Origin of the sequence: Pseudomonas sp. HMSC063H08 (assembly GCF_001813645.1) — a bacterium.
Lineage (GTDB): Bacteria > Pseudomonadota > Gammaproteobacteria > Pseudomonadales > Pseudomonadaceae > Pseudomonas > Pseudomonas aeruginosa.
The window spans coordinates 1-57,296 of record NZ_KV813335.1; the positions used below are offsets into that span (position 1 = coordinate 1).

Sequence of the window (57,296 nt, forward strand, 5' to 3'; positions counted from 1 at the left end):
CGCACATCGCCGGAAAACCGCGGCGCGCCTGACTCTCGACAGTATGTAACAAAATATTTCAGAGAAATCCAACGAGCGAAGGACCGCCCCCGTCCCGGGCCGGCCCTTGCGCAATCAGCCTTGCAGACGCTGCGCCAAACGCTCCTGAAGTTGTGCGAGCACTTCCGGGTCGCCCTGCTTCGCCGCATGGATGCCGAGGTTCTCGCCACTGAAGCGCGGGACGATGTGGAAATGGATGTGGAAGACCGTCTGCCCGGCGGGGGCGCCATTGAACTGGGCGACCTGCACGCCGTCCGGCTGCACCTCCTCGACCAGGGCGCGGGTCAGGCGCTGGACCACGGCCATGACCTTGGCCAGGTTCTGCGCATCGATCTCGAGCAGGTTGCGCGCCTCGGCGTGCTTGGGAATCACCAGGGTATGCCCGTAGGACTGCGGGAACAGATCGAGGAAGGCGAGCACGTCCTCGTCTTCGTAGACCTTGTAGCAGGGAGCTTCGCCGCGAATGATCTTGGCGAAGATGTTCTGGGAATCGTAAACGCCGTGCAGACTCATGGAGGCTTTCCTTGAACGAACCGGAATAGACCTGCGCACCATACCGGCTCGCTCTCCGCTCGTCACGACGTGATGCGTCGCGTGCTCCACACACTTCGAAAGAAATTGTCACAAGCCCGTCATCACCCTTCCCTACTTTCGTAGCACTCGCCGGATGGCCCCGCCGTCTCGCACAGCCACCTCCTCAACATAGGGAAATGCGTCATGACCCCAGGTTATCCCCTCGCCCTCTCTCTTGCCGTCTCCATGGCCGTGCTCGGCAGCGCCTTGCCGGCCCAGGCGCGCCAGGACGATCCGTCGCTGTTCAACCGCCAGGCCCGTGGCGAACTCAGCGAATACGGCGGCGCACGGCGCGTCGAGCAGGACCTGACCCAGGCCCTGAAGCAGTCGCTGTCGAAGAAGAAGGCGAAGAACGTGATCCTGCTGATCGGCGACGGCATGGGCGACTCCGAGATCACCGTGGCGCGCAACTACGCGCGCGGCGCGGGCGGCTACTTCAAGGGTATCGATGCGCTGCCGCTGACCGGCCAGTACACCCACTACTCCCTGCACAAGGACAGCGGCCTGCCGGACTACGTGACCGATTCCGCCGCCTCCGCCACCGCCTGGACCACCGGGGTCAAGTCGTACAACGGCGCAATCGGCGTGGATATCCACGAACAGCCACACCGCAACCTGCTGGAGCTGGCCAAGCTCAACGGCAAGGCCACCGGCAACGTCTCCACCGCCGAGCTGCAGGACGCCACCCCGGCCGCCCTGCTCGCCCACGTCACCGCTCGCAAGTGCTACGGCCCCGAAGCCACCAGCAAGCAGTGCCCGAGCAATGCCCTGGAGAACGGCGGCGCCGGCTCGATCACCGAGCAATGGCTGAAGACCCGCCCTGACGTGGTCCTCGGCGGCGGCGCCGCGACCTTCGCGGAAACCGCCAAGGCTGGCCGCTATGCCGGCAAGACCCTCCGCACCCAGGCCGAAGCCCGCGGCTACCGGATCGTCGAGAACCTCGACGAGCTGAAAGCCGTGCGCCGCGCCAACCAGAAGCAGCCGCTGATCGGCCTGTTCGCGCCGGGCAACATGCCAGTGCGCTGGCTCGGTCCGACCGCCACCTACCACGGCAACCTGAACCAGCCGGCGGTGAGCTGCGAGGCGAACCCGAAGCGCACCGCCGACATCCCGACCCTGGCGCAAATGACCAGCAAGGCCATCGAGCTGCTGAAGGACAATCCGAACGGCTTCTTCCTGCAGGTCGAGGGCGCGTCCATCGACAAGCAGGACCACGCCGCGAATCCGTGCGGCCAGATCGGCGAGACCGTCGACCTCGACGAAGCCGTGCAGAAGGCCCTGGCCTTCGCCAAGGCCGATGGCGAGACCCTGGTGATCGTCACCGCCGACCACGCCCACTCCAGCCAGATCATCCCGCCGGAAACCGCCGCGCCGGGGCTGACCCAACTGCTCACGACCAAGGACGGCGCGCCGCTGGCGATCAGCTACGGCAACTCCGAGGAAGGCTCCCAGGAGCACACCGGCACCCAGTTGCGCATCGCCGCCTACGGCCCGCAGGCCGCCAATGTCACCGGCCTGACCGACCAGACCGACCTGTTCTTCACCATCCGTCGCGCACTGAACCTGCGCGACTGATCGGACCAGAACGAAAAAGGCGCGCCGGTTTCGACCGGCGCGCCTTTTTCATTTCGCGCGGCATCCCTGGAACTAGCCCTCGACCTGGCTCCACTGCTTGGCCAGGCGCTTGTCCGAGACCGGCAGCCGGGTCCCCAGTTGCTGGGCGAACAACGAGACCCGGTACTCCTCCAGCATCCAGCGATACACCTGCAACTCGGCGTCGCGCTTGCCTTCCTGGGCGTGCTTGGCGAGGCGCGCCTGGTATTGCGCCCAGAGTTCGCCCAGCTCGCCGCTCCACACCCGGTCGCGCTGGACCTGGCCGGCGACCTTGTCCAGGCGCTGCTCGATGGCCTTGAGGTAACGCGGATACTCCTTCAACCACTCCAGCGGGGTGGCGCGGACGAACCCCGGATACACCAGGTTGGCCAGTTGGCCCTTGACGTCGTTCAGCGGCACGGTCATGGCCAGCTCGACCTTGCCCTTGAAGCGCTTCTGCAGGCCGTGCCAGAGCTTGAGGATATCCAGCACCAGGCGTGCCAGGCGCTCGGCGTGCTCGTTCCAGGCAGCGCGCTTGCGCTCGGCCAGCGCGGCCAGGGCGGCGCCGTCGCGCGGCAGGCTTTCGCCCTGCAGCACGCAACTGTCGAGACTGGCCAGGAGGATGTCCTCGACCAGCGCCTCGACCCGTCCCAGCTCGCGGTACAGCAGACCCATCTCGATCTGCCCCGGCAGCTTGGCGCGCAGGTACTTGGCCGGCTCGGCCAGTTGCTGCAACAGCAGTCGTTGCAGGGCGCGGCGGTGTTGGTAGTCGGCCTCGGCCTGGGTCGGGAAGCGCCCTTCCTTGACCTCGCCCTGCTCCTCCACCAGCGCCGGGTATACCGTCATCGACAATCCGGCGACCTTCTGCTGGGCCTTCTCGGCGACGCTGGCAAAGGCCTTGGCCTCCACCGGACGCTGCTGTTCCTTGTCGACCTGGGGTATCGCCAGGGCCGCCTGGCTGGCTTCGGCGAAACGCGCGGTGAGTTCGGCCAGGTCGCGGCCCTCGCCGAGGAACTTGCCCTGGGCGTCGACCACCTCGATGTTCATCCGCAGGTGATCGTCCAACTGCGTCGCCGCCTCGGCCCAGGCCTCATCGGCTACCCGCACGCCGGTCATGCGCTGAAGCTCGCGGCCCAGCGCCTGCGGCAGCGAACCTTCGCCGAAGGTGATGCGCTCCAGGGCGGCGCGGACGAAGTCCGGTACCGGCACGAAGCTCTTGCGGATCGCCTTCGGCAGGTTGCGCACCAGCGCCACCGCCTTGTCGTAGAGCAGGCCGGGCACCAGCCAGTCGATGCGTTCGGCCGGCAATTGCGGCAGCAGCGGCGCCGGTACCCGCACGGTGACGCCGTCGCGCGCGGTGCCGGGCTCGAACTGGTAGCTCAGCGACAGGTGCAGATCGCCCAGGCGCAGGCGATCCGGGTACTGCGCCGCAGTGACTTCGCTGGCTTCGCGGGCCAGCACGTCTTCCTCGCGCATCAGCAGCAGGTCCGGCTGGTTCTGCCGCTCGCGGGCGTACCATTTCTCGAAACTGGCGGTCTGGTAGATATCCGCCGGCAGGCGCGCGTCGTAATAGGCGAACAGGGTTTCCTCGTCGGCCAGGATGTCGCGCCGGCGTGCCTTGGCTTCCAGCTCGTCGAGCTTTTCCAGCAACTGCCGGTTGGCGCTCAGGCACCTGGCGCGGCTGTTGATCTCGCCGCGCACCAGGCCTTCGCGGATGAACAGCTCGCGCGCCACCGGCGGGTCGATCGGACCATAGTGCACCGGACGTCGACCGATGACGATGAGGCCGTAGAGGGTGACCTGCTCGAACGCCACCACCTGGCCGCGACGCTTCTCCCAGTGCGGCTCGAAGTGGTTGGTCTTGATCAGGTGCCCGGCCAGCGGCTCCAGCCAGTCCGGCTCGATCTTCGCGACCATTCGGGCGAACAGCTTGGTGGTCTCCACCAGTTCCGCGGCCATGATCCATTGCGGGCGCTTGCGAGCGATGCCGCTGGACGGATGGATCCAGAAACGTCGCTGGCGAGCGCCGAGGTAGTCGCCTTCCTCGGCCTTCTGCCCGATCTGGCTGAGCAGGCCGGACAGGATCGCTTTGTGGACCGCCGCGTAATCGATCCCCGGTACCTCGCGTTCGTTGTCGGCCGACGCGCCTTTCTTCGCCTCCGGCTTGCGCGCCTCGGCCTTGGCCGGACGCCCGAACGGCAGCTTCAGTTCGCGGCAGATCAAGGTCAGTTGGCGGTGGGCGTCGCGCCACTCACGCAGGCGCAGGTAGTTGAGGAAGTTCTTCCGGCACCAGCTGCGCAGGGCGTTGGAGCCCAGCGCCTGGCGCTGTTCCTCGAAGCCACGCCAGAGATTGATCAGCGCGGCGAAGTCGGAATCCGGATCCTTCCATTGCGCGTGCGCCTGGTCGGCGGCCTGCTGCCGCTCCACCGGACGCTCGCGCGGGTCCTGCACGGACAGCGCGCTGGCCACCGTCAACACTTCCTCGAGGCTACCCTGCTGGGCCGCCTCCAGCAGCATGCGGCCCAGCCTCGGGTCGATCGGCAGGCGCGCCAGTTGGCGCCCCAGCGGGGTCAGCTGGCCTTCGCGGTTGACCGCCGACAGTTCCTGCAGAAGGGTGAAGCCGTCCTTGATCGCCTTGCCGTCCGGCGGCTCGATGAAGGGGAACGCCTCGATGTCGCCGAGGCGCAGGTGCAGCATCTGCAGGATCACCGCGGCCAGGTTGGTGCGGAGGATTTCCGGGTCGGTGAAGGCCGGACGCGCGTTGAAGTCCTCCTCGCTGTAGAGACGCACGCATATGCCCGGCTCGACCCGTCCGCAACGGCCCTTGCGCTGGTTGGCGCTGGCCTGCGACACCGCCTCGATGGGCAGCCGCTGGACCTTGGCGCGGTAGCTGTAGCGGCTGATCCGCGCGGTGCCGCTGTCGATCACGTAACGGATGCCTGGCACCGTCAGCGAGGTTTCCGCGACGTTGGTGGACAGCACGATCTTGCGTCCCGGGCGCGGCTGGAAGATCTTCTGCTGCTCGGCCGGGGTCAGTCGTGCGTACAGCGGCAGCACCTCGGTGTGGCGCAGGTTGGCCTTGCGCAGCATCTCCGCGGCGTCGCGGATCTCCCGCTCGCCGGGGAGGAACACCAGCACGTCGCCGGGCCGCTTGCCGACCTCGCGTTCGTGGGCGGCGATCTCGTCGAGGGCGGCGAGGATGCCCTGGTCCACCGACAGGTCGTCCTCGACCCGGTTGCCCTCCTCGTCGGTTTCCGCCGCCAGCGGCCGGTACCAGGTCTCCACCGGATAGGTGCGGCCGGAAACCTCGATCACCGGGGCGCCGTCGAAATGCCGGGAGAAACGCTCCAGGTCGATGGTCGCCGAGGTGATGATCAGCTTCAGGTCCGGACGCCGGTGCAACAGGGTCTTCAGGTAGCCGAGGAGGAAGTCGATGTTCAGGCTGCGCTCGTGGGCTTCGTCGACGATCAGCGTGTCGTAGCGCTCCAGGTAGCGGTCATGCTGGGTCTCGGCCAGGAGGATGCCGTCGGTCATCAGCTTGACCAGGGTGCTGTCGTCGCTCTGGTCCTCGAAGCGCACCTGGTAGCCGACCAGCGCGCCCAGCGGCGTGCCGATCTCTTCCGCGACCCGCGTCGCCACGCTGCGCGCCGCCAGCCGACGCGGCTGGGTATGGCCGATCAGGCCGTGGATGCCGCGCCCCAGCTCCAGGCAGATCTTCGGCAACTGGGTGGTCTTGCCCGAGCCGGTCTCGCCGGCGATCACCACCACCTGGTGGGCGGCGATGGCGGCCTTGATCTCGTCGCGCTTGGCGGCGATCGGCAGGCTGTCGTCGTAGCGGATCGCCGGCACGCTGGCGCGCCGCGCCTCGACCTTGGCGCAGGAGGCCTGGAAGCGCTCGACCCACTGCGCCAGGCGCGCGTCGTCGGGCTGCTTGCGCAGTTCGTGGAGCTGCCGGCGCAAGCGGTGGCGGTCGCTGATCTGGGCCTGGTCGAGGCGCCGGACGAGTTGGTCGAGGGAAGGAGTCTGGTCGGTCATCTAGGCTTTTCGAATGCTGTGAGCGTGCCGCAGTCGCGGAGGACGGGAAGAAGCTCCGGCCACTGCCGAGGCGAAAAATATTCGGAATTGTCGCAGATTTGAGCGGAAGAGGACGAATCCCGGTTAACGCTCGCTGCCGCGATACGGCCGACGCTGCTGGTGGGCAATGGCCCTCTCAGCGCCCCAGTCGCTTGAGCATCTCGGCCAGCGGCAGCGCATCGGCGGTGCCCGCCCGGCAGTCGGCGAGGCGATCCTCGGCCACTCGCAGCCATTGGCGCTCCACCTCGGGGCCGGCGCGATGCAGCAATGCCTGGATCAGTTCCAGACGCCGGCTGATCGGCAGACGGCGTATTTCTTCGGCCAGGGCAGGATCGAGGCGGGCCATGGGGGTTTCCTCCGGCAGGTGATGCGCTGCAGGCACGTCCGCACAGGCCCGCTCACCCCGCAACCGACTGCCTGCAACGAAGAAGCCCCGCATCGGCGGGGCTTCTTCAGGCAACGGCGGACTTACTTCTGGCCCGCTTTCTTCAGCTCTTCGTCGCGCAGTTCGCGGCGCAGGATCTTGCCGACGTTGGTGGTCGGCAGGCTGTCGCGGAACTCCACGGCCTTCGGCCGCTTGTAGCCGGTCAGGTTGTCATGCATGTGCTGCATGACCTGTTCCTTGGTCAGGGTCGCCCCCGGCTTGACCACCACGAAGACCTTGATCGACTCGCCGGACTTCTCGTCGGGGATGCCGATCGCGGCACACTGCAGGACGCCCGGCAGGGTCGCCAGCACGTCTTCCAGCTCGTTCGGGTAAACATTGAAGCCGGAGACCAGGATCATGTCCTTCTTCCGGTCGACGATGCGCATGTAGCCGTCTTCCTGGATGATCGCGATATCGCCGGTCTTCAGCCAACCATCGGCGTCGAGGATCTCGTCGGTGGCTTCCTGGCGCTGCCAGTAGCCCTTCATCACCTGCGGGCCTTTCACGCAGAGTTCGCCGCGCTCGCCCAGGGGCACTTCCTGGCCGTCGTCGCCGATCACCTTGCACAGGGTCGAGGGCACCGGAATACCGATGGTGCCGACCTGAATGTTCTGGAACGGGTTGACCGATACCACCGGCGCGGTCTCGGTCATGCCGTAGCCTTCGCAGATGGCGCAGCCGGTGACTTCCTTCCAGCGCTCCGCGGTGGCCAGCTGCAGTGCCATGCCGCCGGAGAGGGTCAGTTTCAGCGCGGAGAAGTCCAGCTTGCGGAAGGTCTCGTTGTTGCACAGGGCGACGAACAGGGTGTTCAGGCCGACGAAGCCGGTGAACTTCCACTGGCCGAGGTCCTTGAGCATCGACGGCAGGTCGCGCGGGTTGGTGATCAGGATGTTGTGGTTGCCGGTGAGCATCATCGCCATGCAATGGAAGGTGAAGGCATAGATGTGGTACAGCGGCAGCGGCGCGATGAGGATCTCGCAGCCCTCGTTGAGGTTGGCGCCCATCAGCGCCTTGCACTGCAACATGTTGGCCACCAGGTTGCGGTGGGTCAGCATGGCGCCCTTGGCGACGCCGGTGGTGCCGCCGGTGTATTGCAGCACGGCGACGTCGTCGGCCTGCGGCGCGGCTTCCTGGAACGACTTGCCGGCGCCCCTGGCCAGCGCGTCGGTCAGCTTGGTGGCTTGCGGCAGGCTGTAGGCCGGCACCATCTTCTTGATGTGCTTGACCACGAAGTTGACGATGAAGCGCTTCAGCGGCGGCAGGATGTCGCCGACTTCGGTGACGATCACCTGCTTGACGCCGGTCTTCGGCAGTACGCCCTCGACCAGGTGGGCCATGTTGGCCAGGCAGACCACCGCCTTGGCGCCGGAGTCGTTGAACTGGTGTTCCAGTTCGCGCGCGGTGTACAGCGGGTTGGTGTTGACCACGATGAGGCCGGCGCGCATGGCGCCGAAGACCACGATCGGGTATTGCAGGACGTTGGGCAACTGGACGGCGATGCGGTCGCCGGGCTTGAGATCGGTGTGCTGCTGCAGGTAGGCGGCGAAGTCGCCGGACAGCTTGTACAGCTCGCCGTAGGTCAGGGTCTTGCCCAGGTTGGTGAACGCGGGCTTGGTGGCAAAACGTTGGCAGGACTCCTTCAGTACCGACAGGATGTTCGGGTACTGGTCGGGATTGATCTCGGCAGCAATACCCGCTGGGTACTTGTCCTTCCAGAAGTTTTCGATCATGGAAGCCCACTCCTAAGCAACAGCTAATCTTCACCGCTCATGGCGGCATCTTGTTGTGATCTGCTCGCTAACCCTGGACCCAGGGCTATTAGGCGCGCCGAGATTATCAGCTTTGCCAGAGGCAGACCAGCACCAAACATGACCTATTCGGTCAAAAAAATGACCGAGACATTAGTCTCGGTCACGGTCTTTCCTGTCCCCGGCAAATGCCCGTTTCAGAGCCTTGTAAGGCTATCAGGCGATTTCGCGCAGCTCACGACGGAGGATTTTACCCACAGGCGTCATCGGTAATGCATCCTTGAGCACAATCTGTCGCGGAATTTTGTATCCGGTGAGGTTTTCCTTGCAGTAGGCCTTGAGCTCCTCGACCGACAGGCTGGGGTCGCGGGCCACCACGAACAGCTTCACCGCCTCGCCGGACTTCTCGTCGGGAATACCCACCGCCGCGCAACTGGCCACCTTCGGATGGGCCATCACCACGTCTTCGATCTCGTTGGGGTAGACATTGAAGCCAGAGACCAGGATCAGGTCCTTCTTGCGATCGACGATACGCACGAAGCCGTCCTCGTCGATCACCGCGATGTCGCCGGTCTTCAGCCAGCCTTCGGCATCGAGAATCTCCTCGGTGGCCTCGGGACGCTGCCAGTACCCCTTCATCACTTGCGGACCTTTCACACAGAGTTCGCCACGTTCGCCGACAGGCAGCTCGTTGCCCTGCTCGTCGATCACCTTGAGCGCCGTGCCCACGACCGGAATCCCCACCGTGCCCAGGCGCGCCTGCTCGCCGTAGGGGTTGGTGGTCACCACCGGCGAGCATTCGGTGAGGCCATAGCCTTCCACCACGGTGCAGCCGGTGACGCCCTTCCAGCGCTCGGCGGTGGCGCTGACCAGTGCAGTGCCGCCGGAGTTGGTGAGCTTCAGGTTGGAGAAATCGACGTCCTTGAACCCGGGGTGCTCCATCAACGCGACGAACAGGGTGTTGAGGCCGAGCAGCGCGGAGAAACGCCACTTCTTCAGTTCCTTGATGAAACCGGGGATGTCGCGCGGGTTGGTGATCAGCACGTTATGGTTGCCGCTGACCATCATGCACATGCAGTTCGCGGTGAAGGCATAGATGTGGTAGAGCGGCAGCGGCGCGATCATCACCTCCTGCGCCTCCTTCATCAGCGGCAGGCCATCTTTGCCGAGCTGGGAAAGCTGGGCGTGGACCTGCAGCATGTTCGCCACCAGGTTGCCGTGGGTGAGCATCGCCCCCTTCGAGACCCCGGTGGTGCCGCCGGTGTACTGCAACACGGCGACATCCTCCAGGCCGACCCTGACCGGCTGCAGGGCATGGCCCTGGCCTTGCTTCAAGGCCTGCCTGAACGGCAGCGCCTGGGGCAAGCGATAATCGGGGACCATCTTCTTCACCGACTTCACCACGCTGTTCACCAGCCAACCCTTCAGCGCCGGCAACAGGTCGCCCATGCGCGCCTCGATCAGGTACTCGATCCGCGTATCCGGGAGCACTTCCTCGACCAGCTTGCCGAACACGTTCAGGTAGACCAGCGCACGCACGCCGGCGTCCTTGAACTGGTGGCGCATTTCGCGGGCGGTGTACAGCGGATTGGTGTTGACCACCACCAGCCCCGCGCGCAAGGCGCCGAACACCGCGATGGGATATTGCAGGACATTGGGCATCTGCACCGCGATGCGGTCGCCGGGCTGGAGATCGGTCTGTTTCTGCAGGTAGGCGGCGAAGGCGGCGGACAGACGATCGAGTTCGGCGTAGCTGAGCGTCACGCCGAGATTGCTGAAGGCCGGGCGGTCGGCGAATTTCTTGCAGGAGCGCTCGAAGACCTCGACCACGGAACGGTAGGCGGCGAAGTCGAGACTGTCGGGTACGCCGGCCGGGCGTTTGTCGTTCCAGAATTCAGGTTGCATTTATTCTTGTCCTCTTACCTGAGCGGGTCTGGCCCGCGTGTGCGGGGTATCGGGCAACTTAGCAGTTGCATCGGACAGCGCAAATACTCCTCCTGCCCTTATTGATAGTGTGAATCTCCAGCCTGTCGCTCTTCGCCGCCCGCCATTCCAGAGCGGCCCGTGCCCAAGGGTGGCGCTTTTCCGGGACGAAACCGCGCACGCTGCTAGAATGCGCCGGAACGCGTCCGCCCGGCACAAGGAACGAACATGCCCGCCGCTGCCTACTGGCTCCCCGCCAGCGACGAAACCCCGCTGTACACCCGCCACTGGCCGAGCGCAACGGCCGTCGGCGCGGTGATGCTGTCCCACGGCATGGCCGAGCACGCCGGTCGCTACGAGCGTCTCGCCGCCGCGCTGAACGCTGCCGGCTACCACTTCTATGCGATCGACCAGCGCGGCCACGGCCGGACCGCCGAAGCCGACGAGCTGGGCCACTTCGCCGACCAGGGCGGCTGGGGCAAGGTGGTCGGCGACCTGGCCAGCCTGAACCACCATATCCGCCAGCAGCACCCGGAACTGCCGATCTTCCTGCTGGGCCACAGCATGGGCAGCTACATCTCCATGGCCTACCTGCTGCACCACAGCTGCAGCCTGCAAGGGGCGATCCTTTCCGGCTCCAACTACCAGCCGCAAGCGCTCTACCGGGTCGCCCGCCTGATCGCCCGCTTCGAGCGCTGGCGCCAGGGGCCGCTGGGCAAGAGCGCGCTGATCGACTTCCTCTCGTTCGGCTCGTTCAACAAGGCGTTCAAGCCCAATCGCACGGCCTTCGACTGGCTCAGTCGCGATCCGCAGGAAGTCGACAGGTACGTGGCCGACCCGCTGTGCGGCTTCCGCTGCAGCAACCAGTTGTGGATGGACCTGCTCGGCGGCCTGGCCGATATCACCCCGCCCACCCACCTGCGGCAGATCGATGCCGGCCTGCCGCTGCTGGTCATCGGCGGCGAACGCGACCCGGTCAGCCAGGGCAGGCGCCTGGGCGACCTGGCCGACGCCCTGCGCGGCGCCGGGCTGCGCCAGGTGACCCTGAAGACCTATCCCGAGGCCCGTCACGAGCTGTTCAACGAGAGCAACCGCGACGCGGTCACCCAAGACCTGATCGACTGGCTGGAACAGGCCCTGCGCCACCGCCGGGATCATTCGACAAAGGAGAGAACATGAGCCAGGTCCAGAACATTCCCTACGCCGAGCTAGAGGTCGGGCAAAAGGCCGAGTACACCAGCAGCATCGCCGAGCGCGACCTGCAGTTGTTCGCCGCAGTCTCCGGCGACCGCAACCCGGTGCACCTGGATGCCGCCTACGCGGCCACCACCCAGTTCAAGGAACGCATCGCCCACGGCATGCTCAGCGGCGCCCTGATCAGCGCGGCGATCGCCACCGTGCTACCCGGCCCAGGCACCATCTATCTCGGCCAGACCCTGCGCTTCACCCGTCCGGTCAAGCTCGGCGACGACCTGAAGGTCGAACTGGAAGTCCTCGAGAAGCTGCCGAAGAACCGCGTGCGCATGGCCACGCGGGTGTTCAACCAGGCAGGCAAGCAGGTGGTCGACGGCGAAGCGGAGATCATGGCGCCGGAAGAGAAGCTCAGCGTCGAGCTGGCCGAACTGCCGCCGATCAGCATCGGCTGAGCAGCCTTCCCTGCCGTCGGGCCATCCGGCCCGGCGGACTTGCCGGGCCGCCGCGCGCTGCTCTACCCTGTCCGCTGTCTTACCTCAATCACCAGGGATAACCGAAGGCATTCCACCGCCCGAAACCCCTTACCGGGAATCGGAGCCGCCATGGACCTTCGCTTGCTGTTGCTATCCCTGACCACCTTCGCCGCCGGCCTGGCGGAAAGCATCCTGATCGGCATCCTGCCGCCCCTGGCCGAAGACCTGCGGGTCTCCATCAGCCTGGCCGGCCAGCTCACCACCCTGTTCTCCCTCGGCTTCGCCCTCGCCGCACCGCTGCTCGGCTGGCTGACCCGGCGCATCGAACGCCGCCGCCTGCTGCTGGCGACCCTGCTGCTGTTCGCCCTCAGCAACGCGCTCGCCGCCCTCGCTCCGGGCTATCTCGGCCTGCTCCTGGCTCGCCTGGGAATGTCGGCCTGTTGCGGGCTGCTGATCGTCCTCGCCAGCCTGCTCGCCGCCGAGCTGGCCGCCCCGGCCCAGCGCGGCCGGGCGATCGGCCTGATCTTCATGGGCATCAGCGGTTCGCTGGTGTTCGGCGTGCCACTGGGCGTACAGATCAGCGACTGGTTCGGCTGGCGCTGGATCTTCGCCGGCATCGCGGTCTATTCGCTGCCCTTGTGCCTGCTGCTCTGGCGCTACCTGCCGCAACGCCAGGCCGGCGACCTGCCCGGCCGCGAAGGCTACCTGCGGCAGTTGCGCCAGCCCGCGCTGTGGCTCGCGCAACTGGTATCGATCCTGTTGCTCGGCGGGCACTTCACCCTGTTCGCCTATTTCACCCCGTACCTGGCGAGCATGGCCGGTATTCGCTCGCCCGGCGAGATCAGCCTGATCCTCCTGCTGATCGGCCTGGCAGCGCTGAGCGGCGGCTATATCGGCGGCTGGCTGGCCGACCGCCTCGGCCACCGGCGCGCCCTGCGTCTGGTGCCGGCGGCCTTCGCCCTGGCGCTGGCGGCGGTGCCGCTGAGCCTGGGCAGCATCGGGTTCCTGCCGGTACTGATGGTCTGGAGCGCGATCAGCTGGATGATCTCGCCGGTGGTGCAGAGCTTCCTGCTGCGCAGCGATCCGGCCAGCGGTTCCGCCGGCGTCGCCCTGAACACCTCGGCCATGCACCTGGGCGTGGGCCTCGGCGCGGCGCTGGGCGGCCTGGTGGTGGCGGCACTGGGAGTCGCCGCGACGCCCTGGGTCGGCCTCGCCCTGGTGCTGGCGGCGCTGGCCTGCGCGCTTGGCGCCAGCACGCTGGATGGCGCCACTCAAGCGCTGCCGCTCAGTCCCCCTGCACGGTGACGCTGGCGGTCATCCCGGCGCTCAGGTGGACATCCGCCGGCACCTAGTCGAGGCGGATGCGCACCGGAATGCGCTGCGCCAGGCGCACCCAGTTGAAGGTCGGCTCGACATTGGCCAGCAACTGGCCGTCCGGCGTCGAGTTGCGGTCGGTGATACCGCTGCTGATGCTCTCCACCGTGCCGTCGATCGGCTGATCGCCGCTCATCAGGCGGACCTGGGCGCGCATGCCGACGCGGATGCCGGGCAGCTTGGTTTCCTCGAAGTAGGCGACCACATAGAAGGACTGCTGGTCGACCAGCGCCATCACCGCCTGGCCCGCCGTGGCGTAGTTGCCCTGGGCCAGGCGCAGGTTGGTCACCTGGCCGTTGCGCGCAGCGCGCAGTTCGCTGCGCTTGAGGTTGAGTTCGGCGATCTTCACCTGGGCCAGCGCTTCCTGGTACTCGCTGCGAGCGATGGCGGCATTGATCTGGGCGTTTTCCTTGTCCTCGGCGCTGATCGCGCCGATGCCCAGGCGGCTGCGCCGGGCCGCCTCGTTCTGGCGCAACAGGTATTGCTGGTGACGGGTCTCGGCGACGGCGCGGGCCTGCTCCAGGTTGGCCTGGTAGCGTTCCTGGTCGATGCGCATCAGCACGTCGCCGACCTTGACCACCTGGTTGTCCTTGACCTCCAGGTCGGTCACCCAGCCGGACACGTCCGGCGCCACCACCACCACGTCGGCCCGTACCCGGGCATCGCGGGTCCAGGGCGAGAGCATGTAGTAGCGCCAGAGCCAGATGCCGGCGAGAACAGCGGCAGCGACCACCAGCAGGGTGACGACGACGCGAAGCGATGCACGCATGCGAATCTCCTTCTCGGGGCGACGGATTCAGGTCGTGGCCGCCCAGGTAATGCCACTCAACATCAAAATGAACAGGGCGCAGTCGAACAGCGCCTCGTGCCAGACCCAGCGACGCAACGGCGTTTTCTGGATCAGCACCCGCAGCGCGGCGGTGGCCGCCAGCGCCAGCAGGGCATAGACGAACAGCGGGCTGAGGTAGACGCCGCCCCAGGCCGACTCATGCAGACTCATGGCTTTCCTCCTGATGGCACCACTGCTGCCAGGTGAACAGCAGTTGCGCCAGGGCCGCGCGCGCCAGGCGGCTGGCTTCGTCGTCGTGGCGAGCGTCGCGCTCCAGGGCTTCGCGCAACGGCAGGCTGATCCGTTCCAGGCGGTCGCTGCGCGGCCCCGCGGGACCGGCCTCAAGCAGCTCGCCCAGTTCCCCGAGGAAGCGGTCGCGCGCCTTGCGCAGGACGCCACGGGCGCCTTCCAGGCAGGCCCGCAGGTGGATCAGTTCGTTACCCAGGTCGAGCGCCAGGAGACCATCGTCCCAACGCCGCCGTTCCTGTTCCGGCAACAGGTTGGCGTGCCGCGCCAGGCGCAACAGGCGGTCGGCCATGCGCCCGCCGAACCAGTTCTCCGCCTGCGCCAGCGGGCGCCGGGTGAGGCGGCCGAGATCGACGCAGGTGGCGTCCAGCAGGCGTCGGGTCAGCCAGCCCGGACGCAAGGTCAGCAAGCGGAAGATCACCACCGCGAAGCCGACTCCGATCAGCACGCCCTGGGCGGAATTCAGCAGGGTCGCGAGGTCGTAGTCCATCTGGTTGCGCGGCGCGACCAGGACGATGAAGTGGATCGCGAACGAGGTGGCGGTGCCGGCGGTGACCGGTACGGCCATGCCCAGGGTGGCGAAGAACAGCGGCACGCCCATCGCCAGGCAGAGCAGCGGGAAGCCATTCCACTGCGGCAGCAGCCACTGGCTGACCAGCATCGCCGCCGGGATCGCGTAGACGATGCCGCGCAGGAAGCTCAGGCCGATGGCCACCGCGTTGTCGCGGTTGGCGAACAGGCTGCACACCACCGCCGCCAGCAGCATCGCGCCGGACGCCGCCGGCCACGCGGTATAGATCCAGTAGACCGACAGCCCGAGCAACGCCAGGGCGCTACGCGCGCCGTAGAACAGCGCCATCTGCAGGTCGCGGTGCCAGGACAGGGTGCCGGCGCTGCCCACCCGCCCCTCGACCTCGCCGCTGGCCACCGCGCGCATGCCCTTCTCGGCATTCACCGCCTTGAGCAGCAGCACCGAGCAACGGGTCAGCAGGTAACGCTGGTCGTTGCTCCACTGCGGCTCGACCGCGACCTGCGCCAACTCCTCGCGCAGCGCCTGCATCGACGCCGGATCGGCCCCTTCCAGGGCGCTGGCCAGCGCAGCCAGCCAGCGCTCCACCTGGCGCTCTTCCTCGTCGTTCAGCCGCGCCCGTTGCCGGGCCACGCCGCGCGCGGTGCGCAACAGGCTGAGCAGGTCGCGCGAGAGCAACGCCAGGGCGCCGGCCCGGCGCCGCCCGCGCTCGCCCTCGAACCAGGCATGGTCGCGCTGCGCATCGACCTCGACGATCTTGCTCAGCGCGTTGAGCAGCCCCTGCGGCTGCCGCTGGCGCGGGTCGATCTCGCCGCGCGCGGCCTGCATGCCCAGCAGCCAGGTGGCGTGGGCCTGCTTGTCGAGGTTCTGCTCGACCCGCTGCGGCCAGAGGATCGCACTGACCGCCGAGGCGCAGATGATCCCCAGGCAGATCTCGGTACAACGCGCCACCGCCTGCTCGAAGACCAGCAGCGGCTGGTCCACCGCCGGCAGGCCAATGATCGCCACCGTATAGCCGGAAAGTACGAAGGTATAGGAAACGTGGTTGCGCAGGGAGGTCGAGGCCGCCGTGCAGAGCCCCAGCCAGAGCGAGATGGCCAGCAGGAACAACCAGGGCGCCTGGGCGAACAGCGCGATCATCAGCACCGACATCGCGGTGCCGACCAGGGTGCCGAGCAGGCGGAACAAGCCCTTCGCCACCACCATGCCGGACAACGGCTGGGACACGATCAGCACGGTCATCAGCGCCCATTGCGGCTGCTCCAGGTCGAAGCGAAAGGCGCACCACAACGCCAGGCCGCCGGCCAGGAGCGTCTTGATGGCGAACTTGAGCGCCAGCGTCGAGGGTGCCAGGAACGGCTTCCAGTGAATGGGCACAGGGTCTTCCGAAACGGGGTCTACATCAGCATAGATAGCCGGCGAACGCCGAGGCGATATGTGCAGCCTATATTATTAGGTTGCTAACAATATCGTCCAGCGACATTCGTAGTATCCCGATCGCTGCGCCGGTGTTTTTCCAGGCGCAAAAAAACGGGCGACCGAAGTCGCCCTAAGTGCCTTGCGTGCTCTGTGTATCCGGGAGGATCAGCCTTTGCGGCTATGGGAATCCTTCCAGATGAAGTAACCGACCCCACCGAAGAAAGCGACCATGAGGCCTACCGTAAGAATCCCTGCGAGAACCACTTCGTCGATGAACATGTTGATGGCCTCCAGTTGCCGGTTGGGTGTTGCTCGATGGGCTCAGATTAGCGAGGCGCGGCGGCGCAATATTGACCTGGATCAATCGCCCGGACGGGCTTTTTCGGCCAGGTGCATGACACTGACCCAGGTCAAGTTTCGCAGGAGGGAGAATGCGGTCGGACGCCGCAGATAACCGGGGAAAACCTGCCCGATCGCCGCACGTTGCCCGCAGGAATGCGCCGCCGGCGAACGCGGCGGCAGAGGCTTCAGCGCTTCTTCGGCTTGCCTTTCGGCTTCTTCCGCGGCTTGCCCAGCGGCAACACCTGTTCGAAGGCCTTGCGGACCTCCTGCAGGCGCTTCTCGTGCACGTCGTGGATGCGCTTGTCGCGCTCGGCGCTGAGGTCGATCACCTTGTCGTCGTCGTTCATGGCTGGGGGTACACCAGGCGGAAGGTCAGGTTCAAACGGGGCATGCAGGAGCGGCGGGTCTTCGCCACCTGATGTTGCCAATGATGCTGGGTTGCGCCGCGCATGACCAGCAGGCTGCCATGGGTCAGTTCCAGGGAATGGGCGATGCGGGTCTGGCCCTTGCGCCGCAGGTCGAAGCGGCGGCTGCCGCCGAGACTGAGCGAGGCGACCAGCGGATCGCGGCGCAGCTCTGGCTCGTCGTCGCTGTGCCAGCCCATGGAGTCCTGGCCGTCGCGGTAGTAGTTCAGCAGCACGCCGTTGACCCGCTGGCCGACCTCGCGCTCCACGCGCTCACGGATCTCGCCGAGCAACGCGGTCCATGGCAGCGGCCGGTGGACCTGGCCGGAATAACGGTAGGCGGCTTCCGCGTCACCGTACCAGGCCACCAGGCGCGGGGTCGGGCGCTCCTCGCCATGGATGCGCAGGATCGGCTGTTCCCAGGGCGTTTCCTGTTCCAAGCGCAACAGCCAGGCGCTCGCCAGCGGCGCATCCAGCCAATGCGGGAGATAGCGCAGGTCGGCGTCCGGCAGGGTCAGGGGTGCGTCGGCGAACAGGTCCATGGGCCGCAGGTTACTACGCCGCAAGGCCGCTGCTGAAGCCTGGAAAACCAGGGTTACACTTCGATGTCGATCAATTGTCCCTTGCGCGGCAGCTCGTCCGCCTGGGCGCTCTCCCCCGCCTCGTCAGCCGGCGCCTCGTCCCCCTCGTCGCTCCGCGCGTGCGCCTCGCCGCCCTGGCGGCGCTGGCGACGGCGGTATTCCTCTTCCAGCCAGCTTTCCTCGTCGCGCTCCTGGCGCAAGGCGACGCCATCGCTGCCCGCGCCAGCCTGGGTCGGCGCGACCGGCGGCGTGGCCGGACGGGGCTTGGGCGGGTCCTGCTGGACGGTGACCGGGATCAGGCCCTGGGGGATCGGCGGAAGCATGCAGGCAACCTCTCTGGGTAGTGCCGCGCCATGGGTTCTCGCAGCGTGCCGGTTTGCGGCGTTCTTCTACAAGGGTTATCGGTCGACCCGCCGCTCGACTTGAGAACCAGCCGCCAGGCGGTCGCTCCCGTACCGACGGACGGCTCTCCGACGAAGCCCTGGCGCAACACGCAATCCATCGCCAAGCGTCGCTCAACGCCACGCGTTGCGGTACCATACCCGGCTTTTTTGGGAGGTGGACATGGCGCAGTATCAACCGGGGCAACGCTGGATCAGCGACAGTGAAGCGGAATTGGGCCTGGGGACCATCCTGGCCCAGGATGGCCGCCTGCTCACCGTGCTCTATCCGGCGACCGGCGATACCCGCCAGTACGCCTTGCGCAATGCGCCGCTGACCCGCGTGCGCTTCGCCCCCGGCGATGAAGTGACGCACTTCGAAGGCTGGAAGATGACCGTCCGCGAGGTCGAGGAAAGCGAGGGCCTATTGGTGTACCACGGCCTCACCGCGCAGAACGAGCAGCGCACCCTGCCGGAAACCCAGCTCTCCAACTTCATCCAGTTCCGCCTCGCCAGCGACCGTCTGTTCGCCGGACAGATCGATCCCCTGCCCTGGTTCTCCCTGCGCTACCACACTCTCGAACGCCGCAGCCAACTGCTCCAGTCCTCGCTCTGGGGCCTCGGCGGCGCCCGCGCCCAGCCGATCGCCCACCAGTTGCACATCGCCCGCGAAGTCGCCGACCGCATGGCGCCGCGCGTCCTGCTGGCCGACGAAGTGGGCCTGGGCAAGACCATCGAGGCCGGCCTGATCATCCATCGCCAGTTGCTCTCCGGCCGCGCCGGGCGGGTGCTGATCCTGGTTCCGGAAAACCTCCAGCACCAGTGGCTGGTGGAGATGCGCCGGCGCTTCAACCTGCAGGTGGCCCTGTTCGACAAGGAGCGCTTCGCCGAAAGCGATGCCAGCAATCCCTTCGAGGACAGCCAGTTGGCCCTGGTCGCCCTGGAGTGGCTGAAGGAAGACGAACGCGCCCAGGACGCCCTGTTCGCCGCCGGCTGGGACCTGCTGGTGGTCGACGAAGCCCACCACCTGGTCTGGCACCAGGACCAGGTCAGCGCCGAATACGCGCTGGTCGAGCAACTGGCGGAGATCATTCCCGGCGTCCTGTTGCTCACCGCGACCCCGGAGCAACTCGGCCAGGACAGCCACTTCGCGCGCCTGCGCCTGCTCGATCCGAACCGCTTCCACGACCTCGAAGCGTTCCGCCGGGAGAGCGAGCAATACCGCCCGGTCGCCGAAGCGGTGCAGGAACTGCTCGACCACGGCAATCTTTCCGCCGGCGCGCGCAAGGCCATCCACGGCTTCCTCGGCAGCGAGGGCGACGAGCTGCTGGCCAGCGTCGAGGGCGGCGATGAAGACGCCCGCTCGCGCCTGGTCCGCGAACTGCTCGACCGCCACGGCACCGGCCGCGTGCTGTTCCGCAACACCCGCGCCGCCGTGCAGGGCTTCCCCCAGCGCGAGCTGCACGCCTATCCGTTGCCGATGCCGAGCCAGTACCAGGAACTGCCGGCCGGCGAACACCCGGACCTGTATCCGGAAGTGAATTTCCAGCAACAGTGGGAAGACGGCGACGACAACAATCGCTGGTGGCGCTTCGACCCGCGCGTCGAGTGGCTGATCGATACCCTGAAGATGCTCAAGCAGTTCAAGGTCCTGGTCATCTGTGCCCACGCCGAGACGGCCCTCGACCTGGAAGACGCCCTGCGCCTGCGTTCGGGCATCTCCGCCACGGTGTTCCACGAAGGCATGAGCATTCTCGAGCGCGACCGCGCCGCCGCCTACTTCGCCGACGAAGAGTTCGGCGCCCAGGTGCTGATCTGCTCGGAAATCGGCAGCGAAGGCCGCAACTTCCAGTTCGCCCACCATCTGGTGCTGTTCGACCTGCCGGCCCACCCGGACCTGCTCGAGCAGCGCATCGGCCGCCTCGACCGGATCGGCCAGCGACACACCATCCAGCTGCACGTACCGCACCTGGAGAACAGCGCCCAGCAGCGCCTGTTCCAGTGGTACCACCAGGCGCTGAACGCCTTCCTCAATACCTGCCCCACCGGCAACGCCCTGCAACACGAGTTCGGCCCGCGCCTGCTGCCGCTGCTCGACGGCGGCGAGGACAAGGCCTGGGACGCGCTGCTCGCCGAAGGCCGCGCCCGTCGCGAAGCCCTCGAAGCGGAGCTGCACAGCGGTCGCGACCGCCTGCTGGAGCTGAACTCCGGCGGCGCCGGCGAAGGCGAGGCGCTGGTGGAGGCCATCGAGGAGCAGGACGACGACTTCGCCCTGCCGATCTACATGGAGCGCCTGTTCGACGCCTACGGCATCCACAGCGAAGACCATTCGGAAAATGCCCTGATCCTCAAGCCGAGCGAGAAGATGCTCGACGCCGGCTTCCCCCTCGGCGACGACGAAGGCGTGACGATCACCTACGACCGTGCCCAGGCGCTGGCCCGCGAGGACATGCAGTTCCTCACCTGGGAACATCCGATGGTTCAGGGCGGCATGGACCTGGTGCTGTCCGGCTCGATGGGCAACACCTCGGTGGCGCTGATCAAGAACAAGGCGCTGAAGCCTGGCACCGTGCTGCTCGAACTCCTGTTCGTCAGCGAGGCCGTGGCACCGCGCGCCCTCCAGCTCGGCCGCTGGCTGCCGCCGCAGGCCCTGCGCTGCCTGCTCGACGCCAACGGCAACGACCTGGCCGGCCGGGTGTCCCTGGAAACCCTCAACGACCAACTGGAAAGCGTGCCACGGGTCAGCGCCAACAAGTTCGTCCAGGCCCAGCGCGATGTGCTGGCCAAGCAGTTCGACGTGGCCGAGGGCAAGATCGTCCCGCGCCACGAGGAACGCGTGGCCAGGGCCAAGCAGCAGTTCGCCGCCGCCATGGACGAGGAACTGGCGCGCCTGACCGCGCTCAAGGCGGTCAACCCGAGCGTCCGCGACAGCGAGCTGGACAGCCTGCGCACCCAGCGCGAGGAAGGCCTGGCCCTGCTCGACAAGGCCTCCCTGCGCCTCGAGGCGATCCGCATCCTGGTCGCCGGCTGACGTCCGGCAACGGCTGCGCGAAACGAGAAGCCATGGGCCTCCCCATGGCTTCTTTCATTTCATTTCCAGCGAAGGCCGCAACGGCGGATGGCCGCGCGGCGACCGTTCGCCCCGTTCCCCGTTCCCCGGCCCCCGCCGGGCCGCGAGCCGGGCGTCGCAGCGGAATCGCGACGGTCGCCCTGCGACTTATTGACCTCCGGCAAAGGTCCGCCGCCCGCGAGGGTCTACAGTGTCCTTGAAGTTTCAAGAACGCCCGGCGGGCGGACACTCACTCTGGAGGGACACCTTATGTACGATCGCATTCTGGTAGCCGTGGACGGCAGCCCGGTCTCCGACCGCGCCCTGGAAGAGGCCATCAAGCTGGCCGGCCTCAGCGGCGGCAAGCTGCGCGTCATCACCATCGTCGACAGCCCGCTGCGCCACCTTCCCGACTACGCGGTGTACTACAACCCCGAGCCGCTGCGCGAAGCCGCGCTGAAAGCCGCCGATGACGTCCTGGCCAAGGCCCGCGAGAAGGTCGAGGCGAGCAACGTCGAAGGCGCCACCTTCGATCGCGTCTGCCAGGAGCGCGCCAGCGAGGAAATCGCCGAGCGCATCGAACTCGAGGCCCAGGCCAGCGATGCCGACGTGGTGGTCATGGGCACCCATGGTCGTCGCGGCATGCGCCGCCTGATGCTCGGCAGCGTGGCGGAAGGCCTGATCCGCGTGGCTTCGCGTCCGGTCCTGCTGGTCCGCGACAAATAAGGCGAAAGCCGACGAAAAAGGCCGTGGGGGGAATCCTCCACGGCCTTTTTTCTTTCAGCCCCCGTCGCTCACTGGGCTGCCCTGGGCGCGCGGCAACTGGCGAAGATGTCCAGCGCCGGCTGGTACAGCGAAGTCTGTACGTCCAGCAGGCCGAGCACCGAGTGGAACAGGTTGTCGTGGCTCAGGTCCTTGTCGTCGCGCTTGCCGTCCAGGCAACTGCGCTGGATGCCCCAGTTGCCCAGCGCCTGCGGGGCGAACCACATGACCATCGGCACGTGGATCTGCGCCTGGGGCGCGATCGAATAGGGCGCCGCGTGCAGGTAGACGCCATTCTCCCCCAGCGACTCGCCGTGGTCGGACACGTAGATCATCGCCGTATCGCGCTTGTCGGCATTCCGCTTGAGCAATTCGATCACCTTCGTCAGGAAGTGGTCGGTATAGAGGATGGTGTTGTCGTAGACGTTCACCAGCTCTTCCTTGCTGCAACTGCCGAGCTGGTTGGTCCGGCATACCGGCTGGAAGCGTTCCATCTCCTTCGGGTAGCGCTCGTAGTACTCGGGACCGTGGCTGCCATCGGAGTGCAGGACGATGATGGCGTCGTCCTGCAACCCGTCGATGTACTCCTGCAGGCCTACCAGCAGCGACTCGTCCAGGCAGTTCTTGCCGTCGCAGAACGGACTCGGCTGGGTCTTCGGGATGTCCCGGTTGGGCACCCGCAGGCAGGTGCCCTTGCAGTCGCTGTTGTTCTCCAGCCACAACACCTGCACGCCGGCACGCTGGAGAATGTCCAGCAGGCCTTCGTGGGTCTTGGCCTTCTTGTCGCTGTAGTCCTCGCGCGGGTACTGGGAGAACATGCAGGGCACCGAGACCGCGGTGGAAGTGCCGCAGGAACGGACCTGGGTGAAGTTGACGATGTCCTGCTTGCTCAGCTCCGGGTTGGTCTCGCGGGCGTAGCCGTTCAGCGAGAAATGATCGGCACGGGCGGTCTCGCCGACCACGAACACCAGCAGCGATTTCTTCTGTCGCTGCAGCGCAGCCGGCGCCTGGCGGGCGTCCAGGCCGATCGGCTCGACCACCAGGTGCTCCTTGATCACCAGGCGCTGCTTGGTGTACTTGCCCACCGCGTAGATGTAGTTGGTCGGGTTGATGAAGTGGGTCAGCTTGTCTTCCTCGCGGAAGATCGGCGCGTAGGTGGAATAGAAGCTGCCTACCATTACCGCGACGATCAGCAGGCAGCCGAGCAGCGTCAGGATCTTGTTCAGCAGGCCGCGGAAGAACGGCCGGTAGCGTACCGGCCAGAGCCAGATCAGCAGCGAAGGCAGGACACCGAGCAGCAGCAGGTAGCCGAGCAGGGTCGGGTTGACCAGGTCGCCGGCCTCGGTGGCGTTGGTCTCGAAGACGTTCTGCACCATCACCGTGTCGATGCTGATGCCGTAGCTACCCATGAAGTAGGTCGCGCCGGCCGAGCACAGGGCGACCAGGGTCAAGGCAGGCTTGAGCAGCGGGCGGAAGGAAACCAGGGTCAGCAGGAGCGTGAAGGCGGCCCACAGGAACGCCGCGAACGAGGCGAAGAACGCGAAGCCCTTCAAGCCTTGCAGCGGTACCAGGCCATGCAGGGCCTTCCAGGTCGCCGCGTTGTAGAACACCACCAGAACCAGCGCGAACAGCATCACCAGCCGGGTCGAACCGATCGCCGGCAAGAAACGCTTGATACCCCCACCCATTGAAGCAACTCCTGAAACGTAACGGACCGCCGCCACCCCCGTGGCGGGGCGCCCGAACTCTATCGGGCGCCTGGTCAAAATTTCGTGAAGCCTCGCGAGCCCTCGCGGGCGCAGCGATCATGCCCGTGGCGATGGAGCCGGAACAAGCTCAGCTATGCCTTTTCTCCCCGGGAAGATGCCGAAACCGGCCGTATGTCGGCGGCCAGCGACTTCCTTCCATGCCGACCTTGCAGGTGGCTCCCGCTATCTATACTGGAAGCACAATGCCACCCCCATCCCCAGCCCGCGCCCGCGCCGTCCGCGGGTTTTCCGTGTCCAGGGAGACACCGCTATGGATTGGCAAGGCCTGCGCTTCCTCGGAGAGTCTCCCGTCGACGGCTACGTGCTGCAGAACTGCACCTATTCTCCGTCGCTGGTGGCGCTCGCCTTCCTCGTCGCCTGCCTCGCCGGGTACACGGCGCTGGACATGGTCGAGCGGGTCGGCAACAGCCTGAGCCACCCGCGCCGCTGGCAATGGGTCGGGGCGTTCTGCCTGGGCAGCGGCATCTGGGCCACGCATTTCGTCGCCATGCTCGCGTTCCACGCGCCGATCGCCCTGCGCTACGACCTGCCGATCACCGGCCTGTCGCTGCTGATCGCCGTCGCCGCCTCGTACCTGGCGATGTACATGACCGCCCGCCCGCGCTTCGGCCTGCTGCCCTGCCTGCTCGCCGCCTGCTGCATCGGCCTGGGCATCGCCGCCATGCACTACACCGGGATGGCGGCGATGCGCTCGGTGGCCACCCAGTACTACCAGCCATCGCTGTTCGCCCTTTCGGTACTGATCGCCATCGGCGCCGCCTTCACCGCCCTCGCCGCGGTCCCCTACCTGCGCGGCCGGCGCAGCGCGCGCTACCGCTATATGAAACTGATCGCCAGCCTGCTGCTGGCCGGCGCCATCGCCGCCATGCATTTCACCGGGATGGCCGCGCTGGTGCTCAGCGTACCCGCCGGCACGCCGCTGGAACTGCAAGCCAGCGCCGACTCGCTGCGCCTGGGCTGGCTCACCGGAGTGCTCGCCAGCGCCATCGCCGCCTGCGGCATCTGGGCCGCATGGTCGGAGAAACAACGGGAGCGCCGGCTGAGCGAAAACAGCCGGGTCAACGCCCTGCTCAACCAGCTCGACCACGCCCACGCCTCGCTGCGCCAGATGGCTCGCTACGACAGCCTGACCGGCCTGCAGAACCGCACGGCATTCAACGAAGTGTTCGTCCAGCACCTGGAGAACTGTCGCCTGAGAGGCAAGGGCCTGGCGGTGATGTTCCTCGACCTCGATCACTTCAAGCGGATCAACGATTCCCTCGGCCACGACTCCGGCGACGAACTGCTGAAGATCGTCTCCGAACGCATCCGCAGCGTGTTGCGCGATAGCGACGTGGTGGCGCGCTTCGCCGGCGACGAGTTCTGCGTGCTCGCCGACCTCACCCAGGACCACGAGGCGCACATCCTCTCGCAACGCCTGATGCAGAAGATGAAGGAACCCATCGCCCTGGACGGGCGCACCCTGGTGATGACCGCCAGCGTCGGCGTCAGCCTCTACCCGAACGACGGCGAGCAGTGCGAGGAGCTGCTGAAGAACGCCGGCCTGGCCCTGCACCAGTCCAAGGCCTGCGGGCGCAACAACGCGCAGTTCTTCAGCCGGCAACTGCTGGTGCGGGCGACCCAGGAACTGCAGATGGAGGAGGAACTGCGCCAGGCCCTGCGCGACGACCAGCTGGAGCTGCACTACCAGCCGATCCTCGCCCTCGCCGACGGCGAGGTACACCAGTTGGAGGCATTGGTGCGCTGGCGCCATCCGACCCAGGGCCTGCTCGGTCCGGACCGCTTCATCGGCCTGGCCGAAGCCAACGGCATGATCGACCAGCTCGACGACTGGGTGCTGCGACGCGCCTGCCGCGACCTGCGCAGCCTGCACCTGGCCGGCCACGAACGGCTGCGGGTGGCGGTCAACTGCTGCGCCAGCAATCTCGGCCGGGCCAGCCTGGTCGACGAAGTCCGTCATGCGCTGGAGCAGGCAGGGCTGGCGGCGTGCTTCCTCGAACTGGAGGTGACCGAGGACGCGCTGATGTACAACATCGACCAGACCATCCCGCTGCTCGAACGCCTCCGCGAGCTGGGCGTCAGCCTGTCGATCGACGACTTCGGCACCGGCTATTCGTCGCTCGCCTACCTGCGCCGCCTGCCGCTGGACGCGCTGAAGGTGGATCGCTCGTTCATCATGGACATCCCCGCCTCGCAGCGGGACATGGAAATCGCCCAGGCGATCATCGCGATGGCCCAGAAGCTCCATCTGAAAGTCGTCGCCGAGGGCGTGGAGACTCCGCAGCAACTGGCGTTCCTGCGGGAGAACCATTGCGAGCTGGTGCAGGGCTACCTGTTCAGCCGGCCGCTGCCGCTAGCGGCCCTGGAAGAGTTCCTCCGCGCCTACCGCTTCGACGCCGCGCCGCCGCTGCGCAGCCTGAACCAGGCCTGAGGTTCACTCGGCGGCGGTCCGGTATTGCTCCACCAGGGTCGCCGGATCGCGTTCGAGATAGCCCTGGCTGCCGTGCAGACGCATCAACTGCGCGGCCAACCCGCTCATCGGGGTGGCCGCGCCTTGCTCGCGGGACAGCTTCACCGCGGTATCGAGATCCTTGAGCAGGGTCCGTACGTGCCACTTGACCGGCTCGTAACGGCTCTCGGCCATTTGCGGGGCGAGGATCTGCAACGGCTTCGAGTCGGCGAAGCCGCCCGCCAGCGCCGGAGCGACCAGGCTGGCGTCGACCCCGGCCCGCTCCGCCAGCGCCACCACTTCGGCGATCACCAGGGCGTTGCAGGCAACGATCATCTGGTTGCAGACCTTGGTCACCTGCCCGGCGCCCACCTCGCCCATGCGCGTCAGGCGCTGGCCGAGCTGGGAGAGGACCGGCCGCAGGCGCTCGATATCCGCTGCGCGTCCGCCGGCCATGATCGCCAGGCTGCCGCTTTCCGCGCCCGGCGTGCCGCCGGAGACCGGCGCGTCGACCCAGCGCACGCCGCAGCGCGCCTCCAGCTCGGCGGCCATCTCGCGGGTGGCGGCCGGCTCGGCGCTGGAGAAATCCACCAGCAACTGCCCGGGCCTGGCGTTCTCGACGATGCCGCCGGCGCCGAACACCACTTCGCGCACCGCCGCGGTATCGGCCAGGCAAAGCATCAGGATTTCCGCGTCGGCGGCCAGTTCGGCCGGGACCTCGACGGCTTTCGCGCCTTCGGCCGCGAGCAACTCGCGTTTGCCCGGCGAACGGTTCCACACCGCCAGCGGATAGCCGGCGGCCAGCAGCCGGCGGCACATGGGCACGCCCATCAGGCCGAGACCGGCGAAGGCAAGGGAAGGCAGGGAAGCGGACATGGCGGACTCCAATACGCAACGAATGGGCACGGGGAGCGCCATATTACCCGCGAGGCGCCGGCGAGCAACGCCGCGACGGCTGCCCAAGCGGGCCGCGCACCACTATACTCCCCGGGTTTTTTCCGCCATTGAACCGGAGAACTCTCCCATGTTGAAACGCTCCCTGGCGCTCGCCGCCGGCATCGCCCTGTCCCTGTCCGCCGCGCTCGCCCACGCCGAAGCCCTGAAAGAACTCAAGGTCTCGGCGATCCCCGACGAAGCGCCCACCGAACTGCTGCGCAAATTCAAGCCGCTCGGCGCCTATCTGGAGAAGCAACTCGGCATGCCGGTGAAGTTCGTCCCGGTGGCCGACTACGCCGGGGTGGTCGAGGCGCTGGCCGCCGACCGCCTGGACATGGCCTGGCTGGGTGGCTTCACCTTCGTCCAGGCGCGGCTGAAGACCGGCAACGCCATCCCCCTGGTGCAGCGCGAGCAGGACCAGCAGTTCACCAGCAAATTCATCACGGCCGATCCCCAGGTGAAATCCCTGCAGGACCTGAAGGGCAAGACCTTCGCCTTCGGCTCGGTCTCCTCCACCTCGGGCAGCCTGATGCCGCGCTACTTCATGCAGAAGGACGGCATCGTCCCCGAGCAGTTCTTCTCCCGCGTCGCCTACTCCGGCGCCCACGACGCCACCGCGGCCTGGGTCCAGGCCGGCAAGGTCGACGCCGGCGTGCTGAACGCCTCGGTCTGGCAGAAGCTGGTGGACAGCGGCAAGGTCGATACCGCCAAGGTCAAGGTCTTCGCCACCACGCCGACCTACTACGACTACAACTGGACCGTGCGCGGCAACCTCGACCCGGCCCTGGCCGAGAAGATCAAGCAGGCCTTCCTCGCCCTCGACCCGGCGAAACCGGCCGACAAGGAGATCCTCGACCTGCAGGCCGCCAGCCGCTTCATCGAGACCAATCCGGACAACTACAAGGGCATCGAGGAGTCCGCACGCGCCGCCGGCCTGCTGAAGTGAGCCTGAGCCTCGACGGCGTGGACCTGGTCCACGCCGACGGCCAACGCGCCCTCGCCGACATCCGCCTGCGCCTGGCCGCCGGTGAACGGGTGGCCCTGATCGGACCTTCCGGCGCCGGCAAGACCAGCCTGCTGCGGGTGCTCGCCAGCCAATGGCAGCCCAGCGCCGGCCGTGTCGAACTGCTCGGCGAGGAGCCCTGGGCGCTATCCGCCGCCGCCCGCCAACGCCTGCGCGCGCGCATCGGCCTGGTCCACCAGGCGCCGCCGCTGCCGCCACGGCAGCGGGTGGCCAGCGCGGTACTGGCCGGACGCCTCGGCCAGTGGCCGCTGTGGAAGAGCCTGGCCAGCCTGGTCTATCCGCTGGACCGCGCCGGCGCCCACGACGCGCTGCAACGCCTGGATCTCGGCGACAAGCTGTTCCAGCGCTGCGACCAGCTTTCCGGCGGCCAGTTGCAGCGGGTCGGCATCGCCCGGGTGCTCTACCAGCGCGCCGAGCTGATCCTCGCCGACGAACCGGTCTCGGCCATGGACCCGGTGCTCGCCGGCCATACCCTGGCCCTGCTCAACCGCGAGGCCGCCGCGCGCGGCAGCACCCTGCTGGCCAGCCTGCACGCGGTGGAGCTGGCGTTGCAACACTTCCCCCGGGTGATCGGCCTGCGCGCCGGACGCATCGCCTTCGACCTGCCCGCCGGCGAAGTCGACCGCGCCGCGCTGGACGCCCTCTACGCCAACGAACAACTGCAAGCCGAGCGCGCCAGCCCGGCCAGCGAACCCGCCGTGGTGCACATCCCACGATGCTGAACGCCGCTTCTCCGCCGCGCGACCCCGCCGCCCTACCGCGCCTGCTGCTGACCCTGGCCGCGTTGCTGCTGCTCTGGCCGGGGCTGCGCCTCAGCGAACTGGATATCCCCGGCCTGTTCAGCGGCGACAACGCGCGCACCATGGGCGGTTTCCTCGCCGGCTTCTGGCCGCCGGCGCACGATCCCGAGTTCCTCGCCCTGCTCGGCCGCGCAACCCTGGAAACCCTCGCCATCGCCACCGCCGGCATGGCCCTGGCCTGGCTCCTGGCGTTTCCCGCCGCACTGCTGGCGACCCGCGCCCTGTCACTCTCGGCACTGCCGCGCGGCGGCCTGCCGGCCTGGTGGGCACGGGCACTGCGCTGGCCGGTGCGCGGCCTGCTGATCCTCCTGCGCAGCGTGCCGGAAATCGTCTGGGCGCTGCTGTTCGTCCGCGCCGTGGGCCTGGGGCCCACCGCCGGGGTGCTGGCCATCGCCATCACCTATGCCGGCATGCTCGGCAAGGTCTACGCGGAAATCTTCGAGTCGGTGGATCCGCGCCCCACCCGCGCCCTGCTGCTGGGCGGCGGATCGCGGCTGGCGGCGTTCGCCTACGGGGTGCTGCCGAACGCCGCCGGGGAAATGATTTCCTACACCGTCTATCGCTGGGAGTGCGCGATCCGCGCTTCGGTGGTGATGGGCTTCGTCGGCGCCGGCGGCCTCGGCCAGCAGATCGACCTGTCGCTGCGGATGTTCGCCGGCGGCGAGGTTGCCAGCATCCTGCTGACCTTCCTCCTGCTGGTCCTCCTCGCCGACCTGCTGAGCCGCTTCCTGCGCGGGAGGCTGGCATGAGCCGGACCTGGCGCCTGCTGCTCTGGCCGCTGCTGGTGGTGGCCGCGGTGGGCGCCTCGTTCGCCTACCTGGACATGGACACCGCAGGTCTTTTCAGCGGCAAGGGACTGGGCCAGATGGCCGCCTACGCCAGCGAGTTCTTCCCGCCCGACCTGTCCGCCCCGCACCTGCGGGCGATTGGCCGCGGGCTGCTGGAAACCCTGGCCATGTCGGCCATCGGCACCCTGCTGGCGGCGCTGCTCGGCCTGCTCTTCGCGCTGCCGGCGGCAGGTCGCTTCGGCGTGCCGGCGCAGAGCCTGGCGCGACTCCTGCTCAATGCGCTGCGCGCGGTGCCGGAGCTGGTCTGGGGTGCGCTGATGGTGCTGGCGGCCGGGCTCGGGCCGAACGCCGGGACCCTCGCCCTGGCGCTGCACACCGGCGGCGTGCTCGGCCGGCTGTTCGCCGAAGCCCTGGAGAACACCCCGGCGCAGCCCGCCGAGGCCTTGCGCCTGGCCGGCAGCGGACGCCTCGCGGCATTCGCCTATGGCACCCTGCCGGGGGTCTGGCCGCAACTGGTGGCCTATACCCTGTACCGCTGGGAGAACAATATCCGCATGGCCAGCGTGCTCGGCTTCGTCGGTGCCGGCGGGCTCGGGCAGATGCTCTATTTCAGCCTCAGCCTGTTCCAGCAGGCCCAGGCCGCCACGGTGATCCTGGCCATGCTGGTCCTGGTGCTCTGGGTCGACAGCCTGAGCGCCTGGGCCCGGCAGCGCTGGGTCAGTCAATAACCTCCCTTAGGAAATTTCCGAATCCCGTCGAAGATCGGCCATCATCGACGGTCAGAGACATCGGGGAGGCGGCTTGCGCCTCCGCTCATCCAGGGAGAGGAAAATCATGCGTACACCACTGCTATCCGCGCTGCTGCTGGGCCTGCTGGCCCTCGGCGGCTGCAGCCTGCCCCAACAGCAGGCCGGCGCGCCGACCGAGCAGCGGCTCGGCACCCAATGGGGCGAAGGCGTCGCCTCGCCGGTCACCTCGGTGGCCCTACGACGTCTATCGGAGCAACCGGTCGATCGCCGCCAGGTGTTCTACAGCGCGAGCCGCTTCGATGGACGTGCCATCAAGGAACTGCCCCTGGCCAAGGGCCGGGTCGGCTTCGCCGTACTCGACGAGGATGGCGGCAAGTTCGACCTGGTGCAGCACCGCAGCACCCTGCAACTCCAGGGTCGTGAAGGCCAGCGCTACCGACTGTGGCTGAACAACCTCGGCAGCGCGACCTACGAGGTGGTCGCCACGGTAGACGGCCTGGACGTGCTCAACGGCCAGCCGGGCAGCCTGAAGAACCGCGGCTATGTGCTGGAACCGGGCGAGAACCTGGTGATCGAGGGCTTCCGCAAGAGCGAACGGGAAGTCGCGGCATTCCGCTTCGCCAGTCCCGACGATGCCTACGCCAGCAACAGCGCGGCCGGCGACAGCCGCAACCTCGGCGTGATCGGCGTGGCCCTGTTCGAGCTGGACGCTCCGGCCAGCGGTCGCGAGGCGCCGGCCGACGGACCGCAGGCATTTCCCGCCGACGCCCGGAACGGCGGCGGCTACGCGCCGCCGCCGCGCTATCGCGACTGAGGCATCTTCACGAAAACTGCGCGGCGGCGTTCCTTCATAAGCAATCCATCTCACAGGAGCCGCCGATGAACCGCTTTTCACTGCCCCGCCCCGACGCACGCCAGTGCGTCGCCGGCCTGGGTTTCTCCGCCCTTCTGCTGCTGGCCTCCTCGGCCAACGCCGCCGCCTGCCGCGACATCACCAGCGTGCAGCAAAGCGCCGACGCCACGCGCAATACCTCGATGGGCGGCCACGTGACCCAGCACATCTACGGGATGACGCCGCCGTCCGGCTCGTCGCAGAAAGACAAGACCCTGTTCAAGTCGAGAGGCAACTACGACGCGGCCTGGCGCCAGTACGGATACATCGACAATCCGGTGGCCTGCAGCGGCAACAGCAAGTTCCAGGTGGTTTCCCTGGAGAAGCTGCACATGGGCAAGATCGATGCCTACTCCTGCAAGCAGGCCGACGGCCAGGGCGTCTGCACGCGCTGGGATACGTACATGGCCAAGGAGATTTCGTACGGTTTCGTCCTGAAAGACGGCAAGTGGATCCTCAATACCCTCTACCCGGTTCCCCTCGACTAGGGCGCAGGCCGTCCGCGCCGGCCGCCCCATTGCAGGGAGCCGGCGCGGCCGTCCGGGTCAGAAGGTCAGCGTGCCCAGGCCCATGCCCGGGTCGCTGAAGCCGGAGCGACCATCTTCCATGCGACCGCTGAAACGCCGCAGGAAGCTGTCCGCCCCCTGCGCGCTGACGCTGAAGTCGTACCAGTTGCCGCTGCTGCGCAGCGAATAGCGGACTTCCCGACGCTGTCCCGGCGGCACATTGACGGTACGCCGCTCGCCCTGGCGATAGACGTTGTCCTTGACCGTCAGCTTGACCGGATGGCGGCCACGGTTGATCAGTTGCACGCGCAGGTTGCCGAACAGCGGCTCGTAGTCGATCCGCACTTCCGGCAGCGGCGCCTTGCGCTCCGCCAGATCGCGCCGCAGGTTGCCGCGAAAGACCCGGAGGAAACCGTTCGGACCGTGCACTTCCAGGTGGTAGTCGCCGCTGGCGTCGCCCTGGAAGCTGTCGTGCAGGCGCTTGCGCGCGCCAACGGTGTAGCGTTTCGGCGGGTTCTCGCTGTCGAGCAGGTCGAACACCTGGAACACCGCGCCGGCCTTGCCGGTGTTGGCGAAGGTCAGGCTCAGCGCGTCTCCGCCGCTGCGGTAGCGCGCATGCACGCCCAACTCGTAGGGCAAGGCGCGGGCCGGACGGATGCCCATTTCCTGCTTAGGCATGGCGGCCACCGCCGGCGGCTTCGGCTTCGGCAGCTTGATCTGGCTGGCGACGATGGCGTCGGCCTGGCTGGTGTCGGGCAGTTCGGGGAACGGCTCGTTGTTCGGGTTGGCGAAGTTGAACGCCGAGGTCAGGTCGCCGCAGACGGCACGACGCCAGGGACTGATATTCGGCTCCATGACCCCGAAGCGCTGCTCCAGGAAGCGGATCACCGAGGTGTGGTCGAACACCTGGGAGTTAACCCAGCCGCCCTTGCTCCACGGCGAGATCACGTACATCGGCACCCGCGGGCCGAGGCCGTAGGGCTGGTTGCGATAACGGATATCGCCCTTGGTGTGCCATTCGAGGGTGGCGTCGGCGGTGGTCTTGCCGCGCAGCGTGCCGTCCTTGTTCAGGCTCGGCGCGGCCGGCGGGGCGATGTGGTCGAAGAAGCCGTCGTTCTCGTCGAACATCACCAGCAGCGCGGTCTTGCTCCAGACTTCCGGGTTGGCGGTCAGCGCGTCGAGTACCCAGGAAGTGTACTCGGCCCCCCAGATCGGGCTGGACGGGCCGGGGTGTTCGGAGTACTTGGCCGGGGCGACGATCCAGGACACCTGCGGCAGGCTGTTGGCCAGCACGTCGCGCTTCAGCGCATCGAGCTTCCAGGTGCTCAGGCCGTTGACGATCAGCGGCGAGTCAGGCGCCGCGGCGCGGTACTGGCGGAAGCCGATCAGCGGGTTGTCGGAGAAGTTGTCGGCCATGTCCTGGTAGACCCGCCAGGTGATGCCGGCGGCCTGCAGGCGCTCGGGATAGGTGGTCCAGGTGTAGCCCTGCTCCACCGGGCCGTTGCTGTCGTGGTCGTTGGTGGTTACCGGGCCGCCATGCTGGCCGAGCGGGTCGTTGGTGCCGGTCCAGAGGAACAGCCGGTTGGGGTTGGTGCCGCCCTGAAACGAGCAGTGATAGGCGTCGCAGATGGTGAAGGCGTTGGCCATCGCGAACTGGAAGGCGATGTCCTGCTCCTTGTAGTAGCCCAGGGAACGCTCGGTCTTGGCCGGCAGCCACTTGTCCATGCGCCCTTCGTTCCAGGCCTGCTGGGCGTCCGGCCAGGTGTGCGGGGTACCGTCGACGCGCTGGGCGCTGGTGGTGCTGGTGTCGAAGTGGTAGGGCAGGATCTCGCCCTTGCTGCCCTTCTGGTGCCAGACCCGCTGGCCGTCGGGCAGCGGGATCGCCATGCGGTCGCCGAAGCCGCGGACGCCCTTGAGGGTGCCGAAATAGTGGTCGAAGGAGCGGTTCTCCTGCATCAGGATCACCACGTGCTCGACGTCCTTGAGGTTGCCATGCCGGCGGTGCGCGGGAATCGCCAGGGCCGCCTGGATGCTCGACGGCAGCATGCTGGTGGCGACGGTGGCGCCGACCGTACCGGCGGCCAGGCGGATGAAGCTTCTTCTGCTTTTCGAAATCATCGGGGGACTCACCAGGTCAGGGTGTGGCACAGGGCTGCCGAGCGCATCCATGACGCCCGCAGGCTCACTCGGCAGCAAGCTGTTCGAACCCCGACGACGCTAGTGAGGGAAAAAGACGCTTTGGTTTCAACACGCTTTGCAACAACTATTCATGCCAACTTCGTCACAATTTCAGATCAAGATTTTGGTCTAGGCCAGATTCCACTTGACAGCCTTCGCCGGCACTCTCCTCACGCTCTTCCCCGCCATTGCAGGAGCAATACCCCCGCCACCACCAGCGCCAGGCCGAGATAGCCCTCCCAGGACAAACGGCGCACCGGGAAACCGGCCCAGCCGAACTGGTCGCAGAGCGCCGAGACCAGCATCTGCCCGGCCACCACGCACGCGATGAAAGTGGCGGCGCCCAGGCGCGGCGCGACCAGGATCGCCACCGTCAGGTAGGCCGCGCCGAACAGCCCGCCGAGCCAGCTCCACCAGGGCGCGCCGCCGAGGCTGGCGGTAGCCGGCAGCGGCACCCGCACCAGCAGCAGGCCCAGGCTGACCACCCCGAGGCTGACGCCCAGCGAAGTCAGGCTGGCGCTCAGCGGATGGCCGAGCAGGCGCCCGAGCAAGGCGTTGCTGCCGGCCTGCAGCACCACCATGCCGCCCACCGAAACTGCCATCAGTACCATCAGATAATTGGGCATGCTGATTCTCCTCCTCCGGCCATTGCCTCTGGAGCGGAGTTTTTGCTATCCACTTCGCGAATGGAAATCGATAGTTGGTACATCCTCCATGCAGCAGATTCATGACCTACGCCGTATCGACCTCAACCTGCTGGTGGTGCTCGACGCGCTCCTCAGCGAGCGCCACGTGTCCCGCGCGGCGCAGCGCCTGGCCATGTCGCAGCCGGCGGTCAGCCACGCCCTCGGGCGTCTCCGCGAACTGTTCGGCGATCCGCTGCTGGTGCGGGTGAAAAGCCGCATGCAGTTGACCAGCCTGGCGCTGGAGCTGGCGCCGAAGCTCCAGGCCAGCCTCGACCAGGTGCGCGGGGTGATCGGCGGGCCAGCCTTCGAGCCGGAGCGCAGCCGGCGCCACTTCCGCCTGGGCATGTCCGACTACGGCGCCTGGGTGGTGCTGCCGGCGCTGCTGCGCCAGCAACAGGCGCTGGCGCCCGGGGTGAGCTTCGGGATAGTCCAGGAACCGCGCCTGGAAACCGCCCGGCAGGTCGCCGAAGGACAACTGGACTGCGCGCTGGGGGTATTCCCCCTGCTTCCGGAGGGCGTGCGCGCCAGGCGCCTGTTCGAGGAGCGTTTCGTCTGCGTCTGTCGGCGCAGCCTGTTCGACCGCCCCGACGGCCTGTCCCTCGACCGCTACCTGGCGGCCCGCCACGTGCGCGTCTCGCTACAGGACAACCCGGCCGAGGAAGTCGACAGCGCCCTGGAAAAGCGCGGCCTGCGCCGGCAGGTAGCGCTGACCCTGCCGCACTTCACCGTGGCCCCGGCGCTGCTGGCCGGCACCGACCTGGTACTGACCATCGCCGAGCGCATCCTCGAACGCCTGCGGTTACCCGAGGAACTGGCGGTCTGCGAGCCGCCGCTGGCGATCCCGCGCTTCGACTACGTGCAGATCTGGCGCGGCGACGCCGAGCGCGAAGCGGCCGGCGCCTGGCTGCGGGAACAGATCCAGGCGGCGGCGCGGAAGATCTGAAGAAGAGTCAGGAAGGCTTTTCCAGCTTGCGCAGCATCTCGCCGACACGCTCGCCGAGCATTTCGTTGGCCGACAGCTTGAGGCCGCGCGCCAGTTCCACCTGGACCACGTGTTCCGCCAGCGGACGCAGGCGCAGGAACACCTTGGCCAACTCCTGCAGGTCCGGCGCCCCGGGCAGCAGGTCGGTGCCGCGGCCGTCCACCAGGTGGGTGACGATCAGGCGGACGATCCCCGCCGCCAGGTGCTCGGTGTCGCTACGCAACTCGCCGAGGTGATCGAGCAGCGCCTCCAGCGGGATGCCGCTGCGGTACAGCTCCAGCCCGGCCTGGAACAGCCGCGGACTGGGGATCTTCATGCACTCGCCGTCGAACAGCAGCAGGCCCAGCGCCTGGGCCTTGTCGATCACCCGGTCGTTCAGTTCGTCGCCGAAGATCGCCCGGAGTTCGTCGAAGCCGATGCTGCCGGGCGTCTCCAGGTTCCACTCGCCGATGATCGCCTGGTCCAGGCCGAGCACGTGGTCGAGGTCGCGGCCCTGTTCCCAGGCCTCCAGCAGTTCCTTGATGTTGGCGCTGGAATAGCCGCGCTCGAGCAACTGGTTGATCAGCCGCAGGCGCTTGAGATGGCTGTCGAAATACACGCCGACCCGGCCGCGCCGCTCCGGCGGCGGCAGCAGGCCGCGGTCCTGGTAGGCACGTACGTTGCGCACGCTGCTGCCGGCCGCGCGCGCCAGTTCGTCGACGCTGTATTCGCGGGCATCCTCGGCGGACGGCTGCTCGCCACGTTGCAGCAGGCGCTGCAGGAGGGTCAGGGGTGTGCTCATGGAGGCGGATCATAACGAGGCCCGCCGAACGGCCACAACCTCCGGGGGTGCAACGCTCTTTGCCGGCGTCGGGATGCGCGGGCGCCAACCAAAGACTGGACTCGTCGGTCAGCCGCTTCTCCGGCACCGCCGCCACAACCCGGGGGAAACGTCTCGAGCCTTCTGCCCCGGGCCTTCCGGCGCCGGTAGCAAGTGCCGTAACACCGGCGTGAAGAGACTTCCCAGGGCTGGCGCAACGCCTGCTTATGGGCCAGCATCAACCATGCCATCGATCAATGTCACAATAACGACAAGCCAGCCTGGAGAGAGCCATGTCCCAAGGCGCCTGGGTACCCACTCCCGACGATCTCGATCACTTCCGCCAGGTCCAGCGACTGGCCTATACCTGCTGCGAAACCATCCACGGCGAACTGCGCGCCGGCATCAGCGAGAGGGAAGCCGCGGCGCTGATGAAGACCTGGCTGCAGGATCACGGCGTCGACGACTGGTTCCACCAGCCCTTCGCCTGGTTCGGCAGCCGCACCTCGTTCAAGGGCTTCGACGGCCTGCGTCATCTCGGTGGCTTCAACCTGGCCTTCTACCCCGGCAAGCAGCGCCTGGAGGAAGGCATGCCGTTCATCCTCGACTGCGCGCCGACCCTCGGCGCCTATACCGCCGATGTCGGCTACTCCGGCGCGCTCGGCCACAACCTGTTGCAGGAGCGGCTGATGGACGACCTGCTGATACACCGACGCACCATCCTCGACCTGGTCCGCGAACGGCGCCCCCTGGCCGAAGTCAGCCAGGCGGTCGACCGGCTCTGCGTGATCCAGGGCACCCTGCCACGGCACAAGGCCTATCCCTTCGAAGTGCTCGCCCATCGCGTGGAAAAGCTCGGCAACCGCCGCGGTCCCTCGGTGGCGCGCTTCGGCGTGCGCAACCTGTACACCCTGACGCGCAACGCGCTGGTCACCGGCAAGCGCGAAGGCTGGTCGCCGCTGTGGTCCAGCGGCAAGCGCTCCGAGCACCCGCCGACGCCCGGTCTCTGGGCGGTGGAACCGCACCTGGGGCTACGCGGGGTGGGCGCCAAGTTCGAGGAACTGCTGGTGGTCACCGAAGACGACGCCTACTGGCTCGACGACGACCTGCCGCACGTCCGCCGCTGGCAGGCGCGCGGCCTGCTGCCGCAAGCACGGGAGGCCGCATGAACGCGCTCCTCGCCCTCCCCGACCTGCAGCCGGAACGGCTGTTCGTGCAGTCCGGCGACGTGCGCCTGGCGGTTCATTGCTGGGGCGCGCCGGACAACGACAAGCCGACGCTGCTGATGGTGCATGGCTACCCGGACAACCACGAGACCTGGCTGCCGCTGATCCGCCAACTGGCTGGGCGCTACCGCATCGTCGCCTACGACGTGCGTGGTGCCGGCGCTTCGGACAAGCCACGCTGGAGCCGCGACTACCACCTGCAGCGGCTCAGCGAAGACCTGCAGGCGGTGATCCGCGCCACCAGCCCGGACCGCCCGGTACACCTGCTGGCCCATGACTGGGGCTCGATCCAGACCTGGGAAAGCGTCACCGATCCGCAGTGCCGCCCGCTGATCGCGTCCTATACCTCGATCTCCGGGCCCTGCCTGGACCATGTCGGCTTCTGGATGCGCGAACACCTCAGGCAGCGCAGTCCGAAGGCCCTGAAAGCGGTATTCGGCCAGTTGCTCCACTCCTGGTACATCGCCTTCTTCCATACCCCCGTCGTACCCGAGCTGCTCTGGAGCGTCGGCCTGGCCCGGCTCTGGCCGCAGTTCCTGAAGCGCGCCGAAGGCGTCCGCCATCCACAGGTCAACCCGACCCAGGCCAGCGACGGCCGGCACGGGGTCAAGCTGTACCGCGGCAACTTCATCCGCAGCCTGTTCCGTCCGCGCAAGCGCCACACCGAAGTGCCGGTGCAACTGATCGTACCGACCCGCGACCGTTACGTCGGCGCCCAGCTGTTCCAGCACCTCAGCCTGTGGGCGCCACGCCTGTGGCGGCGCGAGGCGAGCGTCGGCCATTGGCAACTACTGGCAGAGCCGGAGCAACTGGCCGGCTGGCTTGGCGAGTTCATCGACGCCCAGGAAACCGGCGAGTCGCCGCCGGCCCTGCAACGCGCACAGGTCCGCCCCGACGCGCGCTCGATGAGCGGCAAGCTGGTGGTGGTCACCGGCGCCGGCGGCGGCATCGGCCGTTCGACCCTGCTCAGCTTCGCCGAGCGCGGCGCCAGCCTGCTCGCCGCCGATCTCGACCTGGAAGCCGCCGAACGCAGCGCCGAACTGGCCCGCGCCCTTGGCGCCACGGCCCATGCCTACCAGGTCGACGTCGGCGATACCCAGGCCATGGAGCGCTTCGCCGAGTGGGTCCGCGACACCCTCGGAGTCCCGGATGTGGTGGTCAGCAATGCCGGCATCGGCATGGCTGGGCCGATGCTCGACACCTCGCCCGCGGAATGGGAGCGCCTGCTGCGGGTCAACCTGTGGAGCGTGATCGATGGCTGCCGCCTGTTCGGCCGGCAGATGGTCGCGGCGAACAAGCCGGGGCACCTGGTCAATGTCGCCTCCGGCGTGGCCTTCGCGCCGTCGCGCAACTACCCCGCCTACGCCACCAGCAAGGCCGCGGTACTGATGCTCAGCGAATGCCTGCGGGCGGAACTGGCCGGACGTTCGATCGGAGTCACCGCGGTGTGCCCGGGCTTCGTCGATACCGGCATTGTCCAGGCCACCCGCTTCGTCGGCATGGACGCCGAACGCCAGGCGCGGCGCCAGGCGAAGATCCAGCGCTTCTACAAGCGACGCCGGCTCAGCCCGGACACCGTTGGGGAAAAGCTGGTGCGCGCCGTGGAGCGCAACAAGGCGGTGGTCTCGGTGGGCAGCGAGGTGCACCTCGGCGCCCTGCAATGGCGCTTCGCGCCCTGGGCCACGCGGTTTCTCGCGCGCTTCGACCTGACTTCCTGAGAGCCTGCCATGAGCGAATTCCACCACAAGCTGGTCCAGCGCAAGGTCCGCTTCGACTTCAGCGATACACCCCTGCACTGGGTTCCCGGCGAAGCGGAAGCGTCCCAGGTGATGAACGTCCTGCACATGCTCCTGCCTTCGGGCGAACTGTGGTTCTGCCGCCTCTACAACAAGGCCCTGCCGTTGGTTAGCGACGCCCGCCTGCGCGACGACGTGCAGGGTTTCATCCGCCAGGAAGCGATGCATTCGCGGGCCCACGACGGCGCGATCCAGCGCTACCTGAGCAGGTTCGACATCGACTCCAAGCCGTTCACCGACAAGATGGATTTCCTTTTCGAACGCCTGCTCTGCGACTACCCGCTGGGGCAGAACCGCCTGACCCGCGCCCTCGACGGCTGGTGGCTGCGCCAGCGCTGCGCGATCATCGCCGCGGTGGAGCATTTCACCTGCGTGCTCGGCAAGTGGGTGCTGGAGGCCCGGGAGCTGGATCGCCGCGGCAGCGACCCGGTGATGCTCGACCTGCTGCGCTGGCACGGCGCCGAGGAAGTCGAGCACCGCAGCGTCGCCCACGACCTGCACGTGCACCTGGGCGGCAGCTTCGTCACCCGGCAACTGACCATGCTGTTGGTCATCGCGATACTGGTCTACCTGCTCGCCGACGGCACCCGCACCCTCCTCGACCAGGACCCGAGCCTGCGCGGCGCCAAGCGCCAGGGATTCCTACGAACCTGGTGGCGGCTCGGCAAGCAGGGCCTGCTGCCGAACCTCGCGCACACCTTCCGCGACGTCGCCCGTTACTTCAATCCCTGGTACCACCCCGAGCACGAGGCGAATACCCAGGAAGCCCTGGAATACCTGGCCAACTCGCCGGCGGCCCGGCGCGCGGCGAACGCCTGAAAACAATTCACTGGAAATACCGGCAAGCGCCGCGAAAGTTGAAACTTTCGCGGCGCTTGCCCATTGCTTACGTCAGGTCGACGTCAAACAAGGCCGGCAGACGGAAGGTAATTTCCGTAAGCCTGAAAAATGGTGCTCGATAGAATGATTGAAAATAACGGGCGCGTGAGGCGAGACTTTGCAAAAAGCCAGCCATTCTTCTGATGGCATTTTGAAGACAAGCAAAATAAAAGTAAGAAAAGTTACCCTATCGATCGGAAATTAAAGAAAGAAAAGCGAGCGAGAAGAGAATCGAGAAATACGCTCTTCGCGCCCGCCTTCGTATTTGTCCGACCTGCGGTGACTCACTGGCCAGGCAGCGTGATCTCCCGTTCCGAAACGATGATCTTGTTGACCAGGCCGTACTGCACGGCTTCTTCCGCGTTCAGCCAGAAGTCGCGCTCGGTGTCGGCGCTGATCTTCTCCGGCGTCTGCCCGGTGGCTTCGGCGAAGATCCGGTCGAGGCGTTCCTTCATCCGCACGATCTCGCGGCGGTAGATCTCGATGTTGCTCGCCGGCCCCTGGATGCCGCCCGACGGCTGGTGCAGAAGGAAGCGGGTATTGGGCAGCGAATAGCGGTTTTCCTTGTCCGCCGCGGCGTAGATCAGCGCGCCGGCGCTGGCTACGCTGCCGGAACCGATCATGATGACCTTCGGTGTGATGAAGCGGATCGCGTCGAAGATCATGTCGCCGGACTCGACGTGGCCACCCGGGGAATTGACGAACATGTAGATCGGATCGTCGCTGATCGAGGCGAGGATGTGCAGCTGCTGGACGACGTCCTTGGCCATCTTCTCGTCGACCCCGCCGGTGACGAACACCTTCCTGACCTTGAGCGCGTACTCCATCAGCTTGGCGCCGATGGCGCCGTGGGAGTCGCCGCCTTCGCGGTCCTTGTCATCGGTTTTCATGCAACCTCCTGGAACTGTTGGTAATCCATCCGGCAAACCTTTCAGGGCATGCGTTCGTTGTTCGCCAGGGCGCGGATATATATCCGTTAATGCGCCTCTTCCGAGCGGCCCATTATGCATCAGCCAGACACTTTCGAAAGGCTTGCTTCAACTTCGAAAAGACCGGCGAAGGTAATCTCGTGAAGCATAGCCATACAGGGCCGCGACGCACGTTTCCCGGAACCTAACAGATTTGTAAGTTGCCTCGTAATTACCTACCAGAATTAACAGTTAACAACGCGGCTACCCTGCAAGAATTAACAGCTATTTCTTCGAGCCTGCCAAAAGTAATAGTACACCCCGCTCTTGCTTCGGGTGCCGCCGCTTCCCTGCCAACCACGCTGGCTACGGCGCGCTGAACCGTCGACGGGTGGAACCTGTCCGGCGAGGCGTGCGGTGCCCGTGTTCGCCGAATCGATGGATTGTTGAAGAGGACGCAGGGATGGTTCGTTTCGCTCGCTTGCCGCTATCGCCCTACCAACGGGACATCTGGGTCGCCGCCGCGCAGTTTCCGGAACTCGACCAGTACACCATCTTCAGCTACGACCGCTTCACCGGCGAGGTCGATACCCAGGCCCTGGAACGGGCGCTGCTGCAGGCGGCGCGAGACACCGAGGCGTTCCGTCTGCGCCTCGGCGAGACGGACGGTACGCCGTACCAGTGGCTGGACACGGATGCCGAGTTCGAGGCGCGCCACGTCGACCTGCGCGCCGACCGCGACCCCGAGGCCGCCGTGCGATCCTGGCTGCGCGACGCCTTCCGTCACGCCTACCCGCTGGACGGCCGCAGCCTGGTGGACCTGGCCCTGCTGCATAGCGACCAGGCGCTCTACGTCTACGTGCGCACCCACCATATCGTCAGCGACGCCTGGGGCCTGCAGCTATTCCTCAGCCGGGTGCGCGCCGGCTACCTGGGCGAGCTAGGCGAGCCGCAGGCGCAGATGCCGACGGCTTCCCTCCTGGCGCAGCTCGAGACCGACGACTACTCCGGTTCGGAACAGTACCGCGGCGACCGCGCCTATTTCGCCGAGGCCCTGGAGGGCCTGGAGCCGGCCCTCTTCACCCGCAGGCGCCCGGCCGGGCTGCGCCGCACCGCGCGCCACAGGCTGACGCTGGAACGCGCGCTGCTCGACGCGATCCGCGATCGCGGCGAATCGCCCTTCCTGTTCCTCTCCGCCGCCGTGGCGCTGTACCTGGCGCGGATCCACCAGAACGACGACGTGGTCCTCGGCGTACCGGTGCTGAACCGCGCCGACCGCGCGGCCAAGCAAGTGGTCGGGCACTTCGCCAATACCCTGCCGCTACGCATCCGCACCGCGCCGGAACAGACCGTCGACGAGTTCCTGGCGCAGTTGCGCGAGGCGACCCGGACGCTGCTGCGCCACCAGAAGATGCCCCTCGGCGACCTGTTGCGCGGCGCCTCGCCACTGTTCGACACCACCCTTTCCTACATGCGCTGGCCCGCCGCCCAGGCGATCCCGAACGCCAGCGTCGAGACCGTGGCGCAGACCCACGCCCATGACCCGGACGCGTTGGCCATCTGGGTCTCCGAGTTCGACGGGCACAGCGACGCGCAGGTGGATTTCGAATACGCCTGCGATGTGTTCGACGCCGACTTCCCCATGGACGCCGCGGCGCGGCATATCGAAACCTTCCTGCGCGCCCTGGTGGAGGGCGGCGAGCGCCGCCTCGGCGAACTCGATCCGCTGTCGGCCGCCGAGCGCGAGGAACTGATCCACACCCGCAACGCCACCGACCAGGCATTCCCCGAGCAGGCTACCCTGCCCACGCTGTTTGCCGAGCAGGTGGCACGCACCCCGCAACGCACCGCGCTGCTGGAAGCCGACGGCGGCACGCTCAGCTATGCCGAGCTGGACGCCAAGGTCCAGGCCGTGGCCGACGCCTTGCGCGCAGCGGGTGTTAGCGCCGACGAGCGGGTAGCACTACTGGTCGCCCGCGGTCCCCACCTGCTGCCGGCGATCCTCGGCGTGCAGCGCGCCGGCGGCGCCTATGTGCCGATCAATCCCGACCATCCCCTGGAGCGCGTCCGCCTGCTGTTGGAAGACTGCGGTGCCCGCGTGGTGCTGGTGGACGAGCGCGCAGCGACACTCGGCGAGAGCCTCGGCGAGACGCGCGTGCTGCACCTCGAACGCCTGCCGCAGAGCACCGGCGACCTGCCGGCGGCCAACGTGGCGCCCGGCGACCTGGCCTATGTCATCTATACCTCCGGTTCGACCGGCATGCCCAAGGGCGTGATGGTCGAACACCGCTCGGTGGTCAACCGCCTGAACTGGATGCAGCGTCGTTATCCGATCGGCGAACGCGACGTGCTTCTGCAAAAGACTCCGGTGACGTTCGACGTGTCCGTCTGGGAACTGTTCTGGTGGAGTTTCACCGGCGCCCGCCTGTCGCTGTTGCCGCCCGGCGCCGAGAAGGACCCGCGGGAAATGTTGCGGAGCATCCAGCGCGACGCGGTCACGGTCATCCACTTCGTGCCGTCGATGCTGACGCCGTTCCTCGACCTGCTCGACGGCGACCCGACCGCCCGCACGGCGGCAAGCTCGCTGCGCCTGGTGTTCTGCAGCGGCGAAGCCCTCGCGCCGTTGCAGGTCGCGCGCTTCCGCCGGCTGTTCGGCGACGCCGTGCGACTGGTCAACCTGTACGGACCGACCGAGGCCACCGTCGACGTGTCCGACCATGAGTGCGCCAGCGACAACCCCACGCGGGTCCCGATCGGCCGGCCGATCGACAACCTGCGCCTGTACGTCCTCGACCGCGCGCTCAGGCCGCAGCCCCTCGGCGCCGTCGGCGAGCTATATATAGGAGGCGTCGGCGTCGCCCGCGGCTACCTGAACCGGCCGGAGTTGAACGCCGAGCGCTTCCTCGCCGACCCCTTCGTCGCCGGCGGCCGTCTCTACCGTACCGGCGACCTGGCCCGCTGGCTGGCCGACGGCAACCTCGAATACCTCGGCCGCGCCGACGACCAGGTGAAGATCCGCGGCAACCGGGTCGAACCCGACGAAGTACGCGACCGCCTCGCCGCGCTTCCCGGCGTACGCGACGCCGCGGTCGTGGCACGCGATTCGGCGGTACGCGGCACGCACCTGGTCGGCTACTACGTGGCTGCGGCGGAACTCGACCCCGGTCAATTGCGCGCCGGACTTTCGGCGACGCTGCCGGACTTCATGCTGCCAGCCTTCTTCGTGCGCATCGACAGCCTCCCGCTCAGCGCCAACGGCAAGCTCGACCGCCGGCAACTGCCGGCACCGCCGGAACAGGTGGCGGCGGTTGCGCCGCGCACGGCGACCGAGGCCGAACTGGCGGCGGTGTGGGCCGATGTCCTCGGCGTGGCGGAGGTCGGCGTGCACGACGACTTCTACGCCCTCGGCGGCGACTCGATCCTGATGCTGCGCATCCGCGCCGCCGCACAGCGGCGCGGCCTGGGCTTCGAACTCGCCGACCTGATGCGCAACCCGACGGTGGCGGGCCTCGCCGAGCGCCTGGTGCGTCCGCTCGCGGAGCGAAGCTACCAGCCCTTCGAACTGGTTTCCGAAGTCGACAAGCCGCGCCTGGAAGGGCTGGAGGACGCCTTCCCGACCAGCCGGCTGAGTCTCGGCCTGCTCTTCCATAGCCGCCAGCGCCCCGACTCGTCGGTCTACCACGACGTGTTCCACTACCGCTTCGACCTGGCCTGGGACGAAGCCGCGTTCCGCCACGCGCTGGACCGGGTGGTCGCCGCCTATCCCGCGCTGCGTTCGTCGTTCGATCTCAGCGGTGCATCCGAACCGCTGCAACTGGTGCATACCCAGGCGCGCAGCGAACCGCTGATCCTGGACCTGCGCGGCAACCCGGAGGCCGGGACGGTGCTCGACGAGCACATCCGCCAACGCCGCTTCCATCGCTATTCGCTGCAACAGCCCGGGCTGTTCCTGTTCGCCGCGTTCGTCCGCGAGGACGGCCTGGACCTGGTGTTCAGCTTCCACCATGCGATCCTCGACGGCTGGAGCGTGGCCAACCTGATCGTCGCGCTGGTCGCCGCCTACCGTGGCGAGCCGCTGCCGGGCCCCGCGCCGGCGCTGGCCTGCCATGTCCGCGAGGAGCTGGCCGCGCTGGCTTCGCCGGCCGCCGTGGGGTACTGGACCGGGCTGCTGGAGGGCGCGAGGATGACCCGCCTCGACGGCTTCGGCGCCCACGAGCAGCAAGCCGCGCAAGGTCCGGCCAGCCATCGCGAAGCGCTGCCGGACGGGCTGCTCGAACGACTCAAGGCCACTGCGGCGCAACGCGGACTGCCGTTGAAATCGCTGCTGCTCGCCGCCCATTGCCTGACCCTGCATCTGTTCTCCCGCAGCGACAGCGTGGTCACCGGCGCGATCAGCAACGGCCGCCCCGAACTGCCCGACGCCGACCGCATGGTCGGCCTGTTCCTGAATACCGTGCCGGTCCGCTCGGAGATTGCCGGGCATAGCTGGATCGAGGTAGCCGATGCACTGTTCCGCCAGGAGCGCGACGGACACGCCCACCGCCGCTATCCGCTCAGCGCCATCCAGCAGATCGTCGGCGACGAACTGAGCAGCGCCTTCAACTACGTCAACCTGCATGTCCTCGAACCGCTGTGGCAATTGCGCGACTTCCGCGTCTGGGAAGAAACCAACTTCGCCCTGCTGGTCAACGTGATCGCCACGCCCAGCGACGGCATGTACCTGCGCATCGACAGCGACGGCCGCGGCATCAGCCGCAGCCAGGCCGCGCTGATCGGCGCGACCTTCGTCGAACTCCTGTGGCGCCTCGCCGAGCATCCCGACGAAGCCGCCGACTTCGCCTTCCTCGCCCCTCGCCGCGACGCCGCTTCCCAGCCCGAGCCGCTGGTCGACGTCGTCAGCCTGTTCGAACGCCAGGTCGAGGCGCTGCCAGGCAGCGCCGCGCTGGCCTTCGAGGAGCAACGCTGGACCTATCGCGACCTCGACCATGTGGCGCGCTCCGTGGCCACCCGCCTGGTCCGCGCCGGCGCGCGCCGCGGCGATGCGATCGGAGTGGCGCTGAACCGTTCGCCGGAGATGATCGCGACGATCTGGGGCATCCTGCGCGCCGGCCTGGTCTGCGTGCCGCTGGACGTCAGCTATCCCGCGCAGCGCCTGGCGCTGATCCTGGAGACCGCACAGCCGTTCCGGGTGGTCGCGCATCCCGAGCACGCCCATGTCGCCGCGGCGGAACGGGTGCTGCCGGTAGAGGAACTGGTCGCCGACATCGAGCCCGAGACCTTCGCCGCGCCGCAGCTCGACGAGCTGGCCATGCTGCTGTTCACCTCCGGTTCCACCGGGCGGCCGAAGGGCGTCGAGCTTAGCCACCGGATGTGGGCCAACTACACCCAGTGGCAATTGCGCGTCGCCAGCGGCGTACCGGGGCTGCGCACCCTGCAGTTCGCGCCGCTGAGCTTCGACATGGCCTTCCAGGAGATCTTCTCCACGCTGTGCGGCGGCGGCGAGCTGCAACTCATCTCCAACCGCGAGCGGATGGACCCCTCCGCGCTGCTGCATGTCCTCGAACGCCGCCAGGTCCAGCGCGTGCTGTTGCCCTTCGTCGCCCTGCAACGCCTCGCCGAGGCCTCCAACACCCTGGGCGTACGCCCCGGCGCCCTGCGCGTGGTGGTGTCCTCCGGCGAGCAGTTGCGCATCACCGAAGACGTCCGCACGTTCTGCGCGGCGATGCCCGGGCTGCTGCTGGAGAACCAGTACGGTCCCACCGAAACGCACCAGGTCACCTACCACTCGCTGAGCGGCGATCCGGCGCACTACCCGGACCTGCCGCCGATCGGCCGGCCGCTGGATGGGGTCGAGGTGCAGGTGCTCGACGCCGCGCTGCGCCCGGTACCGGTCGGCGTTACCGGCGAGCTGTACTTCGGCGGCGACTGCCTCGCGCGCGGCTACCACCGCGCCCCCGAACTCACCGCCGAGCGCTTCGTCGAACATCCCTGGCGCCCCGGCGCCAGGCTCTACCGCACCGGCGACCTCGGTCGCATCCTCGGCAACGGCGAGATCGTCTGGCTCGGCCGCGCCGATACCCAGGTCAAGGTCCGCGGCTTCCGCATCGAGCCGGCCGAGGTCGAGCTGGCGATCATGCGCCAGGCCGAGCGCCAGCCGGACCTGCGCGGCGCGGCGGTGGTGGCTCGCGAGCGCCAGGGCAACGATGCATTCCTCGCTGCCTTCCTGCTCGGCGAGCCCGAGGCGGTGGATCTCGCCGAACTGAAGCAGGCGCTGCGCAGCGAACTGCCGGAACACATGGTGCCGGCGCACTTCGCCTGGGTCGACGGCTTCGCCCTCACTCCCAGCGGCAAGCGCGACGACGCCGCCCTGCGCGCGCTGCCGCTGGAGCACGGGTCGAACATCGAGTACCTGGCCCCGCGCGACGACTACGAGCGCACCCTGGCCGGACTCCTCGGCGAGTTGCTGGATCGTCCCCGGGTAGGCATCCGCGACAGCTTCTTCGACCTCGGCGGCACCTCGCTCAGCGCGATGCGCTTCATGCTGCTGATCGAGAAGCGCTATGGCGTCGACCTGCCGATGGCCGCGCTGATCGAGACGCCGACCGTGGAGGGCCTGGCCGAACGCCTGCGGGAACGCTCGGCGGTGCGCGCCTTCGACCCGCTGGTACCGATCCGTGCCGGCGGCAGCCGCCCGCCTCTGTTCCTCGTCCACCCGCTCGGCGGCCACGTACTCTGCTACCTGCCGCTGGTCCGCGCACTGCCGCCGGACCAGCCGGTATATGCCCTGCAGGCGGCCGGCACCGGCCAGGGCAGTACGCCGCTGGCGGTCCTCGAGGACATCGCCGCCAGTTACCTCGCGGCGATCCGCCGGGTGCAGCCGGAAGGCCCCTATTACCTCGGCGGCTGGTCGTTCGGCGGCTTCGTCGCCTACGAGATGGCCCGGCAACTGCGCGCGCTCGACCCGCAGGCGGTCGCCCAACTGATCGTGCTCGACTCCATCACCGTCGACCGCAACCACGCCGGCAGCGCCAGCGACGAAGCCCTGCTGCTGTTCTTCTACTGGGAACTGGTCTGGTTCGAGCGCAGCGACGAGGAAGTCGAGCCGCTGCCTGAAGGCGCGAGCCTGGAGCAGAAACTCGACCACATCGTCGAACGCGCCATCGAGGCCGGCGTACTTCCCGCCGGCACCCCGCGCGCCACCGTGCAGCGGCTCTACGAGCTGTTCCGGGCGAGCTGGCAGGCACTCATCGGCTATCGCCCGGAAGTCAGCGACCAGGACATGACCCTGCTGCGCGCGGACGGCCCGCTGCCGCTGGCGCTGAAGCCGATGCACGACGCCGCCGGCACCCACTACGGCGACCCGAAGAACGGCTGGCAGCACTGGACCAGCGGCCGCCTCGATGTGATCGACGTACCCGGCGACCACCTGGTGCTGATGAAAGAACCCTATGTCGAGACGGTCGCGGCAGAGATCGCCGCGTTGCTCGAACCCTCCACCTCCAGCGAACGGACCCGCCCATGAGCAGACATCCCCTGAAGATCGTCATCGCCGGCGCCGGCATCGGCGGGCTCGCCGCGGCCGCCTGCCTGAAGGCCGCCGGCTTCGAGGTCGAACTCTACGAGCGGGCCAGGGAGCTGCGCGCGGTCGGCTCGGCGCTGTCGCTGATGCCCAACGCGCTGACCGCCCTGGAGAGGGTCGGCGTGCGCCCTGACCTTACCCGCGCCCAGGCCTTCGACTCGCTACGGTTCCTCACCCGGCGCGGGCGACCGATCCGCGCCATCGACTTCGGCGGCCTGGCCCGCCAGCTCGGCCAGCCGAGCCTGGCGATCCACCGCGCGAGCCTGCAGCAGGCGCTGCTGGAACAGGCCCGCGACTGCCGCATCGAACTGGGCGTGAGCGCCACCGGCTACCTGCGCCACGCCGACGGCGAAGGCGTCACCGTGCTCTGCAGCGACGGCCGCGAAGTGCACGCCGACGTGCTGATCGGCGCCGACGGCTTCAACTCGGCGATCCGCGCCACCATGACCGGCCCGGAGCGTCCCACCGACTGGCACTACGTGATCTGGCGCGCCACGCCGGCGTTCCGCCATCCGAAGGTGACGCCGGGCTACGTCGCCCATTACTGGGGCCGTGGGCAGCGCTTTGGTCTCGCCGACATCGGCGAAGGCAACGTCTATTGGTGGGGCACCCGCAACATGCCGGCCGAACAGGCGAAGGACTGGCGCGGCGGCAAGGCGGGCATCCAGCGCCTCTACGCCGGCTGGGCCGACGAAGTGCAGGCGGTCATCGAGGCGACCCCGGAGGCCGACATCAGCAGCCTGCCGGCCCAGGACCGACCGTTCCTGGAGCGCTGGGGCGACGGCCCGGTGACCCTGCTCGGCGATGCCGCGCATCCGATGCTGACCAGCCTCGGCCAGGGCGCCGCCATCGCCATCGAAGACGCCGCGGTGCTGGCCCACTGCCTGGCCACCATCGACGACCCGCAAGCCGCCCTGCGCGCCTACGAGAACCGCCGTCGCGACCGCGCCAGGGCGATGGTCGAGACCTCGCGGGCGCTGAGCCGCATTGAGCAGTTGGAGCATCCGCTGCGCACCGTCGCCCGCGATCTCTACTTCCGCTTCGCTCCGGAGCGAACCTTCGCCCGGCAGAACGAACTGGCACTGACCTTCCCAGGAGTCGAATGATGGCCGAGATACGACGCCCGCTGTCCGCGGTGGAACGCTGGTACTGGCTCAGCGACCAGTTCTCCGCGCTGAACGTGATTTCCCGGGTGCGGGTCCATGGCCAGTTGTCCATCGACGACCTGCGCCGCGGCCTCGACGCGCTGCAGGCGCGGCATCCGCTGCTGCGCGCGCGGATCGAGCACGATGCCGGGCTCGACCCGCGCTGGGTGCCCTGCGAGCGGCCCATCCCGCTGCGCGAGGTGCGCGGCGGCGACGAGGAGCAATGGCTGCGGGAAATCAACGAGCGCGAATTGCCGGAACGCATCGATCCGGACAGCGGGCCACTGATCCGTACCGTGGCGATCGCCACCGACGCCGGCGCCCACGACCTGCTGGTCGTGGTACCGCACATCATCGCCGACGGCACTACCGTGCTGACCCTCGCCGAACAATGGCTGACCCTGGCCGCCGACCCCGCCGCGCAACCCTGGACCGCCAGCGCCCTGCCGCCGGCGGAGGATCTGCGTCCGCGCCGCTTCACCGGCGACGAAGGCGCGGCGCGCCTGGCCGAGCAGACCGCCCAGGACGAAGCGCTGGTCGGCCGCCACCGCCCGGGCCGGATCGAGCCGAGCAACCCGGTGCCGCTGGAAGCGCGGCGTACCCGCCTGCTGCACCGGGAGCTGGACGGCGCGCAGCTGGAACAGCTGCAACGACGCGCCCGCGAACACGGCACCACGGTACACGGCGCGCTGACCGCGGCGCTGGCCATCGCCGCCGGCCACGACCACCAGCGCCGCCCGAGCCACATCGCCATCGGCTCGCCGATCGACTTCCGCGACGAACTGGAGCCGCCGGTGCGCCCCGACGAAGTAGGCACCTACGTCGCCACGGTACCGGTGGTGCTGGACATCGCCCGACCGTTCTGGGAGGTCGCCCGCGCGCTCACCGACGACCTCGGCGAACGCCGTCGCCAGGGCCATCATTTCAACCTGGTCACCCTGGTCGCCAGCGCTGCGCCGCGCTGCATGGCCGACGCGCGGCCATTCATGGCCTTCATGGAAGCCGAAGGGCCGATCAACCTGTGCTCCTCCAACATCGGTCGCTATCCGTTCCCCGAGCGGATCGGCGCCTTGCGCCTCTCCGACGCGCAGTTCCTCACCGGCATCTCGGTGAACGGCTACTTCGTGGCCGCCATCAACTCCAGCCATGGCCGGCTGTTCTGGAACTTCACCTATATCGACGGAGCGGTCCCCGGCGAACGCGCCGAACGCCTGGCCGAAGATTGCCTGGGCACCCTGCTGTCGGCGATCCACGCCCCCCAACGATCCGCCCTCGAGGAGCAATGACATGTTTTTCACCAGCAAACCTCTCTCGCCCCAGGGCCGCCACGTGCTGATCACCGGCGCCTCCAGCGGCCTCGGCCGGGAAACCGCGCTGCACCTGGCCGAACAGGGTTTCCAGGTGATCGCCGGGGTGCGCCGCCAGGAGGATGGCGAGCGCCTGGCGAACGCCTGCCCGTCCGGCCGGATCAGCACGCTGCTGATCGATGTCACCGACGAGGAATCCATTGGCCGGGCCGCCGCGCAGGTGGCGGAGAAAGTCGGCGATACCGGGCTCTGGGGCCTGGTGAACAACGCCGGGATCTGCATTTCCGCGCCGCTGGAATGCGTCTCCAGCGACCTGCTGCGGCGCCAGCTGGAAGTCAACCTGATCGGCCAGCTCGCGGTGACCCGGGCGATCCTGCCGCTGCTGCGCCGTGGCGGCGCGGCGCGCCTGGTGAACGTCACCTCGGGCCTCGGCTCGGTCGCCATTCCCTACCTGGGCGCCTACTCCGCCGCGCAGTTCGCCAAGGAGGGAGTGAGCGACGCCCTGCGCCGCGAGCTGGCGCCCATGGGCATCCAGGTCTCGGTGGTCAGCCCCGGGGCGATCTGGACGCCGATCTGGGGCAAGATCGCCAGCGAGGGCGAGCGCGCCCTGGCCGACGCCCCCGACGCCGTCGCCGACCTCTATCGCGATACCTACCTGCGCTTCCTCCAGGCCAACGAGGACGGCGCGCGCAACAGCGCGACCAAGCCCGCCGACGTCGCCGCCGCGGTGCATGCCGCGCTCACCGCGGCCAAGCCGCGGACCCGCTACCGGGTCGGCGCCGACGTGCGCCGCGGCACCCTGCTGGCGCGGCTGCTGCCCGATAGCGTGATCGACGGGATGTTCCGCCCCATCGTCACCGCCGCCCCGGCGGCGAAGGAGGAGCAACGTGCCTGATCGCAAACTGAGACTGGGCGAGGAACTGATCTCGCCACTGCACGCGCTCTACGACGGCCTGCAGGTGGACGGCGCGCCGCGTCCCGCGCATCGCGCCGCCGAGCATCCGGTGTGGGTGGTGACGCGCTATCGCGACGCGCGCAAGGTCCTCAACCATCCGGGCGTCCGCCGCGACGCCCGGCAGGCCGCCGAACTCTACGCGAAGCGTACCGGCAGCCCGCGCGCGGGGATCGGCGAGGGACTCAGCCACCACATGCTCAACCTCGACCCGCCGGACCATACCCGCCTGCGCTCGCTGGTCGGCCGCGCGTTCACCCCGCGCCAGGTGGAGCGCCTGCAACCGCATATAGAACGGATCACCGAGGAATTGCTGGACGCCATGGCCGGCCGCGAACAGGCCGACCTGATGGCCGACTTCGCGATCCCGCTGACCATCGCGGTGATCTTCGAGCTGCTGGGCATTCCCGAGGCCGAGCGCGAACACGCCCGCCAGTCCTGGGAGCGCCAGGCGGAACTGCTGTCGCCGGAGGAGGCCCAGGCCCTGGCCGATGCGCAGGTCGACTACCTGCGCGTGCTGCTCGAGGCCAAGCGCCGGCAGCCGGCCGACGACGTCTACAGCGGGCTGGTGCAGGCCGCCGACGAGAGCGGCCAACTGAGCGAGGCGGAACTCGTCTCCATGGCCCACCTGCTGATGATGAGCGGCTTCGAGACCACCATGAACATGATCGGCAACGCGCTGGTCACCCTGCTGGTCAACCCGGAGCAACTGGCGTTGCTGCGGGCGCAGCCGGAACTCCTGCCCAACGCCATGGAAGAACTGGTCCGCCACGACAGCCCGGTGCGCGCCTCGATGTTGCGCTTCACCGTGGAAGACGTGGAACTGGACGGGGTCACCATTCCCGCCGGCGAATACATCCTGGTCTCCAACCTGACCGCCAACCACGACGCCGAGCGCTTCGACGATCCCGACCGCCTCTACCTCACCCGCAACACCGATGGCCATCTCGGCTACGGCTTCGGCGTGCACTACTGCGTCGGCGCCTCGCTGGCCCGGCTGGAGGGGCGGATCGCCATCCAGCGCCTGCTCGCGCGCTTCCCCGACCTCCAGTTGGCGGTGCCCCACGCGGAACTGCAATGGCTGCCGATCACCTTCCTCCGCGCCCTGATCAGCGTGCCGGTGCGCACCGGATGCAGCGCCCCGGCGAACACCGCCTCCCACGCCAACCCGATCGAGAGGATCGTCCAATGAATGCCAAGGAAATTCTCGTCCACAGCCTGCGCCTCCTGGAAAACGGCGATGCCCGTGGCTGGTGCGACCTGTTCCATCCGGAAGGCGTACTCGAATTCCCCTACGCCCCGCCAGGCTGGAAGACCCGCTTCGAGGGCCGCGAAACCATCTGGGCGCATATGCGCCTGTTTCCCGAGCACCTGACCGTGCGCTTCACCGACGTGCAGTTCTACGAGACCGCCGACCCCGACCTGGCCATCGGCGAATTCCATGGCGACGGCGTGGCCACCGTTTCCGGCGGCAAGCTGGCGCAGGACTACATCTCGGTGCTGCGCACCCGCGACGGCCAGATCCTGCTCTACCGCGACTTCTGGAATCCGCTGCGGCACCTCGAGGCCCTGGGCGGGGTCGAGGCCGCCGCCAAGATCGTCCAGGGAGCCTGAGCCATGCCGCGCGCCGCCGTGGTCTGCGGCCTGGGCAGCTACCTGCCCGAGGCCGTGCTCAGCAACGACATGCTCGCCGCCGAGCTGGACACTTCCGACGCCTGGATCAGCAGCCGCACCGGCGTGCGCCAGCGGCATATCGCCGGCGACCTCGGCAGCGGCGACCTGGCCCTGCGGGCGGCCTCCGCCGCGCTCGCCTCGGCGGGGCTGGAGCGAGTCGATGCGGTGGTGCTGGCAACCAGCACCGGCGACTTCTGCTGCCCGGCCACCGCGCCCAGGGTCGCGGCGCGCCTGGGGTTGGTCGGCGCGCTCGCGTTCGACCTGTCCGCCGCCTGCACCGGCTTCGTCTACGGCCTGGCCAGCGTCGGCTCGCTGATCAGCGCCGGGCTGGCGGACAGCGCTCTGCTGGTCGGGGTGGACACTTTCAGCCATACCCTCGACCCCGCCGATCGCTCGACCCGCGCACTGTTCGGCGACGGCGCCGGAGCGGTGGTGCTGCGTGCCGGCGATGCCGAGGAAGAAGGCGCGCTGCTGGCCTTCGACCTCGGCAGCGACGGCCACCAGTTCGACCTGCTGATGACCCCCGCCGTCAGTCGCGCCGAACGCAGTTCCGGACAGGCCTCCAACTACTTCCGGATGGACGGCAAGGCAGTGTTCGGCCAGGCGGTGACGCAGATGAGCGACTCGGTGCGGCGGGTGCTCGACCGGGTCGGCTGGCAAGCTTCGGACCTCCATCACCTGGTCCCGCACCAGGCCAACACACGCATCCTCGCGGCGGTCGCCGACCAGCTCGACCTTCCCGTCGAGCGGGTGGTGAGCAACATCGCCGAGGTGGGCAATACCGTCGCCGCCTCGATTCCCCTGGCCCTGGCCCACGGCCTGCGCCAAGGCATCCTGCACGACGGCGGCAACATGGTCCTCACCGGTTTCGGTGCCGGACTGACCTGGGGTTCGGTCGCCCTGCGCTGGCCGAAGATCGTTCCGACAATGGACTGAAGAGGGAAGAACAATGCCCAACGACATGGAAGACCATCTCCTCACCGTGCTCAGCGTCGCCAGCGGCGTGCCGAAGGAGGAAATCAGCCGGGACAGCAGGATGGAAGACCTGGCTTTCGATTCGCTGGTGGTCAGCGAGCTGTCGCTGAAGCTGCGCAAGGAGTTCGGCGTCACCGGGGTCGACGACGAACTCGACCTGCTGGAAACGGTGGACGAACTGTTCCAGCTGGTCGAGAAGCACCGCGCCGCCTGAGGCCAGCGAACGCCGGCGTTCCGTCGCTTCTCTGCCAGGCGAAGGCGGTGCCGGGACACGGGAACGCGCATCGCCTTCGATCAACCAACACCAGAGCGAGATTCGCTGGAGGAAGAGGTGAGTCAGAACATGGATCTCACGATCGGGACGCATCGGGAGTCGGCTTTCTACGAGCTGGAGTTCGGACCGAGGACGATAATGACCCTGGCCAACTTTCCGGACGACGTGCTGCCGTTGTTGCAAATGGAAAGCCTGATGACCTTCGAGGCGATGGCTTACCTGCGCTGCGACGCACTGGTCGAGCTAGGCTGCTACGACGGCCGGGCGCTGGAAATCGCGCGCCTGCTCAATGCCCGCTATCTCGGCGTCGACCTCGACCAGCGGGCGATCGAGACGCTGCGCACGCGGATCGAGCGCGAGGGCATGAGCGATCGCGCGGACACGGTGGTCGACGACATCCTCAACCACACCAGGCGCGGTGCCTCGGTCGGCTCGCGCGCGCTGTACCTGCTGCCGTTCAACCTGCTGGGCAACTTCCGCGAGCCGAAACGGCTGCTCGACTCCCTCGCCGAGCGCAGCGTGGCGGCGGTGGTTTCGGTGTTCGGCGACAGCGCCGAGGCCACCCGCGTCCGCCAGAGCTACTACCGCCGTTGCGGGGTGCAGGGCCTGGAGCTGCACGCGCGGGACGACGGCACCGTGTTCACCGGCAGCGACGGCTTCTACTCGCGCTCGTATTCGCGCGCCTGCCTCCACGCCCTGCTCGCCGAGTGCGGGCTGACCGTGGTGCGCAGCGCTTCGAACCTGTTCGCCCATTGCGTGACGGTGCTGCCCGAAGGCGCCGACCAGGGCTTCGGTTCGTCGGCGGCATGAGTCGCCGTCGTGCATTCATCGCGCGGCCACGGCACGGGCAGCTCGCCGTGGCTCGCTTCATCGTCGTCTGAACCGCTCGGGAGCTGGAAACATGCCTTTGATTGTCTACGTGCTCGGTGCCGCGATCTTCGCCCTGACCACCAGCGAATACATGGTCGCCGGGCTGATGCCGGCGCTGGCCGCCGAATTCGGCGTGTCCTTCGCCGCGATCGGCTACCTGGTCACCTTCTACGCCGGCGCGATGGCGCTCGGCGGCCCGCTGCTGACCACCGCCCTGCTCCGCGTGCCGCGCAAGAACGCCCTGCTCGGCCTGATCGCGCTGTTCGTGGTCGGCCAGGTCATCGGCGCCCTGGCGCCGGGCTATGCGGTGATGGTGGCGGCGCGACTGGTCACCGCGGTCGCCGCCGCGGCCTTCTTCGGCGTGGCGCTGACCGCCTGCGCCGAACTGGTCGAAGGCAACCAGTTCGGCCGCGCCTCGTCGCTGGTGCTCGGAGGCCTGATGGTCGGCACCGTGCTCGGCCTGCCCGTCGCCACCTGGCTGGGCGAATGGTACGGCTGGCGCGCGAGCTTCTTCGCGGTGGCGCTGGTGGCGGTGCTGGTCGGCCTGCTGGTGTTGCAGCTGATGCCGGCGATCCCGGGGTCGGCGGGCAGCGGTTCGCTGCGCGAGGAACTGAATGTGTTCAGGAACGCCCATCTATGGTGGGTCTACGCCACCAGCCTGCTGCTGATCGGCGCCACCTTCGCCGGCTTCACCTATTTCGTGCCGATCCTCACCGAGGTCAGCGGCTTCTCCGCCTCGACCGTACCGCTGCTGCTGGTGGTCTACGGCCTGGCGACGCTGGTGGGCAACAACATCGTCGGCCGCCTGGCCGACCGCCATACCATCGCGGTCCTGGCCTTCGGCCTGCTGGCGGCCATCGCCGCGATGGTGGCCTTCGCCCTGTTCGGACAGGTTCCGGCGGTGGCGGTGGCGGCGCTGGTGGTGATCGGCCTGACCGGGGTGTCGATGAACCCGGCGCTGGTGACCCGCGGCGCACGTGTCGGCCATAACAACATGCTGGTCAACTCGGTGCACACTGCCTGCATCATGCTCGGCGTGATGGCCGGTTCCTGGATCGGCGGCCTGGGCATCGCCGGCGGATTCGGCCTGCAGGGCGCGCTCTGGGTCGGCGCGGCCCTCGGGGTGCTGGCGCTGCTGACCCTGCTGCCGGAGCTGCGCTTCGCCCGCGCCCCGGTGGGCGGGGCGCTGGGCCG

44 protein-coding genes and 1 pseudogene (1 of these 45 running past the window's edge) are annotated in these 57,296 nt (G+C 67.9%); 27 read left to right on the forward strand and 18 right to left on the reverse strand.

Annotated elements, in window-relative coordinates; genetic code table 11:
* Positions 1-114 precede the first annotated feature (114 nt).
* Positions 115-552 (reverse strand): HIT family protein, encoded by a 438-nt coding sequence (locus HMPREF2924_RS02105; protein WP_003091638.1) that lies wholly within the window; start codon positions 550-552, stop codon positions 115-117.
* A 204-nt stretch (positions 553-756) separates the two neighbouring features.
* Here HMPREF2924_RS02105 and phoA point away from each other — a divergent pair, with 204 nt between their 5' ends.
* Positions 757-2,187, forward strand: a complete 1,431-nt coding sequence (gene phoA / locus HMPREF2924_RS02110) for an alkaline phosphatase (protein WP_003091639.1) — start codon at positions 757-759, stop codon at positions 2,185-2,187.
* A gap of 72 nt (positions 2,188-2,259) precedes the next feature.
* Here phoA and hrpA read toward each other — a convergent pair whose 3' ends face one another.
* The 4 genes from hrpA to fadD2 form a co-directional block, all read right to left on the reverse strand.
* Positions 2,260-6,240: an ATP-dependent RNA helicase HrpA gene (gene hrpA / locus HMPREF2924_RS02115; RefSeq protein WP_003130353.1), complete on the reverse strand. Its 3,981-nt coding sequence runs from the start codon at positions 6,238-6,240 to the stop codon at positions 2,260-2,262.
* A 175-nt stretch (positions 6,241-6,415) separates the two neighbouring features.
* Positions 6,416-6,625: an addiction module protein gene (locus tag HMPREF2924_RS02120; protein WP_009876833.1), complete on the reverse strand. Its 210-nt coding sequence runs from the start codon at positions 6,623-6,625 to the stop codon at positions 6,416-6,418.
* Positions 6,626-6,747: 122 nt separating this feature from the next.
* The gene (gene fadD1, locus HMPREF2924_RS02125; RefSeq protein WP_003091643.1) at positions 6,748-8,436 is read right to left on the reverse strand and encodes a long-chain-fatty-acid--CoA ligase FadD1; all 1,689 of its coding nucleotides are present in this window, start codon (positions 8,434-8,436) and stop codon (positions 6,748-6,750) included.
* A gap of 234 nt (positions 8,437-8,670) precedes the next feature.
* Positions 8,671-10,359: a long-chain-fatty-acid--CoA ligase FadD2 gene (gene fadD2, locus HMPREF2924_RS02130; protein ID WP_003130348.1), complete on the reverse strand. Its 1,689-nt coding sequence runs from the start codon at positions 10,357-10,359 to the stop codon at positions 8,671-8,673.
* Between the two features lie 246 nt (positions 10,360-10,605).
* Between fadD2 and HMPREF2924_RS02135 the strand changes: the two genes are divergently transcribed.
* The 3 genes from HMPREF2924_RS02135 (at position 10,606) to HMPREF2924_RS02145 (ending at position 13,349) form a co-directional block, all read left to right on the forward strand.
* Positions 10,606-11,556 carry an alpha/beta hydrolase gene (locus HMPREF2924_RS02135; protein WP_003091646.1) on the forward strand — a complete coding sequence of 317 codons (951 nt, stop codon included), beginning with the start codon at positions 10,606-10,608 and terminating at the stop codon, positions 11,554-11,556.
* Entirely contained in the window at positions 11,553-12,023 is a 471-nt protein-coding gene (locus HMPREF2924_RS02140) for a MaoC family dehydratase (RefSeq protein WP_003091647.1), read from the forward strand. Before HMPREF2924_RS02135 ends, HMPREF2924_RS02140 begins: the two co-directional genes overlap by 4 nt.
* 150 nt (positions 12,024-12,173) lie before the next feature.
* Positions 12,174-13,349, forward strand: a complete 1,176-nt coding sequence (locus HMPREF2924_RS02145; protein WP_003130346.1) for an MFS transporter — start codon at positions 12,174-12,176, stop codon at positions 13,347-13,349.
* Here HMPREF2924_RS02145 and HMPREF2924_RS02150 read toward each other — a convergent pair.
* From HMPREF2924_RS02150 to HMPREF2924_RS02170, 7 genes and pseudogenes are all read right to left on the reverse strand, one after another.
* Positions 13,330-14,187: pseudogene (locus tag HMPREF2924_RS02150) on the reverse strand (efflux RND transporter periplasmic adaptor subunit). The gene HMPREF2924_RS02145 and the pseudogene HMPREF2924_RS02150 sit on opposite strands and share 20 nt — an antisense overlap.
* A gap of 27 nt (positions 14,188-14,214) precedes the next feature.
* Positions 14,215-14,418 carry a DUF1656 domain-containing protein gene (locus HMPREF2924_RS02155; RefSeq protein WP_003091655.1) on the reverse strand — a complete coding sequence of 68 codons (204 nt, stop codon included), beginning with the start codon at positions 14,416-14,418 and terminating at the stop codon, positions 14,215-14,217.
* Positions 14,405-16,399 carry an FUSC family protein gene (locus tag HMPREF2924_RS02160; protein ID WP_003130344.1) on the reverse strand — a complete coding sequence of 665 codons (1,995 nt, stop codon included), beginning with the start codon at positions 16,397-16,399 and terminating at the stop codon, positions 14,405-14,407. Before HMPREF2924_RS02160 ends, HMPREF2924_RS02155 begins: the two co-directional genes overlap by 14 nt.
* A gap of 207 nt (positions 16,400-16,606) precedes the next feature.
* Positions 16,607-16,720 (reverse strand): cytochrome c oxidase subunit CcoM, encoded by a 114-nt coding sequence (gene ccoM, locus HMPREF2924_RS36750; protein ID WP_003091657.1) that lies wholly within the window; start codon positions 16,718-16,720, stop codon positions 16,607-16,609.
* Between the two features lie 248 nt (positions 16,721-16,968).
* Positions 16,969-17,130: a hypothetical protein gene (locus HMPREF2924_RS35760; protein WP_003091659.1), complete on the reverse strand. Its 162-nt coding sequence runs from the start codon at positions 17,128-17,130 to the stop codon at positions 16,969-16,971.
* Positions 17,127-17,729 carry an alpha-ketoglutarate-dependent dioxygenase AlkB family protein gene (locus HMPREF2924_RS02165; RefSeq protein ID WP_003091662.1) on the reverse strand — a complete coding sequence of 201 codons (603 nt, stop codon included), beginning with the start codon at positions 17,727-17,729 and terminating at the stop codon, positions 17,127-17,129. The genes HMPREF2924_RS35760 and HMPREF2924_RS02165 overlap by 4 nt, the downstream gene beginning before the upstream one ends.
* Before the next feature lie 53 nt (positions 17,730-17,782).
* On the reverse strand, positions 17,783-18,091 hold the full coding sequence (locus HMPREF2924_RS02170) for a hypothetical protein (RefSeq protein ID WP_003091664.1): 309 nt from the start codon (positions 18,089-18,091) through the stop codon (positions 17,783-17,785).
* A 235-nt stretch (positions 18,092-18,326) separates the two neighbouring features.
* On the opposite strand from HMPREF2924_RS02170, the gene rapA reads away from it, so the two are divergent.
* Positions 18,327-21,179 carry an RNA polymerase-associated protein RapA gene (gene rapA / locus HMPREF2924_RS02175; RefSeq protein ID WP_003130341.1) on the forward strand — a complete coding sequence of 951 codons (2,853 nt, stop codon included), beginning with the start codon at positions 18,327-18,329 and terminating at the stop codon, positions 21,177-21,179.
* 288 nt (positions 21,180-21,467) lie between these two features.
* Entirely contained in the window at positions 21,468-21,923 is a 456-nt protein-coding gene (locus tag HMPREF2924_RS02180) for a universal stress protein (RefSeq protein WP_003091672.1), read from the forward strand.
* Positions 21,924-21,991: 68 nt separating this feature from the next.
* Here the strand turns inward: HMPREF2924_RS02180 and HMPREF2924_RS02185 are convergent, their stop codons facing one another.
* A complete protein-coding gene (locus HMPREF2924_RS02185; RefSeq protein WP_003122427.1) occupies positions 21,992-23,647 on the reverse strand; it encodes a phosphoethanolamine transferase in 1,656 nt (551 codons plus the stop codon).
* Positions 23,648-23,978: 331 nt separating this feature from the next.
* On the opposite strand from HMPREF2924_RS02185, the gene HMPREF2924_RS02190 reads away from it, so the two are divergent.
* Positions 23,979-26,159: a putative bifunctional diguanylate cyclase/phosphodiesterase gene (locus HMPREF2924_RS02190; protein WP_015502586.1), complete on the forward strand. Its 2,181-nt coding sequence runs from the start codon at positions 23,979-23,981 to the stop codon at positions 26,157-26,159.
* 3 nt (positions 26,160-26,162) lie between these two features.
* On the opposite strand, the gene HMPREF2924_RS02195 is transcribed toward HMPREF2924_RS02190, so the two are convergent.
* Positions 26,163-27,053 carry an NAD(P)-dependent oxidoreductase gene (locus HMPREF2924_RS02195; protein WP_003130338.1) on the reverse strand — a complete coding sequence of 297 codons (891 nt, stop codon included), beginning with the start codon at positions 27,051-27,053 and terminating at the stop codon, positions 26,163-26,165.
* A 148-nt stretch (positions 27,054-27,201) separates the two neighbouring features.
* On the opposite strand from HMPREF2924_RS02195, the gene HMPREF2924_RS02200 reads away from it, so the two are divergent.
* The 6 genes from HMPREF2924_RS02200 to HMPREF2924_RS02225 all read left to right on the forward strand — a co-directional run bounded on the left by HMPREF2924_RS02200 (position 27,202) and on the right by HMPREF2924_RS02225 (position 31,854).
* Positions 27,202-28,059, forward strand: a complete 858-nt coding sequence (locus tag HMPREF2924_RS02200; protein WP_003111582.1) for a putative selenate ABC transporter substrate-binding protein — start codon at positions 27,202-27,204, stop codon at positions 28,057-28,059.
* A complete protein-coding gene (locus tag HMPREF2924_RS02205) occupies positions 28,056-28,859 on the forward strand; it encodes a phosphonate ABC transporter ATP-binding protein (RefSeq protein WP_003130336.1) in 804 nt (267 codons plus the stop codon). The genes HMPREF2924_RS02200 and HMPREF2924_RS02205 overlap by 4 nt, the downstream gene beginning before the upstream one ends.
* Positions 28,853-29,686: a PhnE/PtxC family ABC transporter permease gene (locus tag HMPREF2924_RS02210; protein ID WP_003130335.1), complete on the forward strand. Its 834-nt coding sequence runs from the start codon at positions 28,853-28,855 to the stop codon at positions 29,684-29,686. The genes HMPREF2924_RS02205 and HMPREF2924_RS02210 overlap by 7 nt, the downstream gene beginning before the upstream one ends.
* The gene (gene phnE, locus HMPREF2924_RS02215) at positions 29,683-30,453 is read left to right on the forward strand and encodes a phosphonate ABC transporter, permease protein PhnE (protein ID WP_003130334.1); all 771 of its coding nucleotides are present in this window, start codon (positions 29,683-29,685) and stop codon (positions 30,451-30,453) included. The genes HMPREF2924_RS02210 and phnE overlap by 4 nt, the downstream gene beginning before the upstream one ends.
* A 106-nt stretch (positions 30,454-30,559) precedes the next feature.
* Positions 30,560-31,288: a hypothetical protein gene (locus HMPREF2924_RS02220; protein ID WP_003130333.1), complete on the forward strand. Its 729-nt coding sequence runs from the start codon at positions 30,560-30,562 to the stop codon at positions 31,286-31,288.
* Positions 31,289-31,353: 65 nt separating this feature from the next.
* Positions 31,354-31,854 carry a hypothetical protein gene (locus HMPREF2924_RS02225; RefSeq protein ID WP_003091690.1) on the forward strand — a complete coding sequence of 167 codons (501 nt, stop codon included), beginning with the start codon at positions 31,354-31,356 and terminating at the stop codon, positions 31,852-31,854.
* A gap of 57 nt (positions 31,855-31,911) precedes the next feature.
* Here HMPREF2924_RS02225 and HMPREF2924_RS02230 read toward each other — a convergent pair whose 3' ends face one another.
* Entirely contained in the window at positions 31,912-33,990 is a 2,079-nt protein-coding gene (locus HMPREF2924_RS02230; RefSeq protein WP_003091692.1) for a phosphocholine-specific phospholipase C, read from the reverse strand.
* Between the two features lie 230 nt (positions 33,991-34,220).
* A complete protein-coding gene (locus HMPREF2924_RS02235; protein WP_003091697.1) occupies positions 34,221-34,676 on the reverse strand; it encodes a DMT family transporter in 456 nt (151 codons plus the stop codon).
* Between the two features lie 88 nt (positions 34,677-34,764).
* Here HMPREF2924_RS02235 and HMPREF2924_RS02240 point away from each other — a divergent pair, with 88 nt between their 5' ends.
* The gene (locus HMPREF2924_RS02240) at positions 34,765-35,679 is read left to right on the forward strand and encodes a LysR substrate-binding domain-containing protein (RefSeq protein WP_003110953.1); all 915 of its coding nucleotides are present in this window, start codon (positions 34,765-34,767) and stop codon (positions 35,677-35,679) included.
* 7 nt (positions 35,680-35,686) lie between these two features.
* On the opposite strand, the gene HMPREF2924_RS02245 is transcribed toward HMPREF2924_RS02240, so the two are convergent.
* Complete coding sequence (locus HMPREF2924_RS02245) at positions 35,687-36,499, reverse strand: MerR family transcriptional regulator (protein ID WP_003091701.1); 813 nt, start codon at positions 36,497-36,499, stop codon at positions 35,687-35,689.
* A 311-nt stretch (positions 36,500-36,810) separates the two neighbouring features.
* On the opposite strand from HMPREF2924_RS02245, the gene HMPREF2924_RS02250 reads away from it, so the two are divergent.
* From HMPREF2924_RS02250 to HMPREF2924_RS02260, 3 genes are read left to right on the forward strand one after another with little or no spacing between them, the layout of a single operon-like run.
* Positions 36,811-37,686, forward strand: coding sequence for a M24 family metallopeptidase (locus HMPREF2924_RS02250; protein ID WP_003091703.1), 876 nt, complete (start codon positions 36,811-36,813; stop codon positions 37,684-37,686).
* Positions 37,683-39,461: an SDR family oxidoreductase gene (locus tag HMPREF2924_RS02255; protein ID WP_003130325.1), complete on the forward strand. Its 1,779-nt coding sequence runs from the start codon at positions 37,683-37,685 to the stop codon at positions 39,459-39,461. Before HMPREF2924_RS02250 ends, HMPREF2924_RS02255 begins: the two co-directional genes overlap by 4 nt.
* A 9-nt stretch (positions 39,462-39,470) precedes the next feature.
* Positions 39,471-40,358 carry a metal-dependent hydrolase gene (locus HMPREF2924_RS02260; protein ID WP_003091705.1) on the forward strand — a complete coding sequence of 296 codons (888 nt, stop codon included), beginning with the start codon at positions 39,471-39,473 and terminating at the stop codon, positions 40,356-40,358.
* A gap of 344 nt (positions 40,359-40,702) precedes the next feature.
* On the opposite strand, the gene HMPREF2924_RS02265 is transcribed toward HMPREF2924_RS02260, so the two are convergent.
* Positions 40,703-41,308: an ATP-dependent Clp protease proteolytic subunit gene (locus HMPREF2924_RS02265; protein WP_003091706.1), complete on the reverse strand. Its 606-nt coding sequence runs from the start codon at positions 41,306-41,308 to the stop codon at positions 40,703-40,705.
* Between the two features lie 481 nt (positions 41,309-41,789).
* Here HMPREF2924_RS02265 and HMPREF2924_RS02270 point away from each other — a divergent pair, with 481 nt between their 5' ends.
* The 10 genes from HMPREF2924_RS02270 to HMPREF2924_RS02315 all read left to right on the forward strand — a co-directional run.
* On the forward strand, positions 41,790-48,848 hold the full coding sequence (locus HMPREF2924_RS02270; RefSeq protein ID WP_023124677.1) for an amino acid adenylation domain-containing protein: 7,059 nt from the start codon (positions 41,790-41,792) through the stop codon (positions 48,846-48,848).
* Positions 48,845-50,011 carry an FAD-dependent oxidoreductase gene (locus HMPREF2924_RS02275; protein ID WP_003091709.1) on the forward strand — a complete coding sequence of 389 codons (1,167 nt, stop codon included), beginning with the start codon at positions 48,845-48,847 and terminating at the stop codon, positions 50,009-50,011. Before HMPREF2924_RS02270 ends, HMPREF2924_RS02275 begins: the two co-directional genes overlap by 4 nt.
* A complete protein-coding gene (locus tag HMPREF2924_RS02280; protein WP_074197731.1) occupies positions 50,008-51,336 on the forward strand; it encodes a condensation domain-containing protein in 1,329 nt (442 codons plus the stop codon). Before HMPREF2924_RS02275 ends, HMPREF2924_RS02280 begins: the two co-directional genes overlap by 4 nt.
* 1 nt (position 51,337) lies before the next feature.
* On the forward strand, positions 51,338-52,252 hold the full coding sequence (locus tag HMPREF2924_RS02285) for an SDR family NAD(P)-dependent oxidoreductase (RefSeq protein WP_003119645.1): 915 nt from the start codon (positions 51,338-51,340) through the stop codon (positions 52,250-52,252).
* A complete protein-coding gene (locus HMPREF2924_RS02290; RefSeq protein ID WP_004363139.1) occupies positions 52,245-53,501 on the forward strand; it encodes a cytochrome P450 family protein in 1,257 nt (418 codons plus the stop codon). Before HMPREF2924_RS02285 ends, HMPREF2924_RS02290 begins: the two co-directional genes overlap by 8 nt.
* Positions 53,498-53,923, forward strand: a complete 426-nt coding sequence (locus HMPREF2924_RS02295) for a nuclear transport factor 2 family protein (RefSeq protein WP_003091711.1) — start codon at positions 53,498-53,500, stop codon at positions 53,921-53,923. Before HMPREF2924_RS02290 ends, HMPREF2924_RS02295 begins: the two co-directional genes overlap by 4 nt.
* A 3-nt stretch (positions 53,924-53,926) precedes the next feature.
* Positions 53,927-54,919, forward strand: a complete 993-nt coding sequence (locus HMPREF2924_RS02300) for a beta-ketoacyl-ACP synthase III (protein ID WP_003130297.1) — start codon at positions 53,927-53,929, stop codon at positions 54,917-54,919.
* A gap of 13 nt (positions 54,920-54,932) precedes the next feature.
* A complete protein-coding gene (locus tag HMPREF2924_RS02305) occupies positions 54,933-55,172 on the forward strand; it encodes an acyl carrier protein Acp3 (protein WP_003106204.1) in 240 nt (79 codons plus the stop codon).
* 117 nt (positions 55,173-55,289) lie between these two features.
* Positions 55,290-56,042 carry an SAM-dependent methyltransferase gene (locus HMPREF2924_RS02310; RefSeq protein WP_003130295.1) on the forward strand — a complete coding sequence of 251 codons (753 nt, stop codon included), beginning with the start codon at positions 55,290-55,292 and terminating at the stop codon, positions 56,040-56,042.
* A gap of 91 nt (positions 56,043-56,133) precedes the next feature.
* Positions 56,134-57,296: the 5' portion of an MFS transporter gene (locus HMPREF2924_RS02315; RefSeq protein ID WP_003130292.1), read on the forward strand. Its footprint extends 4 nt past the window's final position; 1,163 of the gene's 1,167 nt are visible here — the first part of the coding sequence; it begins with the start codon at positions 56,134-56,136; its stop codon lies beyond the right edge, outside the window.

Excerpts from the sequence above, each read along its gene's own strand:
- HMPREF2924_RS02105 (WP_003091638.1), bottom strand. The coding sequence starts at position 552 with ATGAGTCTGCACGGCGTTTACGATTCCCAGAACATCTTCGCCAAGATC.
- phoA (WP_003091639.1), top strand. The coding sequence starts at position 757 with ATGACCCCAGGTTATCCCCTCGCCCTCTCTCTTGCCGTCTCCATGGCC.
- hrpA (WP_003130353.1), bottom strand. The coding sequence starts at position 6,240 with ATGACCGACCAGACTCCTTCCCTCGACCAACTCGTCCGGCGCCTCGAC.
- HMPREF2924_RS02120 (WP_009876833.1), bottom strand. The coding sequence starts at position 6,625 with ATGGCCCGCCTCGATCCTGCCCTGGCCGAAGAAATACGCCGTCTGCCG.
- fadD1 (WP_003091643.1), bottom strand. The coding sequence starts at position 8,436 with ATGATCGAAAACTTCTGGAAGGACAAGTACCCAGCGGGTATTGCTGCC.
- fadD2 (WP_003130348.1), bottom strand. The coding sequence starts at position 10,359 with ATGCAACCTGAATTCTGGAACGACAAACGCCCGGCCGGCGTACCCGAC.
- HMPREF2924_RS02135 (WP_003091646.1), top strand. The coding sequence starts at position 10,606 with ATGCCCGCCGCTGCCTACTGGCTCCCCGCCAGCGACGAAACCCCGCTG.
- HMPREF2924_RS02140 (WP_003091647.1), top strand. The coding sequence starts at position 11,553 with ATGAGCCAGGTCCAGAACATTCCCTACGCCGAGCTAGAGGTCGGGCAA.
- HMPREF2924_RS02145 (WP_003130346.1), top strand. The coding sequence starts at position 12,174 with ATGGACCTTCGCTTGCTGTTGCTATCCCTGACCACCTTCGCCGCCGGC.
- HMPREF2924_RS02155 (WP_003091655.1), bottom strand. The coding sequence starts at position 14,418 with ATGAGTCTGCATGAGTCGGCCTGGGGCGGCGTCTACCTCAGCCCGCTG.
- ccoM (WP_003091657.1), bottom strand. The coding sequence starts at position 16,720 with ATGTTCATCGACGAAGTGGTTCTCGCAGGGATTCTTACGGTAGGCCTC.
- HMPREF2924_RS35760 (WP_003091659.1), bottom strand. The coding sequence starts at position 17,130 with ATGAACGACGACGACAAGGTGATCGACCTCAGCGCCGAGCGCGACAAG.
- HMPREF2924_RS02165 (WP_003091662.1), bottom strand. The coding sequence starts at position 17,729 with ATGGACCTGTTCGCCGACGCACCCCTGACCCTGCCGGACGCCGACCTG.
- HMPREF2924_RS02170 (WP_003091664.1), bottom strand. The coding sequence starts at position 18,091 with ATGCTTCCGCCGATCCCCCAGGGCCTGATCCCGGTCACCGTCCAGCAG.
- HMPREF2924_RS02180 (WP_003091672.1), top strand. The coding sequence starts at position 21,468 with ATGTACGATCGCATTCTGGTAGCCGTGGACGGCAGCCCGGTCTCCGAC.
- HMPREF2924_RS02185 (WP_003122427.1), bottom strand. The coding sequence starts at position 23,647 with ATGGGTGGGGGTATCAAGCGTTTCTTGCCGGCGATCGGTTCGACCCGG.
- HMPREF2924_RS02190 (WP_015502586.1), top strand. The coding sequence starts at position 23,979 with ATGGATTGGCAAGGCCTGCGCTTCCTCGGAGAGTCTCCCGTCGACGGC.
- HMPREF2924_RS02195 (WP_003130338.1), bottom strand. The coding sequence starts at position 27,053 with ATGTCCGCTTCCCTGCCTTCCCTTGCCTTCGCCGGTCTCGGCCTGATG.
- HMPREF2924_RS02200 (WP_003111582.1), top strand. The coding sequence starts at position 27,202 with ATGTTGAAACGCTCCCTGGCGCTCGCCGCCGGCATCGCCCTGTCCCTG.
- HMPREF2924_RS02210 (WP_003130335.1), top strand. The coding sequence starts at position 28,853 with ATGCTGAACGCCGCTTCTCCGCCGCGCGACCCCGCCGCCCTACCGCGC.
- phnE (WP_003130334.1), top strand. The coding sequence starts at position 29,683 with ATGAGCCGGACCTGGCGCCTGCTGCTCTGGCCGCTGCTGGTGGTGGCC.
- HMPREF2924_RS02220 (WP_003130333.1), top strand. The coding sequence starts at position 30,560 with ATGCGTACACCACTGCTATCCGCGCTGCTGCTGGGCCTGCTGGCCCTC.
- HMPREF2924_RS02225 (WP_003091690.1), top strand. The coding sequence starts at position 31,354 with ATGAACCGCTTTTCACTGCCCCGCCCCGACGCACGCCAGTGCGTCGCC.
- HMPREF2924_RS02230 (WP_003091692.1), bottom strand. The coding sequence starts at position 33,990 with ATGATTTCGAAAAGCAGAAGAAGCTTCATCCGCCTGGCCGCCGGTACG.
- HMPREF2924_RS02235 (WP_003091697.1), bottom strand. The coding sequence starts at position 34,676 with ATGCCCAATTATCTGATGGTACTGATGGCAGTTTCGGTGGGCGGCATG.
- HMPREF2924_RS02240 (WP_003110953.1), top strand. The coding sequence starts at position 34,765 with ATGCAGCAGATTCATGACCTACGCCGTATCGACCTCAACCTGCTGGTG.
- HMPREF2924_RS02245 (WP_003091701.1), bottom strand. The coding sequence starts at position 36,499 with ATGAGCACACCCCTGACCCTCCTGCAGCGCCTGCTGCAACGTGGCGAG.
- HMPREF2924_RS02250 (WP_003091703.1), top strand. The coding sequence starts at position 36,811 with ATGTCCCAAGGCGCCTGGGTACCCACTCCCGACGATCTCGATCACTTC.
- HMPREF2924_RS02255 (WP_003130325.1), top strand. The coding sequence starts at position 37,683 with ATGAACGCGCTCCTCGCCCTCCCCGACCTGCAGCCGGAACGGCTGTTC.
- HMPREF2924_RS02260 (WP_003091705.1), top strand. The coding sequence starts at position 39,471 with ATGAGCGAATTCCACCACAAGCTGGTCCAGCGCAAGGTCCGCTTCGAC.
- HMPREF2924_RS02265 (WP_003091706.1), bottom strand. The coding sequence starts at position 41,308 with ATGAAAACCGATGACAAGGACCGCGAAGGCGGCGACTCCCACGGCGCC.
- HMPREF2924_RS02270 (WP_023124677.1), top strand. The coding sequence starts at position 41,790 with ATGGTTCGTTTCGCTCGCTTGCCGCTATCGCCCTACCAACGGGACATC.
- HMPREF2924_RS02275 (WP_003091709.1), top strand. The coding sequence starts at position 48,845 with ATGAGCAGACATCCCCTGAAGATCGTCATCGCCGGCGCCGGCATCGGC.
- HMPREF2924_RS02280 (WP_074197731.1), top strand. The coding sequence starts at position 50,008 with ATGATGGCCGAGATACGACGCCCGCTGTCCGCGGTGGAACGCTGGTAC.
- HMPREF2924_RS02285 (WP_003119645.1), top strand. The coding sequence starts at position 51,338 with ATGTTTTTCACCAGCAAACCTCTCTCGCCCCAGGGCCGCCACGTGCTG.
- HMPREF2924_RS02295 (WP_003091711.1), top strand. The coding sequence starts at position 53,498 with ATGAATGCCAAGGAAATTCTCGTCCACAGCCTGCGCCTCCTGGAAAAC.
- HMPREF2924_RS02300 (WP_003130297.1), top strand. The coding sequence starts at position 53,927 with ATGCCGCGCGCCGCCGTGGTCTGCGGCCTGGGCAGCTACCTGCCCGAG.
- HMPREF2924_RS02305 (WP_003106204.1), top strand. The coding sequence starts at position 54,933 with ATGCCCAACGACATGGAAGACCATCTCCTCACCGTGCTCAGCGTCGCC.